Annotated in this window: 55 protein-coding genes, 1 tRNA gene and 1 other RNA gene; 43 read left to right on the top strand and 14 right to left on the bottom strand. The window is 57.1% G+C overall.

Annotation, left to right across the window (positions count from 1 at the left end; genetic code table 11):
* The first annotated feature begins 42 nt into the window (after nucleotides 1-42).
* Entirely contained in the window at nucleotides 43-963 is a 921-nt protein-coding gene (gene speB, locus IM313_RS17075; protein ID WP_017382921.1) for an agmatinase, read from the top strand.
* A 3-nt stretch (nucleotides 964-966) separates the two neighbouring features.
* Here speB and IM313_RS17070 read toward each other — a convergent pair whose 3' ends face one another.
* Nucleotides 967-2178 carry an MFS transporter gene (locus IM313_RS17070; RefSeq protein WP_192971638.1) on the bottom strand — a complete coding sequence of 404 codons (1212 nt, stop codon included), beginning with the start codon at nucleotides 2176-2178 and terminating at the stop codon, nucleotides 967-969.
* A gap of 414 nt (nucleotides 2179-2592) precedes the next feature.
* On the opposite strand from IM313_RS17070, the gene IM313_RS17065 reads away from it, so the two are divergent.
* From IM313_RS17065 to IM313_RS17000, 14 genes are all read left to right on the top strand, one after another.
* Nucleotides 2593-2916: a non-heme iron oxygenase ferredoxin subunit gene (locus IM313_RS17065; protein WP_003860044.1), complete on the top strand. Its 324-nt coding sequence runs from the start codon at nucleotides 2593-2595 to the stop codon at nucleotides 2914-2916.
* Nucleotides 2913-3221: a recombinase-like helix-turn-helix domain-containing protein gene (locus IM313_RS17060; protein WP_028014353.1), complete on the top strand. Its 309-nt coding sequence runs from the start codon at nucleotides 2913-2915 to the stop codon at nucleotides 3219-3221. Before IM313_RS17065 ends, IM313_RS17060 begins: the two co-directional genes overlap by 4 nt.
* Before the next feature lie 10 nt (nucleotides 3222-3231).
* Nucleotides 3232-4254, top strand: coding sequence for an aromatic ring-hydroxylating dioxygenase subunit alpha (locus IM313_RS17055; protein ID WP_049001456.1), 1023 nt, complete (start codon nucleotides 3232-3234; stop codon nucleotides 4252-4254).
* Complete coding sequence (locus tag IM313_RS17050; protein WP_192971639.1) at nucleotides 4254-5003, top strand: SDR family oxidoreductase; 750 nt, start codon at nucleotides 4254-4256, stop codon at nucleotides 5001-5003. The genes IM313_RS17055 and IM313_RS17050 overlap by 1 nt, the downstream gene beginning before the upstream one ends.
* A 12-nt stretch (nucleotides 5004-5015) precedes the next feature.
* A complete protein-coding gene (locus tag IM313_RS17045) occupies nucleotides 5016-5804 on the top strand; it encodes an IclR family transcriptional regulator (protein WP_192971640.1) in 789 nt (262 codons plus the stop codon).
* 78 nt (nucleotides 5805-5882) lie between these two features.
* The gene (locus IM313_RS17040) at nucleotides 5883-6809 is read left to right on the top strand and encodes a VOC family protein (RefSeq protein ID WP_049001452.1); all 927 of its coding nucleotides are present in this window, start codon (nucleotides 5883-5885) and stop codon (nucleotides 6807-6809) included.
* Nucleotides 6806-7993 carry an NAD(P)/FAD-dependent oxidoreductase gene (locus tag IM313_RS17035; protein ID WP_192971641.1) on the top strand — a complete coding sequence of 396 codons (1188 nt, stop codon included), beginning with the start codon at nucleotides 6806-6808 and terminating at the stop codon, nucleotides 7991-7993. Before IM313_RS17040 ends, IM313_RS17035 begins: the two co-directional genes overlap by 4 nt.
* 25 nt (nucleotides 7994-8018) lie before the next feature.
* Complete coding sequence (locus tag IM313_RS17030) at nucleotides 8019-9275, top strand: MFS transporter (RefSeq protein ID WP_028014347.1); 1257 nt, start codon at nucleotides 8019-8021, stop codon at nucleotides 9273-9275.
* Nucleotides 9276-9285: 10 nt separating this feature from the next.
* Nucleotides 9286-9816: a cupin domain-containing protein gene (locus IM313_RS17025; RefSeq protein ID WP_017382915.1), complete on the top strand. Its 531-nt coding sequence runs from the start codon at nucleotides 9286-9288 to the stop codon at nucleotides 9814-9816.
* A gap of 9 nt (nucleotides 9817-9825) precedes the next feature.
* Nucleotides 9826-10596: an alpha/beta fold hydrolase gene (locus tag IM313_RS17020; RefSeq protein WP_192971642.1), complete on the top strand. Its 771-nt coding sequence runs from the start codon at nucleotides 9826-9828 to the stop codon at nucleotides 10594-10596.
* Nucleotides 10580-11374 carry an SDR family oxidoreductase gene (locus IM313_RS17015; RefSeq protein ID WP_192971643.1) on the top strand — a complete coding sequence of 265 codons (795 nt, stop codon included), beginning with the start codon at nucleotides 10580-10582 and terminating at the stop codon, nucleotides 11372-11374. The genes IM313_RS17020 and IM313_RS17015 overlap by 17 nt, the downstream gene beginning before the upstream one ends.
* Before the next feature lie 9 nt (nucleotides 11375-11383).
* A complete protein-coding gene (locus IM313_RS17010) occupies nucleotides 11384-12154 on the top strand; it encodes an aspartate dehydrogenase (RefSeq protein WP_028014344.1) in 771 nt (256 codons plus the stop codon).
* A gap of 9 nt (nucleotides 12155-12163) precedes the next feature.
* Nucleotides 12164-13633 (top strand): aldehyde dehydrogenase, encoded by a 1470-nt coding sequence (locus tag IM313_RS17005; RefSeq protein WP_192971644.1) that lies wholly within the window; start codon nucleotides 12164-12166, stop codon nucleotides 13631-13633.
* A gap of 13 nt (nucleotides 13634-13646) precedes the next feature.
* Nucleotides 13647-15287 (top strand): thiamine pyrophosphate-binding protein, encoded by a 1641-nt coding sequence (locus IM313_RS17000; RefSeq protein ID WP_192971645.1) that lies wholly within the window; start codon nucleotides 13647-13649, stop codon nucleotides 15285-15287.
* 76 nt (nucleotides 15288-15363) lie between these two features.
* On the opposite strand, the gene IM313_RS16995 is transcribed toward IM313_RS17000, so the two are convergent.
* Nucleotides 15364-16632, bottom strand: coding sequence for an OprD family outer membrane porin (locus IM313_RS16995; RefSeq protein ID WP_192971646.1), 1269 nt, complete (start codon nucleotides 16630-16632; stop codon nucleotides 15364-15366).
* A gap of 210 nt (nucleotides 16633-16842) precedes the next feature.
* Nucleotides 16843-17601, bottom strand: a complete 759-nt coding sequence (locus IM313_RS16990; RefSeq protein WP_192971647.1) for a M48 family metallopeptidase — start codon at nucleotides 17599-17601, stop codon at nucleotides 16843-16845.
* Between the two features lie 271 nt (nucleotides 17602-17872).
* Between IM313_RS16990 and tkt the strand changes: the two genes are divergently transcribed.
* The 7 genes from tkt to IM313_RS16955 all read left to right on the top strand — a co-directional run bounded on the left by tkt (nucleotide 17873) and on the right by IM313_RS16955 (nucleotide 26240).
* The gene (gene tkt / locus IM313_RS16985; protein WP_041908344.1) at nucleotides 17873-19864 is read left to right on the top strand and encodes a transketolase; all 1992 of its coding nucleotides are present in this window, start codon (nucleotides 17873-17875) and stop codon (nucleotides 19862-19864) included.
* Nucleotides 19865-20189: 325 nt separating this feature from the next.
* A complete protein-coding gene (gene epd, locus IM313_RS16980; protein WP_192971648.1) occupies nucleotides 20190-21209 on the top strand; it encodes an erythrose-4-phosphate dehydrogenase in 1020 nt (339 codons plus the stop codon).
* Nucleotides 21210-21258: 49 nt separating this feature from the next.
* A complete protein-coding gene (gene pgk, locus IM313_RS16975; RefSeq protein WP_028014337.1) occupies nucleotides 21259-22422 on the top strand; it encodes a phosphoglycerate kinase in 1164 nt (387 codons plus the stop codon).
* Between the two features lie 92 nt (nucleotides 22423-22514).
* Nucleotides 22515-23594, top strand: coding sequence for a class II fructose-bisphosphate aldolase (fbaA, locus tag IM313_RS16970; protein ID WP_008499731.1), 1080 nt, complete (start codon nucleotides 22515-22517; stop codon nucleotides 23592-23594).
* Nucleotides 23595-23780: 186 nt separating this feature from the next.
* On the top strand, nucleotides 23781-24635 hold the full coding sequence (mscS, locus tag IM313_RS16965) for a small-conductance mechanosensitive channel MscS (protein ID WP_003860082.1): 855 nt from the start codon (nucleotides 23781-23783) through the stop codon (nucleotides 24633-24635).
* Nucleotides 24636-24780: 145 nt separating this feature from the next.
* Nucleotides 24781-25416, top strand: a complete 636-nt coding sequence (argO, locus tag IM313_RS16960; protein WP_047367435.1) for an arginine exporter ArgO — start codon at nucleotides 24781-24783, stop codon at nucleotides 25414-25416.
* A gap of 92 nt (nucleotides 25417-25508) precedes the next feature.
* Nucleotides 25509-26240, top strand: a complete 732-nt coding sequence (locus IM313_RS16955) for an oxidative stress defense protein (RefSeq protein WP_028014336.1) — start codon at nucleotides 25509-25511, stop codon at nucleotides 26238-26240.
* A gap of 43 nt (nucleotides 26241-26283) precedes the next feature.
* Here the strand turns inward: IM313_RS16955 and argP are convergent, their stop codons facing one another.
* Complete coding sequence (argP, locus tag IM313_RS16950; RefSeq protein WP_003860089.1) at nucleotides 26284-27177, bottom strand: DNA-binding transcriptional regulator ArgP; 894 nt, start codon at nucleotides 27175-27177, stop codon at nucleotides 26284-26286.
* 127 nt (nucleotides 27178-27304) lie between these two features.
* Here argP and rpiA point away from each other — a divergent pair, with 127 nt between their 5' ends.
* Both rpiA and serA read left to right on the top strand, forming a co-directional pair.
* Nucleotides 27305-27964, top strand: coding sequence for a ribose-5-phosphate isomerase RpiA (gene rpiA / locus IM313_RS16945; protein WP_003860091.1), 660 nt, complete (start codon nucleotides 27305-27307; stop codon nucleotides 27962-27964).
* Between the two features lie 266 nt (nucleotides 27965-28230).
* A complete protein-coding gene (gene serA / locus IM313_RS16940) occupies nucleotides 28231-29463 on the top strand; it encodes a phosphoglycerate dehydrogenase (RefSeq protein WP_041908347.1) in 1233 nt (410 codons plus the stop codon).
* Between the two features lie 96 nt (nucleotides 29464-29559).
* On the opposite strand, the gene IM313_RS16935 is transcribed toward serA, so the two are convergent.
* The 3 genes from IM313_RS16935 to zapA form a co-directional block, all read right to left on the bottom strand.
* Nucleotides 29560-30156 (bottom strand): 5-formyltetrahydrofolate cyclo-ligase, encoded by a 597-nt coding sequence (locus IM313_RS16935; protein WP_192971649.1) that lies wholly within the window; start codon nucleotides 30154-30156, stop codon nucleotides 29560-29562.
* A gap of 24 nt (nucleotides 30157-30180) precedes the next feature.
* Nucleotides 30181-30364: non-coding RNA, 6S RNA (gene ssrS / locus IM313_RS16930), on the bottom strand.
* A 41-nt stretch (nucleotides 30365-30405) separates the two neighbouring features.
* Complete coding sequence (gene zapA / locus IM313_RS16925; RefSeq protein ID WP_006811891.1) at nucleotides 30406-30735, bottom strand: cell division protein ZapA; 330 nt, start codon at nucleotides 30733-30735, stop codon at nucleotides 30406-30408.
* Nucleotides 30736-30902: 167 nt separating this feature from the next.
* On the opposite strand from zapA, the gene IM313_RS16920 reads away from it, so the two are divergent.
* The 8 genes from IM313_RS16920 to IM313_RS16885 all read left to right on the top strand — a co-directional run bounded on the left by IM313_RS16920 (nucleotide 30903) and on the right by IM313_RS16885 (nucleotide 40925).
* Entirely contained in the window at nucleotides 30903-31481 is a 579-nt protein-coding gene (locus IM313_RS16920) for a YecA family protein (RefSeq protein ID WP_028014333.1), read from the top strand.
* Nucleotides 31482-31512: 31 nt separating this feature from the next.
* On the top strand, nucleotides 31513-32826 hold the full coding sequence (gene pepP / locus IM313_RS16915; RefSeq protein ID WP_028014332.1) for a Xaa-Pro aminopeptidase: 1314 nt from the start codon (nucleotides 31513-31515) through the stop codon (nucleotides 32824-32826).
* A complete protein-coding gene (ubiH, locus tag IM313_RS16910) occupies nucleotides 32823-34001 on the top strand; it encodes a 2-octaprenyl-6-methoxyphenyl hydroxylase (protein WP_192971650.1) in 1179 nt (392 codons plus the stop codon). Before pepP ends, ubiH begins: the two co-directional genes overlap by 4 nt.
* A gap of 12 nt (nucleotides 34002-34013) precedes the next feature.
* Nucleotides 34014-35216 (top strand): FAD-dependent 2-octaprenylphenol hydroxylase, encoded by a 1203-nt coding sequence (ubiI, locus tag IM313_RS16905; RefSeq protein WP_045629982.1) that lies wholly within the window; start codon nucleotides 34014-34016, stop codon nucleotides 35214-35216.
* Nucleotides 35217-35613: 397 nt separating this feature from the next.
* Nucleotides 35614-36708, top strand: a complete 1095-nt coding sequence (gcvT, locus tag IM313_RS16900; protein WP_192971651.1) for a glycine cleavage system aminomethyltransferase GcvT — start codon at nucleotides 35614-35616, stop codon at nucleotides 36706-36708.
* A 23-nt stretch (nucleotides 36709-36731) separates the two neighbouring features.
* Nucleotides 36732-37121, top strand: a complete 390-nt coding sequence (gcvH, locus tag IM313_RS16895) for a glycine cleavage system protein GcvH (protein ID WP_008499718.1) — start codon at nucleotides 36732-36734, stop codon at nucleotides 37119-37121.
* Nucleotides 37122-37239: 118 nt separating this feature from the next.
* The gene (gene gcvP, locus IM313_RS16890; protein WP_192971652.1) at nucleotides 37240-40113 is read left to right on the top strand and encodes an aminomethyl-transferring glycine dehydrogenase; all 2874 of its coding nucleotides are present in this window, start codon (nucleotides 37240-37242) and stop codon (nucleotides 40111-40113) included.
* Between the two features lie 68 nt (nucleotides 40114-40181).
* A complete protein-coding gene (locus IM313_RS16885; RefSeq protein WP_192971653.1) occupies nucleotides 40182-40925 on the top strand; it encodes an SDR family oxidoreductase in 744 nt (247 codons plus the stop codon).
* 61 nt (nucleotides 40926-40986) lie between these two features.
* On the opposite strand, the gene bglA is transcribed toward IM313_RS16885, so the two are convergent.
* Together bglA and IM313_RS16875 are read right to left on the bottom strand one after the other, a co-directional pair.
* The gene (gene bglA / locus IM313_RS16880; protein WP_192971654.1) at nucleotides 40987-42420 is read right to left on the bottom strand and encodes a 6-phospho-beta-glucosidase BglA; all 1434 of its coding nucleotides are present in this window, start codon (nucleotides 42418-42420) and stop codon (nucleotides 40987-40989) included.
* A 116-nt stretch (nucleotides 42421-42536) separates the two neighbouring features.
* Nucleotides 42537-43268: a MurR/RpiR family transcriptional regulator gene (locus IM313_RS16875; protein WP_192971726.1), complete on the bottom strand. Its 732-nt coding sequence runs from the start codon at nucleotides 43266-43268 to the stop codon at nucleotides 42537-42539.
* A gap of 265 nt (nucleotides 43269-43533) precedes the next feature.
* Between IM313_RS16875 and IM313_RS16870 the strand changes: the two genes are divergently transcribed.
* A complete protein-coding gene (locus IM313_RS16870) occupies nucleotides 43534-44193 on the top strand; it encodes a hemolysin III family protein (protein ID WP_023331242.1) in 660 nt (219 codons plus the stop codon).
* Between the two features lie 87 nt (nucleotides 44194-44280).
* Here the strand turns inward: IM313_RS16870 and ygfZ are convergent, their stop codons facing one another.
* On the bottom strand, nucleotides 44281-45261 hold the full coding sequence (gene ygfZ / locus IM313_RS16865) for a tRNA-modifying protein YgfZ (RefSeq protein WP_028014323.1): 981 nt from the start codon (nucleotides 45259-45261) through the stop codon (nucleotides 44281-44283).
* A 294-nt stretch (nucleotides 45262-45555) separates the two neighbouring features.
* Here ygfZ and sdhE point away from each other — a divergent pair, with 294 nt between their 5' ends.
* Both sdhE and IM313_RS16855 read left to right on the top strand, forming a co-directional pair.
* Nucleotides 45556-45822, top strand: coding sequence for an FAD assembly factor SdhE (gene sdhE / locus IM313_RS16860; protein ID WP_010435322.1), 267 nt, complete (start codon nucleotides 45556-45558; stop codon nucleotides 45820-45822).
* A complete protein-coding gene (locus IM313_RS16855) occupies nucleotides 45803-46213 on the top strand; it encodes a protein YgfX (RefSeq protein WP_028014322.1) in 411 nt (136 codons plus the stop codon). Before sdhE ends, IM313_RS16855 begins: the two co-directional genes overlap by 20 nt.
* Nucleotides 46214-46219: 6 nt before the next feature.
* On the opposite strand, the gene fldB is transcribed toward IM313_RS16855, so the two are convergent.
* Nucleotides 46220-46741: a flavodoxin FldB gene (fldB, locus tag IM313_RS16850; protein ID WP_041908355.1), complete on the bottom strand. Its 522-nt coding sequence runs from the start codon at nucleotides 46739-46741 to the stop codon at nucleotides 46220-46222.
* Nucleotides 46742-46842: 101 nt separating this feature from the next.
* On the opposite strand from fldB, the gene xerD reads away from it, so the two are divergent.
* From xerD to lysS, 5 genes are all read left to right on the top strand, one after another.
* Nucleotides 46843-47739: a site-specific tyrosine recombinase XerD gene (xerD, locus tag IM313_RS16845; protein ID WP_193034371.1), complete on the top strand. Its 897-nt coding sequence runs from the start codon at nucleotides 46843-46845 to the stop codon at nucleotides 47737-47739.
* 28 nt (nucleotides 47740-47767) lie between these two features.
* The gene (gene dsbC / locus IM313_RS16840; RefSeq protein WP_028014319.1) at nucleotides 47768-48481 is read left to right on the top strand and encodes a bifunctional protein-disulfide isomerase/oxidoreductase DsbC; all 714 of its coding nucleotides are present in this window, start codon (nucleotides 47768-47770) and stop codon (nucleotides 48479-48481) included.
* A gap of 5 nt (nucleotides 48482-48486) precedes the next feature.
* Nucleotides 48487-50220: a single-stranded-DNA-specific exonuclease RecJ gene (gene recJ, locus IM313_RS16835; protein WP_192971656.1), complete on the top strand. Its 1734-nt coding sequence runs from the start codon at nucleotides 48487-48489 to the stop codon at nucleotides 50218-50220.
* 90 nt (nucleotides 50221-50310) lie between these two features.
* Nucleotides 50311-51409 (top strand): peptide chain release factor 2 gene (gene prfB / locus IM313_RS16830; RefSeq protein ID WP_100170824.1). Its coding sequence is split into 2 segments (ribosomal slippage): nucleotides 50311-50385 and nucleotides 50387-51409, totalling 1098 coding nucleotides; the frame shifts between segments, so codons are not numbered across the junction.
* Nucleotides 51410-51418: 9 nt separating this feature from the next.
* Nucleotides 51419-52936: a lysine--tRNA ligase gene (lysS, locus tag IM313_RS16825; protein ID WP_014885130.1), complete on the top strand. Its 1518-nt coding sequence runs from the start codon at nucleotides 51419-51421 to the stop codon at nucleotides 52934-52936.
* A 38-nt stretch (nucleotides 52937-52974) separates the two neighbouring features.
* Here the strand turns inward: lysS and idi are convergent, their stop codons facing one another.
* A complete protein-coding gene (gene idi, locus IM313_RS16820) occupies nucleotides 52975-53517 on the bottom strand; it encodes an isopentenyl-diphosphate Delta-isomerase (protein WP_028014315.1) in 543 nt (180 codons plus the stop codon).
* A gap of 163 nt (nucleotides 53518-53680) precedes the next feature.
* On the opposite strand from idi, the gene actS reads away from it, so the two are divergent.
* The 3 genes from actS to IM313_RS16805 all read left to right on the top strand — a co-directional run bounded on the left by actS (nucleotide 53681) and on the right by IM313_RS16805 (nucleotide 55280).
* Complete coding sequence (actS, locus tag IM313_RS16815; protein WP_192971657.1) at nucleotides 53681-54424, top strand: amidase activator ActS; 744 nt, start codon at nucleotides 53681-53683, stop codon at nucleotides 54422-54424.
* A gap of 80 nt (nucleotides 54425-54504) precedes the next feature.
* A tRNA-Gly gene (locus tag IM313_RS16810) sits at nucleotides 54505-54578 on the top strand.
* A 387-nt stretch (nucleotides 54579-54965) separates the two neighbouring features.
* The gene (locus IM313_RS16805; protein WP_020882780.1) at nucleotides 54966-55280 is read left to right on the top strand and encodes a hypothetical protein; all 315 of its coding nucleotides are present in this window, start codon (nucleotides 54966-54968) and stop codon (nucleotides 55278-55280) included.
* Here IM313_RS16805 and IM313_RS16800 read toward each other — a convergent pair.
* A complete protein-coding gene (locus tag IM313_RS16800) occupies nucleotides 55277-56086 on the bottom strand; it encodes a DUF4225 domain-containing protein (RefSeq protein ID WP_063943159.1) in 810 nt (269 codons plus the stop codon). The genes IM313_RS16805 and IM313_RS16800 overlap by 4 nt on opposite strands.
* Nucleotides 56087-56991: 905 nt before the next feature.
* Nucleotides 56992-57671, bottom strand: a 680-nt coding sequence (locus IM313_RS16795; RefSeq protein ID WP_193056102.1) for a hypothetical protein, incomplete at its 5' end; no start/stop codon positions are given.

Genomic DNA, 57671 nt, shown 5'->3' with positions numbered 1-57671 from the left:
TTCATCTGTTTTTAATGTATCGACGTTAAAAGAGGTCAGGACATGAGCACTTTAGGTCATCAGTACGATAACTCTCTGGTATCTAACGCGTTTGGTTTTTTACGCCTTCCAATGAACTTCCAGCCGTACGACAGCGACGCGGACTGGGTGATCACCGGCGTGCCGTTCGACATGGCAACCTCCGGTCGTGCGGGTGGGCGTCACGGCCCGGCGGCAATCCGTCAGGTTTCCACCAACCTGGCCTGGGAGCACAACCGCTTCCCGTGGAACTTCGACATGCGCGAGCGCCTGAATGTGGTGGACTGCGGTGACCTGGTGTACGCCTTCGGCGACGCGCGCGAAATGAGCGAAAAATTGCAGGCGCACGCAGAGAAGCTGCTGGCGGCCGGCAAACGCATGCTCTCCTTCGGCGGTGACCACTTTGTCACTCTGCCGCTGCTGCGCGCCCACGCGAAGCACTTCGGTAAAATGGCGCTGGTGCACTTCGATGCGCATACCGACACCTACGCGAACGGCTGCGAGTTCGACCACGGCACCATGTTCTACACCGCGCCGAAAGAAGGCCTGATCGATCCGAACCACTCCGTGCAGATCGGCATCCGTACCGAGTTCGACAAAGACAACGGTTTCACCGTGCTGGACGCTGGCCAGGTGAACGATCGCGGCGTGGACGATATTCTGGCTCAGGTTAAGCAGATCGTCGGCGATATGCCTGTATACCTGACCTTCGATATCGACTGCCTGGATCCGGCGTTTGCACCGGGTACCGGTACGCCGGTTATTGGCGGCCTGACGTCAGACCGCGCCATCAAGCTGGTGCGTGGCCTGAAGGATCTGAACATCGTTGGGATGGACGTGGTAGAAGTGGCGCCAGCCTATGACCAGTCCGAAATCACCGCGCTTGCCGCGGCGACCCTGGCGCTGGAAATGCTCTACATCCAGGCCGCGAAAAAAGGCGAATAAGCCTTACGCGCTGATTGCTGCTGCGCGACGCATGCGCAGCAGCAACATTCCCCCGGCAAGCAGGGTGATTACCTGCGAGACGACCAGCACCGAAAAGCCTGAGCTGACCGACCCTACCGACCTCATCACCATCCCCATCACCAGCGGAATAAACGCCGCGCAGATATTGCCGATCCCGTTGATAATGCCGTAAGCGCTGCCCACCGCTTCCCGCGCGGCGTGATGCTGGATCACCGCCGGAATAGCCGCCCCCTGTAGCCCCCAGAAGATATTCGCCGAGAGCATAAACAGCGCCAGCCAGGCAGGCTGATGGCTGAGCATCAGCGCGACCACGGACAGCGCCGTCAGCGCGCCGCCCACCACAAACAGCATTGGCGCCTGTTCCGGACGCATTTTGTCGAGCAGCACCCCGCCGAGGAACTTCGAGCCCAGACTCAGCAGGAAGGGAATGGCCGCAAGCATGCCCGTGGCGTGCAGCGAGAAATGATGCTCGTCGCGCAGCCACGCGGGCAGCCAGGCGCTGCTCCCCCAGAGATAGCTCAGGGTGGCAATCTCCACCAGCAGGATCCACCCGAGCAGCGGCGTTTGCCAGGCAAGCGAAAACGTCTCTGCGAAGCCCGGTTTTTTGATCTGCTCCGCACCCTGCGGCGCGGGCAGGAAGCGCCAGACAAGGCCGCCGCCCAGCACCTGGTTCAGTACCGCCAGGGCATAAAACGATCCGGTCCAGCCGAGATGCGCCATCAGCCACGTTACCAGCGGAAAGCCCACGGCCAGCCCGAGCGAGACCCCCAGCGCGGTCACGGCGTTGGGTTTGCCGATCTCCTGCGCGCTAAAGTGATCGCTGATGAAGCGCGTTTTCAGCGAAAAGAGCGGCCCCTCAGCGATCCCCAGGATCGTGCGCGCGACGAGCATGCCCATCAGCGATCCGAGCAGCGGGGAAATGGCGCATACCGCTGCCCAAATCGCTATGCTGCTCAATAATCCCTGTCGATAATGGAGTTTGCTTTCAATAACCGGAGTTAATAATAAAGCCGAAAATCCATAACCCAGCAGAAAACAGGTCATAAGCATTCCCTGTAACATTCTGTTTTCATTTAGCTGAAAATGCTGAGCAAATTCCGGGTTTAAAATCATTACAGAAATATTCACCCGGTCAACGTAGGAAATAATAATCAGTAATAACAGTGCCACTGTGCCTTGCCATCTTGCCGTCATAACGCCTGCCTTATGTTTTCGCTTATTTCTATTTTTATGCGCGTGATTGTCACGTGGGTAAAATGGTTCACCTGTGAAACTCATTGTTTATTAAGGTAAAAATAAAATTAAGTTTCACAGGTGAAACACCATGGTTTTCACTTATTTTATTTTTAAGGAACAAAAAGAAAAGAAGTCAATCACTGTTTATTAAAATTTAAGGCCATCGATAAATCGTATTCTTTCACACCGAAATAATGAAAATTTCATATCGCTGCATTTTTTCGTGATCCTTTGCACACTTAGTTAATTAATTGCTGTTTGATTAACAAATTCGTCACATTGCGGCTTGACGAAACATTCATCGCTTTTATATTGACCGTATTAAATAAGAAACATAGTTTCATATATGAAACAAAAGCCTGGAGGATCGTGATGAGCTGGATAGGCGTATGTGACGCAGAACAAGTACAGGAAGATTTCCCTTTTAGCGGCAACGTCGACGGTAAAGAGATCGGCGTGTATTTGATTGACGGTGAATATTACGCGCTGGAAGACGTATGCCCCCACGCCTATGCCCTGCTGAGCCAGGGCTTCGTGGAAGACGGCAAGGTGGAATGCCCGCTGCACGAGGCGGTATTCGACGTCAAAACCGGTCAGTGCCTGCACGGCCCCGGCGGGCGCAACCTCAACCGCTACCCGGTTCGGGTTTTTGAAAACCAGATTCAGATTACCTTCGTCGAGGAGACCGTGGCATGAGCGACACCCTGAACTACAACCCGGCGCTGCCGGAAAGCCGTCAGTTTGCCCCACCGGCCGAGGGCGGTAACGGTGCGATCCATAAGCCGGGTGATTATCAGAACCTGATCTGGCAGACCCGCAGCCGCGAGCCGGAAAGCTGGGAAGTGAACCTCATCGCCACGCTGGAAGATCTCTTCGAGCAGGGGGTTGAAACCTTACCGGAGCTGGTGAACGGGCTGAACGCGGTGCGCATGCACGATCAGCAGGGCGAGCCGTGGAGCGAGGCCAGCTTCCAGGCATTCTTACAGGTTAACGGCTACTGAGGGCAACGCGATGACGACTACCGTACAACACTATCTCGATAAAGGTCTGCGCGGCCTCTGGTATCCGGTGCTGGCGAGCTGGGAGGTGCAGTCTGCACCGGTGGGCATTACCCGCCTGGGCGAACAGATTGTGGTCTGGCGCAACAAAGACGGCCAGGTGCAGGCGCTGGAGGACCGCTGTCCGCACCGCGGCGCACGCCTGTCGATGGGCTGGAACCTGGGCGACCGCATTGCCTGCTGGTATCACGGCGTGGAGGTCGCGGGCAACGGCGAGGTGAAAGACGTGCCCGCCGTGGACAAATGTCCGCTGGTCGGCCAGCAGTGCGTGCGCAGCTACAACGTGCAGGAGGCGCACGGCGCAATCTTCCTGTGGTTTGGCGTCACCGCAGACCAGCAGCCGGACGAGCTGACCTTCCCGGACGAGCTCGCCGATACGGACAGCTTCAGCAACTTCCTCTGCACCGCCGCGTGGAAATGCAATTACCAGTACGCGCTGGAAAACGTGATGGATCCGATGCACGGCACCTATCTGCACTCCTCGTCGCACTCAATGGCGGAAGGGGATCGCAAGGCCGACATGGTGCTCCAGCCGACCAAAACCGGTTTTATTTTTGAGAAAAAAGGGCAGAGCGGCGTCAACTTTGACTGGGTGGAGCTGGGCAACAGCGGCACCTGCTGGATGCGCCTCTCCATTCCGTACAAGAAGCGCTTCGGGCCGGGCGGCCACTTCTTTATCGTCGGCATGGTGGTGCCGGAAGATGACGACAACTGCCGCGTCTTCTTCTGGCGCATTCGCCGGGTGCAGGGCTGGCAGCGCGACATGTGGCGCTTCATGTACCGCAACCGTCTGGAAAAACTGCACTGGGAAGTGCTGGAGCAGGACCGCGTGGTGCTGGAAAGCCTGGCGCCAAACGCCCGCGACCATGAATATCTGTATCAGCACGACGTCGGCCTCTCGCGCCTGCGCCGCATGATGCAAAAGGCCGCCAAAGAGCAACTGGCGATGCGCGAAGAACAGCAGGGAGCCGCCTGATGAACGGGCTGCTGAGCGGCAAGCGCATCGTCATAACCGGCGCCGCGCGCGGGCTGGGCTTTCACTTTGCCAAAGCCTGCGCGGAGCAGGGCGCGGCGGTGGTGATGTGCGACATCCTCAAGGGCGAGCTGGCCGAAAGCGCCCACGCCCTGAGCGAGCGGGGCTATGCGATCGAACCGCACGTTATCGATCTGGCCGATCCACAGTCCATTGAGCAGGTGTTCAGCGCGATTGGCGAGCAGGGTCAGATCGATGGCCTGGTGAACAACGCGGCGATGGCGACGGGCGTCGGCGGCAAAAATATGCTCCATTATGATCCGGATCTCTGGGATCGGGTGATGAGCGTCAACGTCAAAGGCACCTGGCTGGTGACGCGCGCTGCGGTGCCGCTGCTGCGCGAGGGCGCGGGTATCGTGAACGTTGCGTCCGACACCGCGCTGTGGGGCGCGCCGCGCCTGATGGCCTACGTCGCCAGCAAGGGCGCCGTGATCGCCATGACCCGCTCAATGGCGCGTGAACTGGGCGAAAAGCGTATACGCATTAATGCCATCGCGCCGGGGTTAACCCGCGTCGAGGCGACCGAATATGTTCCGGCCGAGCGCCATCAGCTCTACGAGAATGGCCGCGCGTTAACCGGCGCGCAGCAGCCGGAAGACGTCACCGGCAGCGTGGTCTGGCTGTTAAGCGATCTGTCGCGGTTTATCACCGGGCAGCTGATCCCGGTCAACGGCGGTTTTGTCTTTAACTAAGGTGTGGCGATTATGGCAAACGATCAGGAAGTGAAGTATCTGGTGCCGGGGCTGGAGCGCGGTTTACAGCTGCTGTTGGCCTTTGGCGAGCAGCATCGCGATCTGACCTTTGCCGAGCTGCACCGGCTGGTGGATATGCCGAAGGCGACCGCCTATCGCGTGGTGCAGACGCTGGAGTACATGGGCTTTCTGGAGCGCAACGCGCGTACCAATACCTTTTCGCTGGGCATGAACGTGCTGCGTCTCGGCTTTGAGTACATCGCCTCGCTGGACGTGGCGCAGGTCGGCCAGCCGGTGATTGAGCAGCTGCGCGACGTCAGCCAGTGCAGCAGCCATCTGGCGATCCGCGACGGGCGCGACATTATCTACATCGCCCGCGTCAGTGCCGCCGGGTCGCGCATCAATCAGGTCAGCATTGGCACCCGCCTGCCGGTGCACTGCACCTCGCTGGGCCGCATGCTGCTGACCGATATTACCCGCGCCGATTTCGAACAGTTGTTCCCGCACGAGCGCCTGCCGGGCAACGCGCCGGGGCAGCTTCACGACCGCGAAGCCCTGTGGCAGATGGTGCAGCAGGACAAAGCCCGCGGGTTTGTCATCGGCGAATCCTTCTTCCGCCACGGCATCTCCTCCATCGTCTACCCGGTGTATGACCGAAGCGGACGCGTGGCGGCGGTGGTCAGCATTCTGGTGCCGTCGGAGGAGATCCCGCAGACCGACCGTGAGCGGCTGCAAAACGAGGTTCGCCTCGCGGCGGATAAAATTTCTGGCTTCTTAGGCTATTTGTCACAGGCCAGCTAAATCAGTGAGTTAACGTCAGGCGCTTGACTGCGTCGGGCATGTTTTACGCCCAATTTGGGCCAGATGAGGCAACGAACGATGAGTGTAACCGGAATTGAAAAGCTGGAATTTGGCGTGGAAGACCTGACGCACTGCGCCAAATTTATGCGTGATTTTGGCCTGACGGGCGATGCCAGCGGCCAGCGTTTTACCACCCTGAGCGGCGCGCGCGTGGAGCTGAACCCCATCGACAGCCCCGACCTGCCGCCGGCGTTTGAAGCGGGCAACACCCTGCGCCGCATGACCTGGGCGGTGGCCGCACAGTCCGATCTCGACGCGCTGCGCCCGAAGCTGGCGAGACAGCCCGGCTTTCGCGAAGTGGGCGACGCGCTGGAATGCCTCGATCCGAACGGCATGACCCTGCGCGTGCAGGTCAGCCAGCAGACCGACGTGGAGCTGAACGTTGAGCCGATCAACCAGTGGGGCGATGCCCGCCGTATCGACACGCCCAGCCCGGTTTACGATCGTGCGCAGCCGATCAACGTCGGGCACGTGGTGTTCTTCGTGGAGGAGCTGGCGGCGGTGGAGAAATTCTACCGCGAGGTGCTCGGCTTCCAGGTTTCGGACCGCTACATCAACCGCGCCGTGTTCCTGCGCTGCGGGGCGCGCGGCGGACATCACAACCTGTTCCTGCTGCAACTGCCGAACCGCAAGCGCGGCCTCAACCACGTGGCCTTCACCGTGCGCGACATCCACGAGGTGATCGGCGGCGGTATCGCGATGAATAAAAATGAATGGAGCACCTTTATCGGGCCGGGCCGCCATCCGGTGTCGTCGGCCTATTTCTGGTACGTCAATAGCCCGACCGGCGGCGCGTTTGAGTATTACACCAACGACGACTATCTGACGGAAAACTGGCAGCCGCGCGAGCTGGAGCACTCCCTGGTCTCCTTTACCGAATGGGCGGTAGAAGGCGGGATTGACCACGACACCCGCCGCCAGCAGAAAAAGCCGGAGGCGGTATGACGTCGCGCATTGTCATTATCGGTGGCGGTCAGGCGGGCGGCTGGGCGGCGAAAACCCTGCGCGACGAGAGCTTCGACGGCGAGATCTGCGTGGTGGCGGAAGAGGAGTGGGATTTCTACGAACGTCCGCCGCTGTCGAAAGCGTCTCTGCTGGAGCCGGACGCGGCGCTCCCGCGGCTGTTTAGCGAAGAAGCACAGCAGGCGCTGAACCTGACCTGGTACCGCCCGCTGCGTGCTGAATCAGTCGATCGCGAAGCGAAAACTGTGCGTTTAAGCAACGGCGAACGTCTTAGTTACAACATGCTTTTAATGGCCACCGGCGGGCGGGCGCGCCTGCCTTCGCAGGCATGGGCGGCGCATCCGCAGGTCTACACTCTGCGCCACTGGCAGGATGCGCAGCGCCTGAAGGCGCGTCTGGCGGAAAGTAAAAAACTGGCGATCGTCGGCGGCGGCTGGATCGGCCTTGAGATTGCAGCTTCCGCGCGCAAAAGCGGCGTAGCGGTCACGCTGTTCGAGCAGCAGCCCGCGCTGTGCATGCGCTCGGTTAGCGGCGAGGTGTCGCAGCGCTTAGAGGCTATCCATCGCGAACAGGGGGTGGAGATCCGTACCGGCTGCGGCGCGCTGGAGCTGGAGGACGATAATGGCCTGCCGGTCATGCACTGCGACGGCCAGCGCGAAACCTTTGACGCGGTGGTGGTGGGGATCGGCGTCGATCTCAATCTGGAGCTGGCGCGCGATGCGGGACTTCGCACCGAGCGGGGGATCGTGGTGGACGCCCAGGGGCGCACGTCCGATCCGTTCATCTTTGCCGCCGGCGACGTGGCGCAGCACCATCACTACGGCCTGTGCATTCAGTCCTGGGCCTTCGCCCAGAATCAGGCGGTGGCGACGGCGAAAGCCATGCTTAACCCCGATGCGCCAGGCTACGACGACGCGCCGTGGCTGTGGTCGGATCAATATCAGCACAACATCCAGATCCTCGGCATTCCGCAGCCGGGCAGCCGAACGATAGTGCGTGAAGAGGCGCTGTACTTCTCGCTGGACGACAACGGTCGGCTAACGCAGCTGGTGGCGTTCAACGATGCGCGCACCGTCAAGCTGGCGAAGCGCTGGATGGCGGCGGGGCGGGACCTGTCGGACGTACCGCTCGCCGATTCGGCTTTTTCACTGATGTCACTGCGATAGCTAACCCGCACCCGTAGGGGGAGACATGACCACATTAGAGACCAACACCGCGCCCGTCGAGGCGAGCGGTGAGGGAACCCGCACGCCTGAAAAAGCGGTGCGCTGGGCCATTCCGCTGTCGCTGCTGGCCTGCGTGCTGCTGGCCTTTTTCGACAAAATCAGCATCGCGGCGCTCTTTTCCGACACCCATTTCCAGCAGGCCATGGGCATCGATTTTGACACCACGCGCCTCGGCATTCTGATGAGCGCCTTCCTGCTGAGCTATGGCTTTTCGTCGGTATTTTTGAGCGGTTTAGGCGACAAAATCGCGCCGCTGCGCCTGCTCACCGGGATGATGGTGGTGTGGTGCGCGCTGATGGTGGCGATGGGCTTTACCCATAACTACACGCTAATGATCGTCCTGCGCATCCTGCTGGGCGTGGCGGAAGGACCGCTGTTCCCGCTGGCTTTCGCCATCGTGCGCCACAACTTCCCGCAGCATTTACAGGCGCGCGCCACCATGCTCTGGCTGCTGGGCACGCCGGTCGGTGCGGCGATTGGCTTCCCGCTCTCCCTGTGGCTGCTGAACACCTTCGGCTGGCAGAGCACCTTCTTTGTCATGGCAATGCTGACCGTGCCGGTGCTTATCTTTGTGCGCGTTGGCCTGCGCGGGATCCGTCTGGAAGCAAAACCCGGTACCTCGCAGGCGTCTCAGGACGAGCGGCGCGCGGCGCGGCGCGAGCTGTTTGTCAGCCCGCACTTCTGGATCATCTGCATCTTTAACATCGCCTTTCTGACCTACCTGTGGGGCATCAACGGCTGGCTGCCGGGCTATCTCATCAAGGGCAAAGGCATTCACCTGGAGCACGCGGGCTGGCTGTCGTCGATGCCGTTCATCGCCATGCTGGCGGGAGAGGTGATTGGCGCGTGGCTCTCTGACCGGGTCGATAAGCGCGCGGCGGCCTGCTTTATCTCGATGGCGGGGGCGGCGGTAGGCCTGGCGGCGGTGATGCACCTCGACACCCCGCTTGCCATCATCGCGGCGATGAGCTTCAGCACCTTTATGTGGGGCACCGGCGCCCCCAACATTTTCGCCCTGCTGGCGAAAGCCACCCATCCCCGGGTGAGCGCCACGGCGGGCGGCATCTTCAACGGGCTGGGAAACTTTGCGGGCGCGCTGTCGCCGGCGGTGATGGGCGCGCTGATCGCCTTCACCCACAGCATGGATTCCGGGCTGATTTTTCTGGCGGTGATGGCGGCGGTGGGCTGCGTCCTGTTACTGCCGCTGCTGAGACGTTACTGAGGAGAGTGTCATGACTGATTCAACCGTAACCAACAAAACAGGCATCAAACCTGACCACCTGACGATGGAAGAGTGGGTCGAGTCGCGCATCGCGCGCTTCGAAGGCCGCAAGTACGACTGGAACGCGCTGAAGTTCCAGGCCGATTTTGACCCGAAATACCGCCGGGCGCAGATGCGCTACATCGGCACCGGCGCAACCGGCGTGGCGAACGACACCAACACCGTGCAGGCGGACCATTTCACCTTCTCTACCATGGTGCTGCCGTCGAAGTGCGAAGGGCCGCTGCACCTGCACGACGACGTGGAGGAGGTGTTCTTCATGCTCAAAGGGCAGATCACGCTGATGATCCAGGACGGCGACAACTACACCGAAACCGTGCTGCGCGAGCGTGACCTGATCTCCGTCCCGCCGGGCATCTATCGCGGCCTGTTTAACCACGGGGAAGAAGAGGCGCTGATGTGCGTCATGCTGGGAACCAACAAGCCGGAAATCCCGACCTATCCCTCCGATCATCCGCTCTCAAAAGTGAAGCGGAACTAAGGGGGCGACATGACGGCTTTTCGTGAACAGGGAAGCGGCATCCCGCTGATGCTGCTGCACGGGATCAGCTCTGGCGCTGCGTCCTGGCATAAGCAGATGGCGCTGAACGGTTTTCGCGTGCTGGCGTGGGACATGCCCGGTTACGGCGAAAGCCCGATGCTGGCGGTTGAGCGGGCAAACGCCGGAGATTACGCCGACGCGCTGGCGGCGATGCTCGACCGCGCAGGCGTCTGGCAGGCGGTACTGGTGGGCCATTCCCTGGGGGCGCTGGTGGCCAGCGCGTTTGCGGCGAAGTTCCCTGAACGCGTCATTCATCTGGTGCTGGCGGACGCCGCGCAGGGCTACGGTAATGCCGCGCCGGAGCAGCGAGAGCAGGTCTGGCGTAATCGCGAGCAGCAGATGGCGCTCGGTGGCGACATCCTCGCCCAGACCCGCGCCGCGAAGCTGCTGCGCCCCGGCGCGCGCCCGGACGATATCGCCACCGTCGCGGCGGGCATGCGCAGGCTGCGCCCCGAAGGCTACCTCGCTGCCGCGTGGATGCTGGCGCATGACGACATTCACGGCTGGCTTAAGCGTTACGCCGGTCAATTTGAAGTCTGGTGCGGCGAGCAGGACGCGATAACGCAGCCCGAGCTGGTACAGGGGCTGGCGCTGCGCTACGGCATGCCGTTTACCGCGATTCCGCAGGCCGGACACGCGAGCTATCTCGATAACGACGCGTTTTTTAAACAACAGCTTTTACGCATTAACGAAGAGGTGCGCGATGAATGCACACATTGACGGCCGCGTAGCGGTCGTTACCGGCGGTTCGTCCGGCATTGGCTTTGAAACGCTGCGCCTGCTGCTGGGCGAAGGGGCGAGAGTCGCCTTCTGTGGCCGCGACCCGGACCGGCTCGCCAGCGCCCATGCGACGCTGCAAAACGACTATCCCGACGGGGAAATTTTCTCATACCGCTGCGACGTGCTGAACGCCGACGAGGTGCAGGCCTTCGCGGATGCGGTGAAGGCGCGCTTTGGCGCGGCGGATATGCTGATCAACAACGCCGGTCAGGGCTACGTGGCGCACTTCAGCGACACGCCGCGCGAGGCGTGGCTGCACGAAGCCGAACTTAAACTGTTTGGCGTCATTAATCCGGTGCAGGCGTTTCAGCCGCTGCTGGAACGGTCCGATATCGCCTCCATCACCTGCGTGAACTCCCTGCTGGCGCTTCAGCCGGAAGAGCACATGATCGCCACGTCGGCAGCCCGCGCCGCGCTGTTGAACATGACGCTGACGCTCTCGAAAGAGCTGGTAGGCAAAGGGATTCGCGTCAATTCCATACTGCTCGGTATGGTCGAGTCCGGCCAGTGGCAGCGCCGCTTTGAAAGCCGGGCGGATAAAAGCCAGAGCTGGCCGGAGTGGACGGCGGAGATCGCGCGCAAACGCGGCATCCCGATGGCGCGCCTCGGCAAGCCGCAGGAGCCTGCGCAAGCGCTGCTGTTCCTCGCCTCGCCGCTGGCCTCGTTTACCACCGGCGCGGCGCTGGACGTTTCCGGCGGCTTTTGCCGCCATCTGTAAGGACACATCATGAAAAAGGTAATGTTAATCGGTTATGGCGCCATGGCGCAGGCGGTGATTGAGCGTCTGCCCGCCGGCGTGGCTATCGGCTGGATCGTGGCGCGCGCGTCTCACCATGCCGCCATTCGCGACCAGTTTGGCGATGCGGTCGAGGCGCTGACCTCGCCGATGGCGTGCGCACAAACGCCCGATCTGGTACTGGAGTGCGCCAGCCAGCAGGCGGTTGCGCAGTACGGCGAAGCGATTCTGCGCCGCGGCTGGCATCTGGCGGTCATTTCCACCGGCGCGCTGGCGGACAGCGCGCTGGAGCAGCGCCTGCTCGCGGCGGGCGGAAAGCTGACGCTGCTTTCCGGGGCGGTGGCCGGCATCGACGGGCTGGCGGCGGCGAAGGAGGGCGGGCTTGAGCGCGTCACCTATCAGTCGCGTAAAAGCCCGGCCAGCTGGCGCGGCAGCTACGCCGAGCAGCTTATCGACCTTAACGCAGTCAGAGAGGCGCAGGTCTTTTTTGAAGGGAGCGCCCGCGAGGCGGCGCGCCTGTTCCCGGCGAACGCCAACGTGGCGGCGACCGTGGCGCTCGGCGGCGTCGGGATGGATGAAACCCGCGTGCAGCTGATGGTTGACCCGGCAACGAAACGTAACACCCACACGCTGCACGTAGAAGGGCTGTTTGGCGAATTCCATCTGGAGCTGAGCGGGCTGCCGCTGGCGTCTAACCCTAAAACCTCCACCCTGGCGGCACTCAGCGCGGTGCGCGCCTGCCGCGAGCTGGCCCTGAGCTGAGGAGTGACGATGGACGATCTGAAGATTTTTATCGGCGGCCAGTGGCGATGCGGCGGTGGTAACCCGATGCAGAGCCACTTCCCGGCTGACGGGTCGCTCAATGCGACGCTGAACGCGGCAAACCTTGACGATCTGCACGACGCGATCGAGGCCGGCGAGCGCGCGTGGCGCGATCCCGCCTGGCGCAACAGCCTGCCGCACATGCGGGCGAAGATCCTGCACAAGGTGGCGGATCTGATTGAGTCCCGCGCTGACGAGCTGGCGCAGATGCAGAGCCGGGATAACGGCAAGCCGCTGGCGGAGGCGCGCGGGCTGGTGATGAGCGCGGCGGGAACGGCCCGCTACTTCGCCGCCGCCTGCGAGCTGCTGGAAGGGGAGTTGCCCACGCCGCGCCAGCCGGATCTGCTGACGCTAAGCCGCTATGAGCCGCTCGGCGTAGTGGCGGCCATCACGCCGTGGAACTCGCCCATTGCCAGCGAGATGCAGAAGGTCGCCCCGGCCATCGCCGCCGGGAACGCGGTGATCCTCAAGCCTGCCGAAGCCACGCCGCTGATGGCGCTGGAGCTGGCGCGCATTTTTGAACAGGCCGGGCTGCCCGCCGGGCTGCTGAGCGTGCTGCCGGGCAAAGGCTCGGTGATTGGCGACGCGCTGGCGCGCCATCCCCGCGTGCGAAAAATTTCCTTTACCGGCGGCACCGCCACGGGCCGCCATCTGGCGCACGTGGCCGCGGAAAAGCTGATCCCAGCGTCGCTGGAGCTGGGCGGTAAATCCCCGATCATCGTGCTGGAGGATGCCGACGTTGAGCAGGCCGCGCGCGGGATCTGCTACGGCATTTTCAGCTCAGCAGGGCAGGCGTGCATCGCCGGGTCCCGGCTGTTTATCCACGAAAGCCTGTACGCGCCACTGATGGCGCGGCTGCTGGAATTAACTCGCGGGCTGCGCGTAGGGCACCCCTTCACCGACGGCGTTCACGTTGGGCCGCTGATCAATGAGAAACATCGCCAGAGCGTGCAGGAATACGTCGAGCTGGCGAAGCGCGAGGGGGGCCGGGTGCTGTGCGGCGGGGAGATCCCGGCGGATCCTGACCTCGCAAACGGCAGCTTCTTCCAGCCGACCATTATCGAAGGGCTGACGAACGGCGCCCGCGCCTGCCAGGAGGAGATCTTCGGCCCGGTGCTGGTGGCGATGCCGTTTCGCGATGAAGCGGCGTTGATCCGCGAGGCGAACGACTCGGTTTACGGCCTGGCGGCAGGGATCTGGACCCGCGACACCGGGCGGGCGCTGCGCCTGAGCGAGCAGCTGGAGGCCGGTACGGTGTGGATCAACACCTACAAAGTTTTTGCGATTTCGACCCCGTTCGGGGGCTTTAAAGAGAGCGGTCTGGGCCGCGAAAAGGGCATTCAGGGGCTGAAAGCCTGGATGCAGCAAAAGAGCATTTATCTGGCGACGGGTAACAGCGTCAACCACTGGTGCGACTGAGAAAGGGTGAGCAATGAGCGAAATGATAACCGTCGGCGACGCCATCGCCAGAACGCTGGAGCAGTATCAGGTTGAGGCCATCTACGGCGTCATCTCCATTCACAACCTGCCGATCGCGGACGCGATAGGGCAGCGGGGCAAAATCCGCTTCGTGCCCGCGCGCGGCGAGGCGGGTTCCGTCACCATGGCCGACGCCCACGGGCGGTTTTCCGGCCTCGGCGTGGCGCTGACCAGCACCGGCGCGGGGGCGGGGAACGCGGTAGGCGCGCTGGTGGAGGCGATGAACGCCTGCACGCCGCTGCTGCATTTAACCGGACAGGTTGAAAAGGCCTGGCTGGATGCCGACACCGGTTTTATCCATGAAACTCGCGACCAACTGACCTTCCTGAAGGCCAGTTCAAAACGGGCGTACCGCATCAGCAATGCCAGCCAGGCGATAGCGATTCTGCATAAAGCGATTCAGGAGGCGCAGACGCCGCCGTGCGGGCCGGTCTCCGTGGAAATCCCGATTGATATTCAGGGAGCTAAAATTCCGCTGTCTCTGGTGACCGCACCGGTGAAACCAGCTTCGGTTGCAGCCGTGGATCCCGCGATCGTGGATGCTTTATGGGCGCAGCTCAGGCAGGCTAAACAGCCGCTGCTGTGGCTGGGCGGCGGGGCGCTGGGAAGCGCTGACGCGGTGAAAAAACTGGCGGATGCGGGCGTGACGGTGATCTCCAGCACCCACGCGCGCGGCGTGCTGCCGGACGACCATCGTGCCAGCCTGCGGGCGTTCCACAATTCGCCGTCGGTAGAGGCGCTGATTGCGCAGTGTGATTTTACGCTGGTCGCCGGTTCACGCCTGCGCAGCAACGAAACCCGCTCCTGGACGCTGGAGTTGCCGTCTCCACGCGTGCAGATAGATATCGACCCGGCGGCGGCTAGCCGTAACTATCTGATGGATAACACGCTGATAGCCGACTGTTCAGCGCTGCTTGGCGCGCTGGCTGAAAAAGCGCAGGGCCGCGAGTGGGGCAACGCCCAGTGGGACGCGCAGGTGCAGCTGGTGGTCTCGCAGGCTGAACAGGGCCTGCGCGAGCAGTGCGGCGCCTATGCGAAGCTCAACGACGCCATTGAAAAAGCCCTGCCGCAGGACGGCCTGCTGGTGCGCGATATCACCGTTTCCGGCAGCCTGTGGGGCAGCCGCCTGTTCAGGGCTAACGGCCCGCTGATGAACATTCACTCTCTGGCCGGGGCGATTGGCATGGGGCTGCCAATGGCGATTGGTACCGCGATTGCTAACCCACAGCGTAAGGTGGTGGGGCTGGTGGGCGACGGTGGCCTGAGCCTGAATTTAGGCGAGCTGGCGACGCTGGCGCAGGAGAAAGCCAACGTGACGCTGCTGATCATGAACGACGGGGGCTACGGCGTGATGCGCGGCATTCAGGATAAGTACTTCGGCGGGCGACAGTATTATAACGAACTGCATACGCCGGACTTTACCCTGCTGGCACAGGCAATTGGCCTGCAGGCGTGGAGCGTTGAGCGGGCAGAGGATTTTGAAGCCGTGATGACGGAGGCGCTGGCGATGCCGGGACCGTCGGTAGTGGAAGTGCGGATGGGTCAGATTGGCGCGCTGAAGTTTGCCGGGCCGCCGCAGAAAACGCTTTACTAGCTGTTTTCCCTCTCCCACGGGGAGAGGGAGAAAACAGTAGTCCGGGTAAGGCGAAGCCGCCACCCGGCTTGTTTTATCAGAACACGTTAAACGGGTATTCCACGTAAGCGCGGATCTCGTCCCCGCCCACGTTATAGTCGCTGGCGTTGCTGGAGACGCGCAGCACGGAGTAGCGCAGTTTCAGCTTCAGATCTTTCGCCGGGCCGTCCTGCACCTGGTACTGGATCTGGTTAAACCACTCGTGCTCTTTGCCGTTGCTGGTTTCAGACGTCTTAATGTTGTCGCCGCGCACGTAGGCGGTGGTCCAGCTCAGGCCCGGCAGGCCGAGTCCGCCGAAGTCCAGGCCGTAGGATGCCTGCCATGAGCGCTCGTCTTCACCGTTAAAGTCAGACCAGTAGGAGTTCGCCAGCCAGATGGTGTTGCCGCCGTCACCCACGCCGCCCTTGTCGCGATAGCCGCCGTAGTTATAGCCGGTGCTGCCGCTGCTCTGCTGGTACGCCACTTTGAACGTGTGAATATCCCAGATGTAGCTCGCCGCCAGGCTCCAGATGGTGTTGCTGCGGCCCGTGTCGAGGCTGTCAGCGTAGCCCTGATCCAGACGCGAGTTATAGCCGTTAAAGTCGAGCACCAGCTGCTGCCCGGTGCTGAACGGCTGTTTGTAATTCAGCCCCAGGTACTGTTTGTTCATCACCTCTTCGTTATGAGAGGCGTATAGCGCGCCGCTGAACTGGTCGTTGAACTGGTAGCTTGCGCCACCGAAAGTCAGGCTTTTCAGGCCGCTGTCGTGGCGGTCGTCGCTTTTACGCTGCTCGTCGGTGAAATAACCGGCGTTCACTTCCAGGCCGTCGAGCTCTTTCGAGGTCAGCATGGCACCGGTGTAGCTTTCAAACAGCAGGCGGGAGCTGTCGGCGTTAACGATAGGCAGTTCAGGACGCTGGTTACCGTAGCTCAGCACGGTATTCGAGATCCGCATTTTGGCGGTAGCGCCAAATTTCGCTAAATCGGATTTGGCCCGGCCATCGTCTTCCTGTTTAAAGAAGTCGATACCGCCCGCGCCGCTCTTGCCGCGACCGCCGTCCAGGCGCACGCCGTACTGCGCGATGCCGTCCACGCCAAAGCCCACCAGCCCTTCGGTATAGCCGGATTCAAAGGTGGCGATGATGCCCTGACCCCATTCGGCTTTATCCTGCTGGCCCTGATGGTAGTCACGGCTGATATACGCATTGCGTAAAAACAGGTCTAAATGACTGTCGTCGATAAAACCCTTGCTGTCAGATTGCTGGCTTGCAGCGGCGGGTAATGCGGCGAATAAACTTAAAGCAATTAACGATAATTCTTTTTTCACGGAGGGAACGTCTCTGTCTTAATATATTAAATTGAATTACTGCGCGTTTGATAATTACCGGAAAGATTAACGATTGCAATAAATATGTGACCAGACGTTTCAGCCGGAAAGGGTAGATTTGACGGGGCTTTCAGAGGTGTTACCGATACGTGCGATTTAGTTAGCAATTCATGCGAAATAAAAAGGAGGCAAAATTGCCTCCTTCCAAAATTATTTAATTCCGTCAGCGGCCATTCGGTCGCGAATATGCTGCGCGCGCGCTTCTGAGGCCGGGTGATCGTCAAACATGGAGCTCTGGCGACCCGCTTCCAGTTTTGCCAGCTTTTCGAAGCTGGTGGCTAAACCGGATGGATTAATACCGCGTTTGCGCAACAGATCGTAGGAGTAGTCGTCCGCTTCGGACTCCTGACGCTGCGAGAACTGGGAGTTAACCAGTTTTTCACCTACGTCACCAAGCTGCGACTGGGACAGGCTGCCAACGATGCCGCCCGCAGAGGCCGCCGCCGCGCGAATGGCGTTGGTGCCTAAGGCTACCTGCATCCCTTTCTTCACGTGGCCGAGCGCAACGTGACCCATTTCATGGCCGATAACCGCTTCCACTTCGTTGTCGGTCATCATATCCATCAGCCCGCTGTAGACGCGGATACAGCCGTTGGCCATCGCGAAGGCGTTGACGTCTTTCGCCATGTAAACCTTGTAGTTCACCGGCTGGCCGTTGATGTTATCGCCGAGCGCGGAAGCAATCTTATTCAGACGCTGTGTGTAGGTACTGTCAGCCGGCGCAAGCGTGGCTTTTCCGTCCATATCTTTACAGGCCTGATCGCTCAGCGCTTTAACCTGCGCGTCGCTCAGGGAGTAGGCCTGAAAGACTTCTGCACCTGAGGTCATCAGGCCGTTAGAGTCCATATTCTGACAGCCGCTCAGCACGAGCGTTGTACCCAGGGCCAGCACTATTGCATGCATTTTCATGAGGTTGCTTCCGTACTCGTTAAACTGAATAAAATCCGAAAAGTGCCCCCGCAACGAAGCCGGGGCGGGATAAGTATAAGGAATATCTACAGGCGCGGGCGAGCAGATTGCGCAACATGCGAGCATGATCCAGAGATTTCTTAAGCTGCAAAAGAATGGTCCATGTACATGCCCTGCGGCTTGGGTTACATTGTTGGCACTTTTTTCCGGCGTAGCCCAAAACGCGCTGTCGTCAAGGGCATGGCCTTTAACAGTCCGATCTGGAGTTAAAATGTCCTCACGTAAAGAGCTTGCTAATGCTATTCGTGCGCTGAGCATGGACGCAGTACAGAAAGCCAAATCCGGCCACCCGGGTGCCCCTATGGGTATGGCTGATATCGCCGAAGTCCTGTGGCGTGATTTCCTTAACCACAACCCGCAGAACCCGGCATGGGCTGACCGCGACCGTTTCGTGCTGTCTAACGGCCACGGCTCTATGCTGATCTACAGCCTGCTGCACCTCACCGGCTACGATCTGCCAATCGAAGAGCTGAAAAACTTCCGTCAGCTGCACTCCAAAACTCCAGGTCACCCGGAAGTGGGCTACACCGCTGGCGTAGAAACCACCACCGGCCCGCTGGGTCAGGGCATTGCTAACGCTGTGGGTATGGCGATTGCCGAGAAGACCCTGGCGGCGCAGTTCAACCGTCCTGGCCATGACATCGTTGACCACTTCACCTACGCTTTCCTGGGCGACGGCTGCATGATGGAAGGCATTTCTCACGAAGTGTGCTCCCTGGCTGGTACCTTGAAGCTGGGCAAACTGGTGGCGTTCTACGACGACAACGGTATCTCCATCGACGGTCACGTTGAAGGCTGGTTCACTGACGACACCGCCGCACGTTTCGAAGCCTACGGCTGGCACGTTGTGCGTGGTGTTGACGGCCACGATGCTGACTCGATTAAACGTGCAGTAGAAGAAGCTCGCGCAGTCACCGACAAACCGTCCCTGCTGATGTGCAAAACCATCATCGGCTTCGGTTCTCCGAACAAAGCGGGCACCCATGACTCCCACGGCGCACCGCTGGGCGACGCGGAAATCGCACTGACCCGTGAAGCACTGGGCTGGAAACACCCTGCCTTCGAAATCCCGTCTGAGATCTATGCTCAGTGGGATGCTAAAGAAGTGGGCCAGGCGAAAGAAGCGGCCTGGAACGAGAAATTCGCTGCCTATGCGAAGGCGTTCCCACAGGAAGCGGCTGAATTCACCCGTCGTATGAAAGGCGATATGCCGTCTGACTTCGACGCGAAAGCCAACGAATTCATCGCGAAGCTGCAGGCGAACCCGTCTAAAATCGCCAGCCGTAAAGCATCTCAGAATGCGATTGAAGCGTTCGGTCCGCTGCTTCCAGAATTCCTGGGCGGCTCCGCTGACCTGGCGCCTTCTAACCTGACCCTGTGGTCTGGTTCTAAGCCAATCAATGAAGACACTGCCGGTAACTACATCCATTACGGTGTACGTGAATTCGGTATGACCGCTATCGCGAACGGTATCGCTCTGCACGGTGGTTTCCTGCCATACACCTCTACCTTCCTGATGTTCGTGGAATATGCACGTAACGCCGTGCGTATGGCTGCGCTGATGAAACAGCGTCAGGTGATGGTCTACACCCATGACTCCATCGGTCTGGGCGAAGATGGTCCAACTCACCAGCCGGTAGAGCAGGTAGCTTCCCTGCGCGTAACCCCGAACATGAGCACATGGCGTCCATGTGACCAGGTTGAATCTGCGGTGGCGTGGAAATACGGCGTTGAGCGTCAGGACGGCCCGACCGCGCTGATCCTCTCCCGTCAGAACCTGGCGCAGCAGGAGCGTACCCCTGAGCAGCTGGCAAACATCGCCCGCGGTGGCTACGTGCTGAAAGATTGCGCGGGCCAGCCTGAGCTGATCTTCATCGCGACCGGTTCTGAAGTTGAACTGGCTGTAGCAGCATGGGAAAAACTGACTGCCGAAGGCGTGAAGGCGCGCGTGGTCTCCATGCCGTCTACCGATGCGTTCGACAAGCAGGATGCGGCTTACCGTGAATCTGTACTGCCTAAAGCGGTTTCCGCTCGCGTGGCGGTGGAAGCGGGTATTGCTGACTACTGGTTCAAATACGTGGGTCTGAACGGCGCTATCGTCGGTATGACCACCTTCGGTGAGTCTGCTCCGGCAGAACAGCTGTTCGAAGAGTTCGGCTTCACCGTTGAGAACGTGGTCGCTAAGGCGAAAGAACTGCTGTAATCGCCGTTTTGCCCGGTGGCGCTTACGCTGACCGGGCCTACAAATGGCTCAAAAGTAGGCCGGGTAAGCGCTAGCGCTTACCCGGCTTTTTTTGCGTCATTATTCCAACGAAAATGTGACGCAAGTCATATAGCTCGCTTATTCATCTGGACAGACATTCCTTTTATTCCCCGATTCGCTTATTCTTGCTGAAGCGTTTCAGTCGATTAAATGTTCGACAATTGACCAATCAATCGCAGTTTGTGATAGCAAAGATTCCCCTTCGGGCGTCGCTGGATTACTCTTTCAGCCACCTCAAACTCAGGGATTGCTTTGCAGGAGATCTATGACCGTACGCGTAGCGATTAATGGCTTCGGTCGCATCGGGCGTAATGTGGTTCGTGCTTTGTATGAATCCGGACGTCGGGCGGAAATCACCGTGGTGGCAATCAATGAACTGGCGGATGCTGCTGGCATGGCGCATTTATTGAAGTATGACACCAGCCACGGACGCTTCGCCTGGGATGTGCGCCAGGAAAGAGATCAGCTTTTTGTGGGTGATGACGCTATTCGTGTGCTGCATGAGAACATCATTTCCGGGCTACCCTGGCGTGAACTGGGTGTGGATGTCGTGCTTGACTGTACCGGTGTGTATGGCAACCGCGAACACGGCGAAGCGCATCTGAGAGCAGGCGCGAAGAAAGTCCTGTTTTCTCATCCCGGCAGTCACGACCTCGACGCGACCGTCGTGTTTGGCGTCAACCAGCATGAGCTGCAAGCCGAGCACCGCATTGTTTCCAACGCCTCCTGCACCACCAACTGCATTATTCCGGTCATCAAACTGTTAGACGATGCGTATGGCATTGAATCCGGCACCGTAACCACGATTCACTCCGCCATGCACGATCAGCAGGTTATCGACGCCTATCACCCGGATTTACGACGCACTCGCGCGGCGAGCCAGTCAATCATCCCGGTGGACACGAAACTGGCTGCAGGGATCACCCGAATTTTCCCGCAGTTTAATGACCGTTTCGAAGCGATTGCCGTGCGTGTTCCGACGATAAACGTCACCGCAATCGACCTCAGCGTGACGGTGAAAAAACCGGTAAAAGCCTGTGAAGTCAACCTGTTGCTGCAAAAAGCGGCACAGGGAGCATTTCATGGTATAGTTGACTATACGGAATTACCGTTGGTCTCAGTAGATTTTAACCACGACCCGCACAGCGCCATCGTGGATGGCACGCAGACGCGAGTCAGTGGTGCGCACCTTATCAAGACGCTGGTCTGGTGTGATAACGAATGGGGCTTTGCTAACCGAATGCTCGACACCACGTTAGCCATGGCCGCAAAAGGTTTCAGGTAGAGCGCACCTTGCGCTTGCAAAACTTTAAGAATCAACGAGAGGATTCACCATGTCTGTAATTAAGATGACCGATCTGGATCTGGCAGGTAAACGCGTTTTCATCCGTGCCGATCTGAACGTACCGGTTAAAGATGGCAAAGTGACCAGCGACGCGCGTATCCGTGCATCTCTGCCAACCATTGAACTGGCTCTGAAGCAGGGCGCTAAAGTGATGGTCACCTCCCACCTGGGCCGTCCAACTGAAGGCGAGTACAACGAAGAGTTCTCTCTGCTGCCGGTTGTTAATTACCTGAAAGACAAACTGTCCAACCCGGTTCGCCTGGTGAAAGATTACCTGGACGGCGTAGACGTTGCCGAAGGTGAGCTGGTTGTTCTGGAAAACGTTCGCTTCAACAAAGGCGAAAAGAAAGACGACGAAACCCTGTCCAAAAAATACGCTGCACTGTGCGACGTATTCGTGATGGATGCATTCGGTACTGCGCACCGTGCGCAGGCATCTACCCACGGTATCGGTAAATTCGCAGACGTCGCGTGTGCGGGTCCTCTGCTGGCTGACGAACTGGAAGCACTGGGTAAAGCACTGAAAGAACCTGCTCGCCCAATGGTCGCTATCGTTGGTGGTTCTAAAGTGTCTACCAAACTGACCGTTCTGGATTCCCTGTCTAAAATCGCTGACCAGCTGATCGTGGGCGGTGGTATCGCGAACACCTTCGTTGCCGCTCAGGGCCACAACGTGGGTAAATCCCTGTACGAAGCAGACCTGGTTGACGAAGCCAAACGCCTGCTGGGTACCTGTGATATCCCGGTTCCAACTGACGTTCGCGTGGCGACCGAGTTCTCCGAAACCGCAACCGCGACCCTGAAATCTGTAAACGACATCAAAGACGAAGAGCAGATTCTGGACCTGGGCGACGTTTCTGCACAGAAACTGGCTGAAATCCTGAAAAACGCAAAAACTATCCTGTGGAACGGTCCTGTTGGCGTGTTCGAATTCCCGAACTTCCGCAAAGGGACTGAAATCGTGGCTAACGCAATCGCAGACAGCGAAGCGTTCTCTATCGCAGGCGGTGGTGACACCCTGGCAGCAATCGACCTGTTCGGTATCGCTGACAAGATCTCCTACATCTCCACTGGTGGCGGCGCATTCCTCGAATTCGTGGAAGGCAAAGTACTGCCAGCAGTAGCAATGCTCGAAGAGCGCGCTAAGAAGTAAGCCATTCAAGGGCAGGGAAACCTGCCCAATTTTCAGCGCGCTTTTAAGAGCTCGCACCTTTTCTAACGGCCGAAGATACAGGACTAAGCAACATGTCTAAAATTTTTGATTTCGTAAAACCTGGCGTTATCACTGGTGATGACGTACAGAAAGTGTTCCAGGTAGCTAAAGAAAACAACTTCGCTCTGCCAGCAGTTAACTGCGTAGGTACCGACTCCATCAACGCCGTACTGGAAACCGCTGCAAAAGTTAAAGCACCGGTTATCGTTCAGTTCTCTAACGGCGGCGCTGCGTTCATCGCAGGTAAAGGCGTGAAAACTGACATTCCTCAGGGTGCTGCTATCCTGGGTGCTATCTCTGGTGCGCACCACGTTCACCAGATGGCTGAACACTACGGTGTTCCAGTTATCCTGCACACTGACCACTGCGCGAAGAAACTGCTGCCGTGGATCGACGGTCTGCTGGACGCGGGTGAAAAACACTTCGCGGCAACCGGTAAGCCACTGTTCTCTTCTCACATGATCGACCTGTCTGAAGAGTCACTGCACGAAAACATCGAGATCTGCTCTAAGTACCTGGCGCGCATGGCCAAAATGGACATGACCCTGGAAATCGAACTGGGTTGCACCGGGGGTGAAGAAGACGGCGTGGACAACAGCCACATGGACGCTTCTGCCCTGTACACCCAGCCAGAAGACGTTGATTACGCTTACACCGAGCTGAGCAAAATCAGCCCACGCTTCACCATTGCAGCGTCCTTCGGTAACGTGCACGGCGTTTATAAGCCAGGTAACGTGGTTCTGACCCCGACCATCCTGCGCGATTCTCAGGAATACGTTTCCAAGAAACACAACCTGCCGCACAACAGCCTGAACTTCGTCTTCCACGGCGGTTCCGGTTCTTCTGCTCAGGAAATCAAAGACTCCGTAAGCTACGGCGTAGTGAAAATGAACATCGATACCGACACCCAGTGGGCAACCTGGGACGGTATTCTGCAGTACTACAAAGCGAACGAAGCTTACCTGCAGGGCCAGCTGGGCAACCCGAAAGGCGAAGACCAGCCGAACAAGAAATACTACGATCCACGCGTATGGCTGCGCGCTGCTCAGACGTCCATGGTGACCCGTCTGGAGCAGGCTTTCAAAGAACTGAACGCGATCGACGTTCTGTAATTTGAGCTGCTAACAGCATCAGAAGGCCCGCAAATGCGGGCCTTTTTTTATGCTTTTTCAATATCCTGCAATACCTGTTTTTGTGATCTGTTTGGCAAAGCCGGTGCTTTTTGTTTACCCTTTACTGACCTGCCTGTCTCCATGGGGGATGGATTTTGTGTTTTGGTTTAACAAAAGGAAGAATAAATGGAACAACTCGATGTTGTAGACAGCATCAATAACGCCGGCAACTGGCTGGTGCGCAACCAGGCCCTGCTGCTGAGCTATGCCGTGAACATTGTCGCGGCGATTGCCATCATCATCGTCGGGATGATCGTGGCGCGTATCGTGTCGAACGCCGTCAACCGTGTGATGGTCGCGCGACACATTGACGCCACGGTGGCTGACTTCCTCTCCGCACTGGTGCGCTACGGCATTATCGCCTTCACGCTGATTGCCGCGCTGGGCCGTGTTGGGGTGCAAACCGCCTCCGTGATTGCCGTTCTTGGTGCCGCCGGTCTGGCCATTGGTCTGGCACTGCAGGGCTCGCTTTCAAACCTGGCGGCGGGCGTACTGCTGGTGACTTTCCGTCCGTTCCGCTCCGGTGAATATGTTGACCTTGGCGGCATCGCCGGTACCGTGTTGCAGGTACAGATTTTCTCTACCACCCTGCGTACCGTCGATGGTCGTATTGTGGTGGTACCGAACGGGAAAATCATTGCGGGCAATATCATTAACTTCTCCCGCGAGCCGGTGCGTCGTAACGAGCTCATCATCAGCGTGGCGTATGATTCCGATATCGATCAGGTGAAGTCGCTGATCGCAAATATCATCGCCTCTGACGACCGCATTCTGAAGGACCGCGAGCAGACGGTTCGCCTGAACGAACTGGGTGCTTCCTCTATTAACTTCGTGGTACGTATCTGGAGCAAAAGCAGCGATCTGCAAAACGTTTACTGGGATGTGCTGGAGCGCATCAAGCGCGATTTCGACGCCAACGGCATCAGCTTCCCTTACCCGCAGATGGACGTAAACGTCAAAAAAGTCAAAGAAGCAGAATAACGTCACCCGTAGGCCCGGTAAGCGCTCGCGCCACCGGGCTTTACTTTCATAAGCTCCGCTAATACCCAATTAATATTATCCATTTCCTCTAATGTGATTCGCGCAGTATAGTCAGCCTCCAGAACAACACTGCGAGAAAATCGTCATGCTATCTTATTATTTTCAAGGGCTTGCCTTAGGTGCGGCCATGATCCTTCCGCTCGGCCCGCAAAACGCCTTCGTGATGAATCAGGGCATTCGCCGCCAGTATCATCTGATGATTGCCCTGCTGTGCGCGGTGAGCGATCTGCTGCTGATTTGCGCCGGCATTTTTGGCGGCAGCGCGCTGCTGATGCAGTCCCCCTGGCTGCTGGCGCTGGTGACCTGGGGCGGCGTGGCGTTTCTGCTGTGGTACGGATTCGGTGCCCTGAAAACGGCGATGAGCAGCAACATTGAGCTGGCAAGTGCCGAAGTGATGAAGCAGGGCCGCTGGAAGATTATCGTCACCATGCTGGCGGTCACCTGGCTAAATCCGCACGTCTACCTCGACACCTTCGTAGTGCTGGGCAGCCTGGGCGGACAGCTGGACGTTGAGCCGAAACGCTGGTTTGCGCTCGGCACGGTCAGCGCCTCTTTCCTCTGGTTCTTCGGTCTCGCCATTCTGGCGGCATGGCTGGCGCCTCGTCTGCGGACTGCCAAAGCCCAGCGCATTATTAATACCCTGGTGGGGCTGGTGATGTGGTTTATTGCTTTTCAGCTGGCAAAAGAGGGCATTCACCACGTCCAGGAATTGTTCAACTAATCCTTGTCTTATGGACAACTGAGCAAGACCCGCTAAGCTTGCTGGCATGAGCCCTGTTGTTAGGGCACTCTTCGCAACATGGAGGAATGACAGTGAAGTTTAAAGTGATGGCCCTCGCGGCATTAGTAAGTTTCGGTGCGGTGTCGGCGCAGGCAAGTGAACTGCCGGATGGCCCGCACATCGTCACGTCAGGCACCGCAAGCGTGGACGCGGTACCGGATGTTGCAACCCTCGCAATTGAAGTGAATGTGGCGGCGAAAGATGCCGCTTCCGCCAAAAAACAGGCAGACGATCGTGTTGCGCAATATCTCTCTTTCCTGGAACAGAACGGTGTTGCTAAAAAAGACATCAGCTCTGCGAACCTGCGTACCCAGCCCGATTACGACTACCAGAACGGCAAAAGTATCCTGAAAGGCTATCGCGCCGTGCGCACTGTGGAAGTGACCGTGCGTCAGCTGGACAAGCTGAACTCTCTGCTGGACGGCGCGCTGAAGGCCGGCCTGAACGAAATCCGTTCCGTGTCGCTGGGCGTTGCGCAACCGGAGAAATACAAAGACGAAGCGCGTAAAGCGGCGATTGATGATGCCATTCATCAGGCGGAACAGCTGGCGTCTGGCTTCAAGAGCAAGCTTGGCCCGGTATACAGCGTGCGTTACCACGTCTCTAACTACCAGCCAAGCCCGATGGTTCGGATGATGAAGGCGGACGCCGCGCCGGTTTCTGCTCAGGAAACCTACGAGCAGCCAACGATTCAGTTCGACGATCAGGTTGATGTGGTGTTCCAGCTGGAACCCGTTGCAGCACAGCCGAAACCTGCACAATAATCAATAAGCCGGGTAAGGCGTAGCCGCCACCCGGCTTTTCATTTTAATCCTGTCTCAACACCTTATGTCCAAATGCCAGCAGCGCATCAGTCACGTTGCGCATCATGCGGCTTTCCGGCGCAAAACGGTGCCAGTAGAGCATCCGGCGCTGATACAGCCCCGGCGTCAGGTCAATCAGCTCACCGCTTTTCAACTCTTTCTCAATCTGTAAATGCGGGATCATGCAACAGGTGGTGCCCTGACGCGCCAGCTGCACAAAGGCTTCGGACGAGTTAACGATATGACACGGCACGCTGCCCGGCGGCAGATCGAAGTTTTGCTGCAAAAACGCCTGGTGCATATCGTCCAGATGGTCGAACGCCACGGCAGGGGCTTTCAGCAGCGCGGCGCGGGTGACGCCATTCGGGAAGTAGCGCTCCGCAAAGGCTTTTGAACCGACAAACAGGTAGTCGAGCGCGCCCAGCTGATCGACAAGACAGCTTGGCAGGGCCTGAGGCTGGATACTGACCGCCCCAACCACTTCGCCGCGACGCAGGCGCTCCTGGGTGCGGGTTTCATCTTCGACCTGAAGATTCAGGCGGATAGGGGAGTCGGCCAGCACCGGCGCAAGAGCCGGCAGCAGCCAGGTCGCCAGACTGTCGGCGTTCACCGCCAGCGAGAGCAGCAGCGGCGTGGAACCCGTTTGTTCGTCACCCAGCCACTCGTCTTCCAGCAGTTCAACCTGACGCAGCAGGGCGAGAAGCTTTTGACCTTGCTCCGTTGGGCGCGGCGGTACGGTACGCACCAGCAGCGGCTGCCCGAACATGTTTTCAAGCTGTTTGATACGTTGTGATACGGCGGACTGGGTGATGCACAGCTTTTGCGCTGCGCGCTCAAAGCCGCGTTCACGAATAACTGCATCAAGTGCCTGTAGTGTTCTGTAGTCCGGACGTTTCATTGCTCTGGCTGGCTCCTAAATTTTGCTTAATCTGCACTATGACACAATTTTCCCTTCCTGACAGACGAAATCCATTCGACGTGTTCTATAATGCGCCCTGAGTTTTCACACCACAGGCAAAACGATCATGACGCAGGATGAACTGAAAAAAGCAGTAGGATGGGCCGCTCTCCAGTACGTACAGCCAGGGACCATTGTCGGTGTTGGTACGGGGTCAACGGCGGCGCACTTTATCGATGCACTGGGCACGATGAAGGGGCAGATCGAGGGCGCGGTTTCCAGCTCCGATGCGTCCACGGAAAAGCTGAAAAGCCTCGGCATTACCGTTTTCGATCTCAACGAAGTGGATCGTCTGGGCATTTACGTTGATGGCGCGGATGAAATCAACGGCCATATGCAGATGATCAAAGGCGGCGGCGCGGCGCTGACCCGTGAAAAGATCATCGCCTCCGTGGCGGACAAGTTCATCTGCATCGCGGATGCCTCCAAGCAGGTCGACATTCTGGGTAATTTCCCGCTGCCGGTTGAAGTGATCCCGATGGCGCGCAGTGCGGTTGCCCGTCAGCTGGTGAAGCTGGGCGGCCGTCCGGAATACCGTCAGGGCGTGGTCACCGACAACGGTAACGTCATCCTCGATGTTCACGGTCTGGAGATTCTCGACGCGATTGCGCTGGAAAACGCCATCAACGGCATTCCAGGCGTCGTCACCGTAGGGTTATTTGCCAACCGCGGCGCGGATGTGGCGCTGATCGGTACGGCTGACGGTGTGAAAACCATCGTAAAATGATCTGATGGGGGGAGTGCTCCCCCCGCTAAAAAATTTTTGAAAAGCTAAATTTGGTGACTTGTGTCACGCTTTTCCGCCTCTTTTGCCGATCCTGCCACGTTTGTAAATTTCCTCAGCATTTTACTCTGTCATTTTGCCCTGTATGACTTTTCTTCAGAGTGCCGACGCAAACGTTCATATTGCTGCAATAGTTTTTTTTGATATGTTGGCTACAGCGGATTTCAATCCAGCACAACATCAGTTCAGATAAAAACAGGGTCGGGGAAATGGCAAAGGTATCACTGGAGAAAGACAAGATTAAATTCCTGCTGGTCGAGGGCGTGCATCAGAAAGCGCTTGATAGCCTTCGTGCGGCGGGTTACACCAACATCGAATTTCACAAAGGCGCGCTGGACACGGAAGAGCTGAAAGCCGCCATCCGTGATGCCCACTTCATTGGCCTGCGATCCCGTACCCACCTGACTGAAGACGTGATTGCCGCGGCAGAAAAGCTGGTTGCTATTGGCTGTTTCTGCATCGGCACCAACCAGGTCGACCTGAACGCTGCCGCAAAACGCGGTATCCCGGTCTTTAACGCCCCGTTCTCTAACACCCGTTCCGTGGCGGAGCTGGTAATTGGCGAGCTGCTGCTGCTGCTGCGCGGTATCCCGGAAGCTAACGCCAAAGCGCACCGCGGCGTGTGGAACAAACTGGCCGCGGGCTCATACGAAGCCCGTGGTAAAAAGCTGGGTATCATCGGCTACGGCCACATCGGTACCCAACTGGGGATCCTGGCGGAATCGCTGGGGATGCACGTCTACTTCTACGATATCGAAAGCAAGCTGCCGCTGGGTAACGCGACGCAGGTACAGCATCTGTCTGACCTGCTGAACATGAGCGACGTGGTCAGCCTGCACGTGCCGGAAAACGCCTCCACCAAAAACATGATGGGCGCGGAAGAGCTAGCGCTGATGAAACCGGGATCTCTGCTGATCAACGCCGCGCGTGGTACGGTGGTCGATATCCCTGCGTTGTGCGATGCGCTGAAGCGTAAGCATCTGGCGGGGGCGGCCATCGACGTGTTCCCGACGGAACCGGCCACCAACAGCGATCCGTTTAACTCTCCGCTGTGCGAATTCGACAACGTGATCCTGACGCCGCACATCGGCGGTTCTACTCAGGAAGCGCAGGAGAATATTGGTCTGGAAGTGGCGGGTAAGCTGAGCAAATACTCCGACAACGGTTCTACGCTCTCTGCTGTGAACTTCCCGGAAGTGTCTCTGCCGCTGCACGGCGGTCGTCGTCTGCTGCACATCCACGAAAACCGTCCTGGCGTGCTGACCGCAATTAACCAGATTTTTGCCGAGCAGAGCGTCAACATTGCCGCCCAGTATCTGCAGACCAACTCGCAGATGGGCTATGTGGTCATTGATATCGAAGCGGATGAAGACGTGGCTGAAAAAGCGTTGCAGAGCATGAAGGCCATTCCGGGAACGATTCGCGCGCGTCTGTTGTACTGATGGTGCGATCTGTGGTGTCGGGTGGCTGCTACGCCTTACCCGACCTACGTTGAGTTTTTGTTGGCCGGGTAAGCGTAAGCGCCACCCGGCTTTATTCTACCAGACCCAGATTTTGCTGGGCGTCACCACCGCCGGCAGCGGCACATCCCATTTCTCCACCGGCAAGGCTTCTACAGCCTGGCAATCATGCGCATACCCTACCGGCTGCAACCCATACTGCTGCCAGTTTTGCAGCGTTCTGTCATAGAACCCCCCGCCCATGCCTAATCGCTGGCCCTGTTCATCAAACGCCACCAGCGGCGTAATCAGCACGTCCAGCTGTGACAGCGGTAATACGTCGCGCACGTCGAGTTTCGGCTCGGTAATTTTCAGACGATTCACCACCAGCTCGCTGTGCGGATGGTAGTGCAGAAACAGCAGATTGCCCCGGCTGAACGGATGCAGTACCGGCAGGTAAACTTTTTTCCCGGCGCGCCAGAGCTGGTCGATAAGCGGCTGTGTGTCCAGTTCGCCGTCAAACGAGAGAAAGAGCGCGACGGTGTTTGCCATCACCACGGGCGGATAGGCCATCATGCGGGCAGCGGCTTGCTGCGCAAAGTGTGCTTGTTGTTCAGGCGTCAGGGCGCGACGACGCTGGCGAATGAGCTGACGGATATCCTGGCGTGAAGCAGAAACTTCAGGGAATTGAGTCATGGTAGTCGGTAGAAGAAGAGAGAGGGAATCTCCGAGATGCCGCCGCAGGCTGTAACCCTTGAACCCTTGGTTCAAGGTGAATGTGTCGTCATAGTTTTAAGGCTTCTCGGACGAACCGAGCATGCTCACCAACCATGGAGCGCCACATTCTTGTGGTATGAAATATCGGCTCAGGGGACTGGCCCGCTTGCAAACATCTCAGAGAAATTTTGTCTTCACAGTTACTCTACCATAGTCAACTGCGAAGTGTTATTCAAACTTTGGTCCCGGTCTTTCGGGATTGCGACCTTGATCAAGCAACGCCTGTTCAATGGTCTGCTGGAGCATTTTAATGCGCTGCTCCATGCTAGCCGCGTAATCGCGGGTCTTCGCTTTTTCCTGAGTCAGTTCATAGCTGATGTTCAACGCGGCGATGAAAACCAGCTGCTCAGTATTTGTGACTCTAGTGCGTTCTTTTAGATCTTGCAACCGCTGATTCAAATCGTCCGCAGCCTGATTCAAAGCATCCCTTTGTTCAGGCGGACAATTCACTCGCAGTGAACGGCCAAAAATCTGGAGATCGACGGGTTGTGCAGACATGCCACCTTCCTGCTGATTGACTGCGCTGCCTTCGCTTACTGCCCCGGGGGCTGCGAAGGGGCGACACTATAGCTACCCTGATGTGAAGATACAAGCCCTTTTCTGGTATCACCAGGGTCCAAAGTGGTAGCATATCATGAATATCCTCCCTTTGATGACGAATGCGTATGTCTATACAGAACGAAATGCCTGGTTACAAGGATTTAAACCAGTTACTGAACCAGCAGGGAGTCGGTCTTACCCCTGCCGAAATGCACGGTCTGATCAGCGGCATACTGTGCGGCGGAAACAGCGACAGCTCATGGCAGCCGCTGATCCACGACCTCACCAACGAAGGGCTGGCGTTTGGCCACGAACTGGCGGAAGCGCTGCGAAAAATGCACGCGGCAACCAGCGATTCGCTGGAAGACGATGGCTTCCTTTTTCAGCTTTATCTGCCTGAAGGCGACGATGTCAGCGTCTTCGATCGCGCCGATGCGCTCGCGGGGTGGGTAAACCACTATCTGCTTGGCCTGGGCGTCACCCAGCCTAAGCTTGATAAAGTCACCGGCGAAGCGGGTGAAGCGATTGACGATCTGCGCAACATCGCCCAGCTTGGCTACGATGAAGAGGAAGATCAGGAAGAGCTGGAAATGTCTCTCGAAGAGATCATCGAGTACGTGCGCGTGGCGGCGCTGCTGTGCCACGACAACTTTACGCGCTCGCAGCCGACCGCGCCGGAAGTTCGCAAGCCAACCTTACATTAAGAAAAATAACGCACAGGAGGGTGTCATGGTTATCTCGCAACAAGAGTATTTGCGCCGTCGTCAGGCGCTGCTGGCAAACATGCAGCCGGGAAGCGCGGCGCTGATTTTTGCCGCGCCGGAAGTGACGCGCAGCGCCGACAGCGAATACCCCTATCGCCAGAGCAGCGATTTCTGGTACTTCACCGGCTTCAACGAGCCGGAAGCGGTGCTGGTGCTGATTAAGAGCAATGACACCCACAACCACAGCGTGATTTTCAACCGCGTACGAGACTTAACCGCTGAGATCTGGTTTGGCCGCCGCTTAGGGCAAGAGGCCGCCCCGGAAAAGCTGGGCGTTGACCGCGCGCTGGCGTTTAGCGAAATCAACCAGCAGCTCTATCAGCTGCTTAATGGCCTCGACGTGCTCTATCACGCGCAGGGCGAATACGCCTACGCCGATGAGATTGTTTTCAACGCGCTGGAAAAACTGCGTAAAGGCTCGCGGCAGAACCTGTCCGCGCCCGCCACCCTCACGGACTGGCGTCCGGTGGTGCACGAGATGCGTCTGTTCAAATCTGAAGAAGAGCTGAACGTGCTGCGCCGTGCGGGCGAAATCAGCGCCCTGGCGCACACCCGCGCGATGGAAAAATGTCGTCCCGGAATGTTTGAATACCAGCTGGAAGGCGAAATTCACCACGAATTTAACCGCCACGGCGCGCGTTATCCCTCCTACAACACCATCGTTGGCGGCGGGGAAAACGGCTGCATTCTGCACTACACAGAAAACGAAAGCGCGCTGCGCGACGGCGATCTGGTGCTGATTGACGCCGGTTGCGAATATCAGGGCTACGCCGGCGACATCACGCGTACCTTCCCGGTGAACGGCAAGTTTTCGCCAGCGCAGCGGGCGATTTATGACATCGTTCTCGAATCTCTCGAGACGGCGCTGACGCTGTATCGCCCGGGCACCTCCATTCAGGAGGTGACCGGTGAGGTGGTGCGCATCATGATTACCGGGCTGGTTAAGCTTGGGATCCTCAAAGGGGATGTCGATACCCTGATTACCGAGAATGCTCACCGCCCGTACTTTATGCACGGCCTGAGCCACTGGCTGGGGCTGGACGTGCACGACGTGGGCGCGTACGGCCCTGAACGTTCGCGCGTGCTTGAACCGGGCATGGTGCTGACCGTCGAGCCGGGCCTGTACATCGCGCCGGATGCCGACGTGCCAGAGGAATACCGCGGAATTGGCATTCGTATTGAAGACGACATCGTCATCACCGAAACCGGCAACGAAAACCTGACCGCGAGCGTGGTGAAAAAAGCGGACGATATCGAGGCGCTGATGGCAGCGGCGCGCGTATGAGCGTGATTATCGTTGGTGGCGGCATGACCGGCGCCACGCTGGCGTTAGCCATCTCGCATTTGACGAAGGGGCAGCTTCCGGTGCATCTGGTTGAAGCCGTCGCGCCGCAGGCGAAGAATCACCCTGGGTTTGATTCCCGCGCCATTGCCCTGGCGCAGGGCACCTGCCAGCAGCTATCCCGCATTGGCATCTGGCAGGCCATCGCCGATTGCGCTACCGCCATTAATACCGTGCACGTGAGCGATCGCGGTCATGCCGGGTTTGTGACGCTGGATGCCCATGATTACCGTATTGACGCGCTGGGTCAGGTCGTTGAACTGCACGATATTGGCCTGCGCCTGTTCCGCCTGTTGCAGGACGCGCCGGGCGTCACGCTGCACTGCCCGGCACGCGTTGCCAGCTTCACCCGCAGTGAAGACGAGGTCAGCGTAACGCTGGAGAATGGCACCGTGCTTGAAGGACAGCTTTTGGTGGCGGCTGACGGGTCGCGCTCGGCGCTCGGCACCCAGTGCGGCGTAGAGTGGCGGCAGCAGCCTTACGGGCAGGTCGCGGTCATCGCGAACGTCTCGACCGCAGCAGAACACAACGGCCGGGCGTTTGAGCGCTTCATCCAGCACGGCCCGCTGGCGATGCTGCCGATGACGGGCGGGCGCTGCTCGCTGGTCTGGTGCCACCCGCAGGAAAAGGCCGAAGAGGTTAAATCCTGGTCCGACGAACGTTTTTGTACCGAGCTGCAGAAAGCCTTTGGCTGGCGGCTGGGGCGTATTACCCATGCCGGGAAACGTGCGGTCTATCCACTGTCGTTAACCACGGCATCACAGTCTGTTTCTCACCGCGTGGCGCTGGTCGGCAACGCGGCGCAAACCCTCCACCCCATCGCCGGTCAGGGCTTTAACCTTGGCCTACGGGATGTGATGAGCCTGGCCGAAACGCTTTCGCAGGCGTGGAGCGAACAAAAAGACTGTGGCGCTTACCCGGTGCTAAGCCATTACCAGACGCGACGTCAGGCCGATAAAGAGGCGACAATTGGCGTCACTGATGGTTTAGTCCATCTCTTTGCCAATCGCTGGGCGCCGCTGGTTGTTGGTCGCAACCTCGGGCTGATGGCGATGGAACTGTTCATTCCGGCACGTGACGTGCTGGCGCAGCGGACCCTGGGTTGGGTCGCGCGTTAAGGAGTTATCACTGTGCAAAATGTTGATGTTGCCATCGTTGGCGGCGGAATGGTTGGACTGGCGCTGGCCTGTGGATTACAGGGCAGCGGCCTGCGCGTGGCCGTGCTGGAGCAAAAGCAGCCCCAGCCTGTCGCATCAGATGCCCCGCCGGAACTCCGCGTGTCGGCGATTAACGCGGCCAGCGAAAAGCTTTTGACGCGTCTCGGCGTCTGGTCAGATATCGTCGCCCAGCGCGCCAGCTGCTATCACGGCATGGAAGTGTGGGACAAAGACAGCTTTGGCCATATTGCCTTTGATGATGAAAGCATGGGCTATAGCCATCTGGGGCATATCATAGAGAATGCGGTGATCCACCACGCGCTGTGGCAGAAAGCAGAGCAGTGCAGCGACGTGACGCTAATTGCGCCTGCGCAGATCCAGCAGGTGGCATGGGGCGAAAACGAGGCGTTTATCACCCTGCAAAGCGGCGACATGCTGACCGCGCGTCTGGTGGTCGGTGCCGACGGCGCTAACTCCTGGCTGCGCAACAAGGCTGATATCCCGCTAACGTACTGGGATTACCGCCATCATGCGATGGTGGCAACGATCCGTACTGAAGAGCCGCACGGCGGCGTTGCGCGGCAGATTTTCCACAACGACGGCATACTGGCGTTCCTGCCGCTTGCCGATCCGCACCTGTGCTCGATAGTCTGGTCCTTGGTGCCGGAGAAAGCGCAGCAGATGCAGGATGCGACGCCGGAGGCCTTTAACCAGGCGCTGTGCGTGGCGTTTGATAATCGCCTTGGCCTGTGCACGCTTGAAAGCGAGCGGCTGGTTTTCCCGTTAACCGGCCGCTACGCGCGTCAGTTTGCCGCGCACCGTCTGGCGCTGGTGGGGGATGCTGCCCATACCATTCATCCGCTGGCCGGGCAGGGCGTTAACCTCGGCTTTATGGACGCGGCGGAACTGGTGGAAGAACTGCGTCGCCTGCACCGTGAGGGTAAAGATATCGGCCAGCATCTGTATCTGCGTCGCTACGAGCGCAGCCGCAAGCACAGTGCGGCGATGATGCTGGCAGGAATGCAGGGCTTCCGCGAGCTGTTTGCCGGGGCAAATCCGGCGAAAAAACTGCTGCGCGATATCGGCCTCAAGCTGGCCGACACCCTTCCCGGCGTCAAACCTCAACTTCTTCGTCAGGCAATGGGTCTTAACGATCTTCCCGACTGGTTACGCTAACCTCGATCCCCGTCACACTTTATTTTCCCGGCCTCTGCGTCGGGGAAATCCCCTCGTTTGAAATATTCTAATTCCACGCCATTTTTCGCATTAGTTATTCTCATGTCGTGATTTTTACGTGACGGAAATTCGGCCCGTTTTTCCGCACGAAATATCACCATGTGCTAAATCCTGTTAGATCATTGTTAATTTTGTGCGGGGTTAATCGCATTTTTCCAGTGAATAACTCTGTAGGCTTTTCAGCGTTTTTTGGTCATAAGCTAATGTGATGACCCGTTTTACCTTATGGTTAACCGCCGGTTTCGGTGGTAAGTTCAGGTAAAAGAGAACGTTTGCGTCGGCATTCGGGAACGAGGCCGATACCGGGTTTCACGGTGAATTTTTCAACGAGGACAAGATGGCTCAACAGACTCCTTTGTACGAACAACACGTGTTATGCGGCGCCCGCATGGTGGACTTCCATGGCTGGATGATGCCGCTGCACTACGGCTCGCAGATTGATGAGCACCACGCGGTGCGCACCGATGCCGGTATGTTCGACGTGTCCCACATGACGATTGTCGATCTGCGCGGTAGCCGCACCCGGGAGTTTTTGCGTTATCTGCTGGCAAACGACGTCGCCAAACTGAAGACGCCGGGTAAAGCGCTCTATACCGGCATGCTGAATGCCTCGGGCGGCGTGATTGACGACCTTATCGTCTACTACTTCACTGAAGATTTCTTCCGCCTCGTTGTAAACTCCGCCACCCGCGAAAAAGACCTCTCCTGGATCACCCAACACGCCGAACCTTATGCCGTCGACATCACCGTCCGTGACGATCTGTCGCTGATCGCCGTGCAGGGGCCGAACGCGCAGGCAAAAGCCGCGTCTCTGTTCAGCGACGAGCAGCGCACCGCCACCGAAGGCATGAAGCCGTTCTTCGGCGTGCAGGCAGGGGATCTGTTTATCGCCACCACCGGCTATACCGGTGAAGCGGGTTACGAAATTGCGATGCCGAACGAGAAAGCTGCCGATTTCTGGCGTGCGCTGGTTGAAGCGGGCGTGAAGCCTGCGGGTCTGGGCGCGCGCGATACGCTGCGTCTGGAAGCGGGCATGAACCTCTACGGTCAGGAAATGGATGAAGGCGTCTCTCCGCTGGCGGCTAACATGGGCTGGACCATCGCGTGGGAACCGGCTGACCGTGATTTTATTGGCCGTGAAGCGCTGGAGATGCAGCGCGAGAAGGGCACCGAACAGCTGGTGGGACTGGTGATGAAGGAAAAAGGCGTGCTGCGCGGCGAGCTGCCGGTGCGCTTTACCGATGCTGACGGCAATCATCGCGAAGGCGTGATCACCAGCGGAACCTTCTCCCCGACGCTGGGCTACAGTATTGCACTGGCACGCGTGCCGGCAGGCATTGGCGAAACGGCGGTGGTGCAGATCCGCAACCGCGAAATGCCGGTCAACGTGACCAAACCGATTTTTGTTCGCGCCGGTAAGCCGGTCGCCTAACTATTTTTATCAGGAGAACTTCAATGAGCAATGTGCCAGCAGAACTGAAATACAGCAAAGAACACGAGTGGCTGCGCAAAGAGGCGGACGGCACTTACACCGTAGGGATCACCGAGCACGCGCAGGAGCTGCTGGGCGACATGGTGTTTGTTGACCTGCCTGACGTGGGCACGACCGTTAGCGCGGGCGACGACTGCGCCGTGGCGGAGTCCGTAAAAGCGGCGTCTGACATCTACGCACCGGTAAGCGGTGAGATTGTTGCGGTCAACGACGCGCTGAGCGATTCGCCAGAGCTGGTCAACAGCGAGCCGTATGAAGGCGGCTGGATCTTCAAGATCAAAGCCAGCGACGAATCGCAAGTTGCCGCGCTGCTGGATGCAACCGCGTACGAAGCACTACTGGAAGACGAATAACGTTGTGCCGGATGGCGCTGCGCTTATCCGGCTTACAGGGCCCGGTAAGCGGTAGCGCCACCGGGCAACAGCGTTACAGATAACTACGATTCACTGCACGTATCAGGAACCATCGCTCATGACACAGACTTTAAGCCAGCTTGAAAACCGTGGCGCCTTCATTGAACGTCACATTGGGCCGGATGCTCAGCAACAGCAGGAGATGCTGAAGACGGTTGGCGCGGATTCATTAGACGCACTGATCGGCCAGATTGTGCCAAAAGACATCCAGCTTGCCACGCCGCCTCAGGTAGGGGAAGCCACCACGGAGTTCGCCGCGCTGGCGGAGCTGAAGGCTATTGCAGGCCTCAACAAGCGCTATAAGTCTTACATTGGCATGGGCTACACCAACGTGCAGTTACCGCCGGTTATCCTGCGCAACATGCTGGAAAACCCGGGCTGGTACACCGCTTACACCCCTTATCAGCCAGAAGTCTCCCAGGGGCGTCTGGAAGCGCTGCTGAACTTCCAGCAGGTGACGCTGGATCTGACCGGTATGGATATCGCTTCCGCCTCTCTGCTGGATGAAGCGACCGCCGCTGCCGAAGCGATGGCGATGGCAAAGCGCGTAAGCAAGCTGAAAAATGCTAACCGCTTCTTCGTGGCGGCGGACGTGCATCCCCAGACGCTGGACGTGGTGCGCACCCGTGCAGAAACCTTCGGCTTTGAGGTGATCGTCGACGACGCCGACAAAGTGCTGGATCACCAGGACGTCTTCGGCGTGCTGCTGCAGCAGGTGGGCACCACCGGCGAAGTTCACGACTACGGCGCGCTGATTGCCGAGCTGAAATCCCGCAAAGTGGTTGTCAGCGTTGCCGCCGATTTTATGGCGCTGGTGCTGCTGACGGCGCCGGGCAAACAGGGCGCGGATATTGTATTCGGCTCTGCGCAGCGCTTCGGCGTGCCGATGGGCTACGGCGGCCCGCACGCGGCGTTCTTCGGCGCGAAAGATGAATTCAAACGCTCCATGCCAGGCCGTATCATTGGCGTGTCAAAAGATGCTGCCGGTAATACCGCGTTGCGCATGGCGATGCAGACCCGCGAGCAGCATATCCGCCGCGAGAAAGCGAACTCCAACATCTGTACTTCCCAGGTACTGCTGGCAAACATCGCCAGCCTGTATGCGGTATTCCACGGTCCGGCTGGCCTGAAACGCATTGCCAGTCGCATTCACCGCCTGGCCGATATTCTGGCCTGCGGCCTGCAGCAGAAGGGCCTCAAGCTGCGCCACGCGCACTACTTCGACACCCTGTGCGTGGAAGTGGCAGACAAAGCCGCCGTGCTGGCGCGCGCGAATGCAGCAGAAATCAACCTGCGCAGCGACATCCACAACGCGGTCGGCATTACGCTGGATGAAAGCACCACTCGCGACGATATCCTGAACCTGTTCAGCGTGTTGCTGGGCGACGCTCACGGTCTGGACGTTGATACGCTCGACAAAGAGGTCGCGCTCGACAGCCGCTCCATTCAGGAAAGCATGCTGCGCAATGACGCGATCCTGACTCACCCGGTGTTCAATCGCTATCACAGCGAAACCGAGATGATGCGCTATATGCACTCTCTGGAGCGCAAGGATTTGGCGCTTAACCAGGCGATGATCCCGCTGGGCTCCTGCACCATGAAGCTGAACGCCGCGGCAGAGATGATCCCGATTACCTGGCCTGAATTCTCCGAACTGCACCCGTTCTGCCCGCCAGAACAGGCGGAAGGCTATCACATGATGATCAACCAGCTTTCAGACTGGCTGGTGAAGCTGACCGGTTACGACGCGCTCTGCATGCAGCCGAACTCCGGCGCGCAGGGTGAATACGCGGGCCTGCTGGCGATCCGTCACTATCACGAAAGCCGTAACGAAGGTCACCGCGATATCTGCCTGATCCCAAGCTCCGCCCACGGCACCAACCCGGCCTCAGCCCAGATGGCGGGCATGGAAGTGGTGGTGGTCGCGTGCGATAAGAACGGCAACATCGATTTGGCCGACCTGCGTGCGAAAGCCCAGCAGGCGGGCGACAAGCTCTCCTGCATCATGGTGACCTACCCGTCCACCCACGGCGTGTACGAAGAGACCATCCGTGAAGTGTGCGAAGTGGTGCACCAGTTTGGCGGTCAGGTATACCTCGACGGCGCGAACATGAACGCTCAGGTGGGCATTACCTCTCCGGGCTTTATCGGCGCGGACGTGTCGCACCTGAACCTGCATAAAACCTTCTGCATTCCGCACGGCGGTGGCGGCCCGGGCATGGGACCAATCGGCGTGAAAGCGCACCTGGCGCCGTTTGTGCCGGGGCACAGCGTGGTGCAGATTGAAGGCATGCTGACCCGTCAGGGCGCGGTCTCTGCGGCCCCGTTCGGTAGCGCATCAATCCTGCCAATCAGCTGGATGTACATCCGCATGATGGGCGCGGAAGGGCTGAAGCAGGCGAGCCAGGTGGCTATTCTGAACGCCAACTACATTGCGACTCGCCTGAAGTCCGCCTTCCCGGTGCTCTATACCGGCCGCGACGGTCGCGTGGCGCACGAGTGCATTCTGGATATTCGTCCGCTGAAAGAGCAGACCGGCATCAGCGAGCTGGATATCGCCAAGCGTCTGATCGACTACGGCTTCCACGCGCCAACCATGTCGTTCCCGGTTGCGGGGACGCTGATGGTGGAGCCGACCGAGTCTGAAAGCAAAGCCGAGCTGGACCGCTTTATCGACGCGATGCTGGCCATCCGCATGGAGATCGACCGCGTGCAGGACGGCGAATGGACGCTGGAAGATAACCCGCTGGTCAACGCCCCGCATACCCAGCACGAGATGGTGGCAGAGTGGAACCACGGTTACTCCCGCGAGCTGGCCGTCTTCCCGGCAGGCGTGGCAAACAAATACTGGCCGACCGTGAAGCGTCTTGATGACGTTTACGGCGACCGTAATCTGTTCTGCTCCTGCGTGCCGATGAGCGAATACCAGTAAGTATTTGCCATACTGTAGGCCGGGTAAGCGTAAGCGCCACCCGGCTTTTTTTTATCTGGAGGTTGTGAATGGCAATTGCACTGGTCACCGGCGCGAGCCGGGGCATTGGGAAAGCCACCGCGCTGCAGCTGGCACGTGAAGGCTACACCGTGGCGGTGAACTATCACCACAACATTAAAGCCGCGACGGACGTTATCAATCAGATCGTTGAGGACGGCGGTAAAGCGTTTGCCGTGCGTGCGGACATCAGCGATGAAGCTCAGGTGCTGGCGATGTTTGACAGCATCGATCGTGAAGGTGAGCCGCTTCGCGCGCTGGTCAATAATGCAGGCATTCTGTTTGAGCAATCCACCATCGAGAATCTGTCCGCAGAGCGCATTAACCGCGTGCTGGCGACCAACGTCACGGGCTACTTTCTCTGCTGTCGTGAAGCGGTGAAACGCATGTCCATCAAGCATGGCGGCAAGGGCGGGGCGATTGTGAATGTCTCTTCCGCCGCGTCTCGTCTGGGCGCGCCGGGTGAATATGTCGATTACGCTGCTTCTAAAGGCGCGGTAGATTCGCTGACAACCGGGCTATCGCTGGAGGTGGCGGCGCAGGGTATTCGCGTGAACTGCGTGCGGCCTGGGCTGATTTATACCGATATCCATGCTTCCGGCGGAGAGCCGGGGCGAGTGGATCGCGTAAAATCGTTACTGCCGATGCAGCGCGGCGGCCAGCCGGAAGAGGTGGCGCAGGCGATTGTCTGGCTGCTGAGCGAGAAGGCGTCTTACGTGACGGGCAGTTTTATCGAGCTGGCTGGTGGGAAGTAAACCCCTCATCCTAACCCTCTCCCCAAAGGGGAGAGGGGATCAAGCGTAACGGCGCCCGGCGTTAAAGTTTCTCGCCGTTGCTCGCAATCACGCCTTTATACCACTCGAAGCTCTTCTTACGGGAGCGCGACATGTCGCCCGTGCCGTCGTCGTGCTTGTTGACGTAGATAAAGCCGTAGCGCTTGCTGTACTGACCGGTGGTGAACGACACGCAGTCGATGCAGCCCCACGGCGTATAGCCCATCAGATCCACGCCATCGTGGGTGACGGCTTTGATCATCTCTTCAACGTGGGCACGCAGATAGTCGATGCGATAGTCATCGTTGATGCTGCCGTCTTCTTCCACCTTGTCGTAGGCGCCGAAGCCGTTTTCAACGATAAACAGCGGCTTCTGGTAACGCTCGTAAAGTTCGCACAGGGAATAACGCAGGCCCACCGGGTCAATCTGCCAGCCCCAGTCGGACGCCTTCACGTGCGGGTTCGGCACGCTGCCTTCAAAGCCGGAAATGGCGTCACCTGTGCCGCCTTCCGCCTTCACCGCGTTGGTCATGTAGTAGCTGAAGCCTAAGTAGTCGCAGGTACCTTCACGCAGGATCTGCTCGTCGCCCGCCTCCATTTTGATGGAAAAGCCGCGGCGCTCCCACTCGTTCAGCACGTAGGACGGGTAGTAACCACGCAGCTGGACGTCGGTAAAGACATAGCGCTCGCGCATGGATTCCAGGGCGAACATCACGTCTTCAGGCTTGCAGGAGAACGGATAGAGCGCCACCATCGCCAGCATGCAGCCGACTTTCATCTCCGGGTTGATGCGGCGCGCGGCTTTCACCGCCAGGGCGCTGGCCACAAACTGGTGGTGCAGCACCTGGTACATGGTCTCTTCCGGGTTGTCATGTTCGGTGTAGACCACGCCCGAGCAGCAGTAGCCGAACAGCGGGGCGCGCCAGTTGCGCTGGTTGTTGATTTCGTTGAAGGTCATCCAGTATTTGACCTTGTGCTTGTAGCGCTCAAACACCACTTCCGCGAAGCGCACGAAGAAATCGACCACTTTGCGGTTGGTCCAGCTACCATACTCCTGCACCAGGTGCAGCGGCATTTCGAAGTGGGAGAGAGTGATCACCGGTTCGATGTTGTACTTCAGCAGCTCATCGAACATGTCGTCGTAAAACTTCAGCCCTTCTTCGTTTGGCTGCGTTTCGTCACCTTTCGGGAAGATGCGCGTCCAGGCGATAGAGGTACGGAAACACTTGAAGCCCATCTCGGCAAATAGCTTGATGTCTTCTTTATAGTGGCCGTGGAAGTCGATGGCTTCGTGGTTTGGGTAGTATTTACCCGGCACCACCTCCTGCGTGATTTCGCGCGGCACGCCGTGTGCGCCGCCGGTCAGCACGTCGCAAATGCTTGGCCCTTTGCCGCCTTTGTTCCAGCCGCCTTCAACCTGATGAGCGGCAACCGCGCCGCCCCATAAAAAATCTTTCGGTAAGGTTATTTTTTTCATCGCTGCTATTCTCAATAAATGGCTTATTGGCATTGAGTCTAGCAAAGCGAAATTGAATGTCACGATATAACAATTTGCGAAAATTGTGATTTGTCACATCGAAAAAACAGGATGTTTTATTCCGTCAGTTTTTTCGCCAGCTTGCGTCCGAGAGATTCCAGAATATAAATGACGGGAATTTGCGTGGTGATATCGTAGACGCCGCCAATTCGCGTCTGGGGAACATGCCAGGAGAGATTAAAGTCCGCCAGTTTTGCCAGGCGCGAGTGCTCGTGGCTGGTGATAGAGAGCACCTTGCAGTGATGCAGGCTGAACTGGCTGGCGAAGCGCAGGATCTCCTCGGTTTCGCCCGAGACGGAGAGCACAATCGCCAGCGCATTTTTCGCCATATCATTGGTGACCGGGAAATAAGGGTCATCAATATGATTACTGAATTTACCAATATTTGAAAAGAAGCGTGCGCCATATTTGGCCAAAGAGCCTGACGTGCCCGCCCCGACAAATATAATTCGCTCGGAAGACAAAATGATATTTACCGCGTCATTTAATAGCGCGTCGAACTCTTCATTATTCACGCTTTTAAAGAAACTGATAATTTCGCTGGCGCCGAAATTCGCCTGCTGGGGCTCGTTCTGCTCAAGATAGAGCTTAAAGCGCACGCGAAATTCAGAATACCCTTCGCAGTTGAGCTTGCGGCAAAAGCGCAGGATAGTGGTGGTTGAGACGTCGGCCGCATCCGCCAGCTCGCGGATGGTCATGTACATCACTTTGTCCCGGTTTTTGATGACATAGTTGTAGACCATCATTTCCAAGTTATTGAGACTGGCAATGGCGGAGTGGGTGAACATACTCACAGTGGCAAAACTCTCATTCAGACCTCATTTATCCATCATATCATGCAGCCAGACGGCAGGAGCCAATTTTATGCCATTGATTAGTAACGCTTAAATTTTTATGTGAACAAATGTCAGGTGAATTTTCCGTTTATGTTTTTGATTTTTATTATAAAAATTTACTTTAAAATTATTTTAGCTAACAGGTGTTCACTGGAATCATTCTCAGTTAGCATAGTCATGCGATGAATAATCATCTTTAGTTTTCCCGGAGTTTAGTATGGCGAGCAGACCATTAATCGCACAGGGATATTCGCTGGCTGAGGAAGTAGCCAACAGCATCAGCCACGGCATTGGCCTGGTGTTTGGGATTGTCGGTTTAGTGTTATTGCTGGTACAGGCGGTGGATACCAATGCCAGCGCGATGGCCATTACCAGCTATAGCCTGTATGGCGGAAGTATGATCCTGCTGTTCCTGGCCTCGACGCTCTATCACGCGATTCCGCATCAGCGGGCCAAAATATGGCTTAAGAAATTTGACCACTGCGCTATCTATCTGCTGATTGCGGGTACCTATACGCCTTTCCTGCTGGTGGGGCTAAACTCACCGCTGTCGCGCGGCCTGATGATTGTTATCTGGAGCCTGGCGCTGCTGGGGATCCTGTTTAAGCTGACCATTGCGCACCGGTTTAAAGTGTTGTCGCTGGTCACCTATCTGACGATGGGCTGGCTGTCGCTGATTGTGGTGTATCAGCTGGCGATTAAGCTGGCGGTCGGCGGGGTCACGCTGCTGGCGGTGGGCGGTGTGGTCTACTCGCTGGGCGTTATTTTCTACGTCTGCAAGCGCATCCCATATAACCATGCCATCTGGCACGGCTTTGTGCTGGGCGGCAGCGTGTGCCACTTTTTGGCGATTTATTTGTACGTGGGGCAGGTTTAGTTTGTTGTCGGGTGGCGGCTTCGCCTTACCCGACCTGGATTTGCACCCGTAGGCCCGGTAAGCGCAGCGCCACCGGGCGATAGAGCATCACTCTTCCAGTGAATACGGTAGCGGCTCAATACTCAACGTATTCGCGTCGTCGCGCACGCGGAACACGCTGTCCGCTTCCATGTCGTTGTTCATTACAGCCTGTACCAAAAGACGGCCATCGTCCAGCTGGACTGCGGCTAACACGGTACCGGTGCGGCGCCAGTTGTCGCCCATCTTCAGTTCTAAGTCTTCACCTGCTTCCGGTACGCGGCTGGCATGACCTGCCAGTGTCCACAACGCGCGTTTGTTTGCCCCACGGAATTTTGCACGCGCGACCATTTCCTGACCGGTGTAGCAGCCTTTTTTAAAGCTGATTCCCCCCAGCGCCTGCAGGTTAGTTGCCTGAGGAATAAACTGCGCGCTGTTGGCTGCGTCAATTACCGGCAGACCCGCTTCGATGTTCAGCGCCAGCCACTGCTGGCTGTTGTTGAGCTGCGCTTCGCCGCGCAGCGCCTCGGTCACACGTTCGGCTGTTGCGGCATCCGTGACTAACAGGAAGCGCTCTGCCGGGTGTTCAAACCACAGGATGGAAGTTGCGCCCTCGCTGACCACCTGTTTTTCTGCATCCGGCAGTTCAGCAAACAGATTTTTCAGCGCCGCACGCGCCTGGAAGCCCGCCACGCCCAGCAGAACATGTTCATCGTCCGGGGCGATGGTGACTTTGGAAAAGACCGCGTATTTTTTCAGTTCTTTGAGCTGCGCATCGCGCAGGCTGCGGCGCTCAATAAAGGCAAAACCGTCCTGACGGCGGAAGAGACGCAGGTTGCTCCACATTTTGCCCTTAGGATCGCAGTGCGCGGCCAGCAGATGCTGGTGTTCAGTCAACTGCGCAACATCCGCAGTCACCTGACCCTGCAAGTATTTTTCGGCGTCGGCGCCGGAGAGGGTTGCCAGCGCCCAGTCATCAAGAGAAATAAGCGTCAGCGGCAGACGCGCAGAGGCGGCGGGCTGGCGAGGAGAAAATGGTGTAAAGGCCATAACGGTATCCTGAATTGCTTAACGCTTTGATAATGCCTAATGGTAAAAGAGCCTGCAGGCATTGCAAGCGCTTTCAGCAGACCATTTGTGCCATAAACGGGTTATGCGTAGCGCTACGCAAAATAGTGTAATCCGCTGTCTATGTAGGGATTATTCTGGAAGCCAGCTCGTCAAACGCAATATTCCAGTAATGAAACGGTCAAAAACACGTTACACTAGCTGGTGTCCCCGTAGAGAAATTAAGAACAGAAAACGGGGTACCGACTGTGCCAAACGTAATGCAGGAAACTGAACATGGATATTAACAACAAGGCCCGTATTCACTGGGCATGCCGACGCGGAATGCGTGAACTTGATATTTCCATCATGCCTTTCTTCGAATATGAGTACGACAGCTTAAGCGATGATGATAAGCGTCTGTTTGTTCGCCTGCTTGAGTCTGACGATCCGGATTTATTCAACTGGCTGATGAACCACGGCAAACCCGCCGACACCGAGTTGCAACGGATGGTGCAATTAATTCAAACACGGAATCGGGAACGTGGTCCTGTGGCAATCTGATCTTCGCGTCTCGTGGCGCTCGCAGTGGATGTCTTTATTGCTCCACGGGCTGGTTGCGGCCATCGTTTTACTCATGCCGTGGCCGCTCAGCTATACGCCGCTGTGGCTGCTATTACTTTCGTTTGTTGTTTTTGACAGCGTACGCAGCCAGCGTCGCATTAACGCGCGTCAGGGCGAGATCAAGCTGCTGATGGATTCCCGCCTGCGCTGGCAGGGAAAAGAGTGGGATATTCTCGGTGTGCCCTGGATGCTTAACGCCGGGATGATGTTACGGTTACGCAAAGTGGGGGGCGGACGTTGCCAGCACCTGTGGCTGGCGGCGGACAGTATGGACGCATCAGAATGGCGGGATCTGCGCCGGATGTTGCTGCAACAGCCGACGCAGGAGTAACGCGCGTTAGCTGAATTTTTCTGCCATTTCGCCGAGGATCTGCTCGCACCAGGCCTGCAGGCGCTCGTCGCTGAGATCGTACTGATTGGTTTCATCCAGCGCGAGCCCGACAAACAGCTCGCCGTCGGCAATAATCGGCTTTTTACTGGTGAATTCATACCCTTCGGTTGGCCAGTAGCCGATAAATGCCGCCCCTTTTGGTGCCAGCTTATCGTGCAGCATGCCGAGTGCGTCCAGGAACCATTCGCCGTAGCCTAACTGGTCACCCATGCCGTACATCGCAATAATTTTACCGTCGAAATTGACTGAATCGAGCTGATCCCAGATGGCTTCCCAGTCTTCCTGTATCTCACCAAAATCCCAGGTTGGGATGCCCAGAATCAGCACATCATACTGCTCCATCAAGGCGACCGAGTCATCTTTCAGGTTATGCAACGTCACCAGTTCCGGGCCAATGATGTCGCGAATTTTCTCCGCCGCCATTTCGGTGTAGCAGGTGCTGGAACCATAGAACAGACCAATATTCATCGCGTAACTATCTCAATTCTTGCTATGACTTTGCGCGTAGTGTACCAGAAACCGGTCGCAATCAGGCATAATGGCCTGACTGCAAAATCAAAGGGGCTGATGTGGAAAAGGATCTCGCACTCGTTGAACAGTTTCTCGACGCGCTGTGGCTGGAGAAAAATCTGGCCGAGAATACCCTCAGTGCCTACCGGCGCGATCTCTCCATGCTGGTGGAGTGGCTGGCGCGTCGGGAGCTATCGCTTGCGAGCGCGCAAAGCGACGACCTGCAGGCGCTGCTCGCTGAACGCGTAGAAGGAGGGTACAAAGCCACCAGCTCTGCACGCTTGCTCAGCGCAATGCGTCGGCTTTTCCAGCATCTTTATCGGGAGAAGATTCGCGAAGACGATCCCAGCGCGCTGCTGGCGTCCCCGAAACTCCCGCAACGGCTGCCGAAAGATCTCAGCGAAGCACAAGTTGAGAGATTATTACAGTCACCGGCTGTTGACCTGCCGCTGGAGTTACGCGATAAAGCCATGCTTGAGCTATTGTATGCTACCGGCTTGCGCGTTTCGGAACTGGTTGGCCTGACGATGAGCGACATCAGCCTGCGTCAGGGCGTGGTGCGCGTCATCGGTAAAGGAAACAAGGAAAGGCTGGTTCCGCTGGGAGAAGAGGCGGTTTACTGGCTGGAGACGTATCTTGAGCATGGCCGCCCCTGGCTGCTCAATGGCGCGTCTATCGACGTCCTGTTTCCGAGCCAGCGCGTGCAGCAGATGACGCGACAAACGTTCTGGCATCGCATCAAGCATTACGCCACACTGGCGGGTATCGACAGTGAAAAGCTTTCGCCGCACGTATTGCGTCACGCCTTCGCGACGCATCTGTTAAACCACGGCGCAGATTTACGCGTGGTGCAGATGCTGCTGGGACACAGCGATCTTTCAACGACGCAAATTTACACCCATGTCGCGACGGAACGCCTGCGGCAGCTACACCAACAGCACCACCCTCGTGCGTGAGTGCCGACAAATTGTAACAGGATCAATTATGAAAAAGTCTTTCGTGCTGTTCACCCTGCTGGCAGCCTCATTTACCGGCTTCGCCCATGCGGATGACGCCGCCATCAAACAGTCTCTGGCTAAGCTTGGCGTCACCAGCAGCGACATCCAGCCTGCGCCGGTTGCCGGTATGAAAACCGTACTGACCAACAGCGGCGTGCTGTACGTCACCGAAGACGGCAAACACTTTATTCAGGGACCGCTGTACGACGTGAGCGGCGCGCAGCCGGTGAACGTCACCAACCAGCTGCTGATGAAAAACCTGAACGCGCTCGAAAAAGAGATGATCGTCTATAAAGCGGCGCAGGAAAAACATGTGATTACCGTCTTCACCGACATCACCTGTGGCTACTGCCACAAGCTGCATGAACAGATGAAAGACTATAACGCGCTGGGCATTACCGTGCGTTACCTGGCCTTCCCGCGCGCAGGCGTACAGAGCAAGCCAGAGCAGGACATGAAAGCGATCTGGTGTGCCAAAGACCGCAACAAAGCGTTTGATGACGCGATGAACGGTAAAGACGTTAAGCCTGCTTCCTGCGACATCGACATTGCTAACCACTACGCGCTGGGCGTGCAGTTTGGCGTGAGCGGTACGCCAGCGATTGTCCTGAGTAACGGGTATGTCGTTCCGGGTTATCAGGGACCAAAAGAGATGAAAGAGTTCCTCGACGCGCACCAGAAACAGTTTGGTGGTAAATAATTCGCGTGAAAGCCCCCATCAAATTGCGCCGCCGCGAGGCGGTTGAACACGTTGATTTACCGGACGATCTCCCGCCGCTGCTAAGGCGCCTCTACGCCAGCCGCGGCGTGCGTCGCGCAGAGGATCTTGAGCGCAGCGTGAAAGGGATGCTGCCCTGGCAGCAGCTGAACGGTATCGAAAAAGCCACTGAAATGCTCTACAACGCGCTTCGTGAGGGAACGCGCATTGTGGTGGTAGGGGATTTCGACGCCGACGGCGCAACCAGCACCGCCCTGAGCGTACTCAGCCTGCGCGCGCTGGGCTGCGATAATGTCACCTATCTGGTGCCGAACCGCTTTGAAGACGGCTATGGCCTCAGCCCGGAGGTGGTCGATCAGGCCCATGCCCGCGGTGCGCAGATGATCATGACCGTCGACAACGGGATCTCCTCCCATGCGGGCGTCGATCATGCTCACGCTTTGGGGATCCCGGTGCTGGTCACCGATCATCACCTGCCCGGCGATACGCTCCCCGCAGCAGAAGCGATTATTAACCCCAACCTGCGCGACTGCGATTTCCCGTCGAAATCCCTCGCCGGCGTGGGCGTGGCGTTTTATCTGATGCTGGCGTTGCGTACTCTCTTACGCGATAAGGGCTGGTTCGAATCCCGCGGCATTGCCGTTCCAAACCTGGCCGAATACCTCGACCTGGTGGCGCTGGGCACCGTGGCGGACGTGGTACCTCTTGATGCCAATAACCGCATTTTGACCTGGCAGGGCTTAAGCCGTATTCGCGCGGGCAAGTGCCGTCCCGGAATTAAGGCGCTGCTGGAGATTGCCAACCGCGATCCGCTTAAGCTGGCGGCAAGCGACCTGGGCTTTGCCCTCGGGCCGCGTCTAAACGCTGCCGGAAGGCTGGACGATATGTCCGTCGGCGTGGCGCTGCTGCTGTGCGACAACATCGGCGAAGCGCGCGTGCTGGCCAACGAGCTGGACGCCCTGAACCAGACCCGTAAAGAGATTGAGCAGGGGATGCAGGCCGAAGCGCTGACCCTGTGCGAAAAACTTGAGCGCAGTGGCGATACGCTGCCGGGCGGGCTGGCAATGTACCACCCCGAGTGGCATCAGGGCGTGGTCGGCATTCTGGCGTCGCGCATTAAAGAGCGCTTCCACCGCCCGGTGATCGCGTTTGCGCCTGCGGGTGACGGCACGCTGAAAGGCTCTGGCCGTTCGATTCAGGGGCTGCACATGCGCGATGCGCTGGAGCGTCTGGATACGCTTTATCCCGGTCTGATGATCAAGTTCGGCGGCCACGCGATGGCGGCAGGCTTGTCGCTGGAAGAGGCAAAGTTCGACGAGTTCCAGCGCCTGTTTGGCGAGCTGGTCACCGAGTGGATTGACCCGGCGCTGCTGCAGGGCGAAGTGGTCTCTGACGGTGAGCTGTCCGTCTCCGAAATGACGATGGAGGTCGCGCAGATGCTGCGCGATGCCGGTCCATGGGGGCAGATGTTCCCGGAACCGCTGTTCGACGGGCGATTCCGTCTGCTGCAGCAGCGTATCGTCGGCGAACGTCACCTGAAAGTGATGGTTGAGCCGGTGGGCGGCGGACCGCTGCTGGACGGCATCGCCTTCAACGTTGACACCTCCATCTGGCCGGACAACGGCGTGCGCGAGGTCGAGCTGGCGTACAAACTGGATATCAACGAGTTTCGCGGTAACCGCACCCTTCAGATCATCATCGACAATATCTGGCCAATTTAGCGGCAGTAATCTCTATAAAAAAGGGCGTGGATTCGGTACAATCCCGCTCTTATCACCGCATTTTGACAAGTCCATAAAAGAAAACAGACCATGTTTGAAATTAATCCGGTAAAAAACCGTATTCAGGACCTCACGGAGCGCTCTGACGTTCTTAGGGGGTATCTTTGACTACGATGCCAAGAAAGAGCGTCTTGAAGAAGTAAACGCCGAGCTGGAACAGCCGGACGTCTGGAACGAACCTGAACGCGCACAAGCGCTGGGTAAAGAGCGTTCCTCTCTCGAAGCTATCGTAGATACGTTGGATCAAATGGCCCAGGGGCTGGAAGATGTTTCCGGTTTGCTGGAGCTGGCCGTCGAAGCCGACGACGAAGAAACCTTTAACGAAGCCGTGGCAGAACTCGACGGGCTGGAAGAGAAGCTGGCACAGCTGGAATTCCGTCGCATGTTCTCCGGCGAATACGACAGCGCTGACTGCTATCTCGATATTCAGGCAGGTTCTGGCGGTACCGAAGCGCAGGACTGGGCCAGCATGCTGACGCGTATGTATCTGCGTTGGGCGGAAGCGCGCGGCTTCAAAACCGAAATTATCGAAGAGTCTGAAGGTGAAGTGGCCGGTATTAAATCCGTCACTATCAAGATCATTGGCGACTACGCCTACGGCTGGCTGCGTACCGAAACCGGCGTTCACCGCCTGGTGCGTAAGAGCCCGTTTGACTCCGGTGGTCGTCGTCATACCTCCTTCAGCTCCGCGTTTGTTTACCCGGAAGTTGACGAAGATATCGATATCGAAATTAACCCGGCGGACCTGCGTATTGACGTTTACCGCGCGTCCGGCGCGGGTGGTCAGCACGTTAACCGTACAGAATCTGCGGTGCGTATTACCCACATTCCAACCGGGCTGGTAACACAGTGCCAGAACGACCGTTCCCAGCATAAGAACAAAGACCAGGCCATGAAGCAGATGAAAGCGAAGCTTTATGAGCTGGAGATGCAGAAGAAAAATGCTGAGAAACAGGCGATGGAAGACAACAAGTCCGACATCGGTTGGGGCAGCCAGATCCGTTCTTACGTCCTTGATGACTCCCGCATCAAAGACCTGCGTACCGGGGTTGAAACCCGCAACACGCAGGCGGTGCTGGACGGCAGCCTGGACCAATTTATCGAAGCAAGTTTGAAAGCAGGGTTATGAGGAACCAACATGTCTGAACAACAAGCACAGGGCGCTGACGCGGTAGTCGATCTTAACAACGAACTGAAAACCCGCCGCGAGAAGCTGGCAGCGCTGCGCGAGCAGGGCGTGCCGTTCCCGAACGATTTTCGTCGTGACCACACCTCAGACCAACTGCACGCTGACTTCGACGGTAAAGAGAACGAAGAGCTGGAAGCGCTGAACATCGAAGTGGCCGTTGCAGGCCGTATGATGACCCGCCGTATCATGGGTAAAGCCTCCTTCGTGACCTTGCAGGACGTGGGCGGCCGTATTCAGCTGTACGTTTCCCGTGACGACCTGCCGGAAGGCATCTACAACGAGCAGTTCAAAAAGTGGGACCTGGGCGATATCCTGGGCGCGAAAGGTAAACTGTTTAAAACCAAAACCGGTGAACTGTCTATCCACTGCACCGAGCTGCGCCTGCTGACCAAAGCCCTGCGCCCGCTGCCGGACAAGTTCCACGGCCTGCAGGATCAGGAAGCGCGCTACCGTCAGCGTTACCTGGATCTCATCTCTAACGATGAATCCCGCAAGACCTTCAAAATTCGCTCCCAGATCATGGCCGGTATTCGCCAGTTCATGGTCAACCGCGACTTTATGGAAGTGGAAACCCCGATGATGCAGGTGATCCCTGGCGGCGCGTCTGCGCGTCCGTTCATCACCCATCACAACGCCCTGGACCTGGACATGTACCTGCGTATCGCGCCGGAACTGTACCTGAAGCGTCTGGTGGTCGGTGGTTTCGACCGCGTGTTTGAAATCAACCGTAACTTCCGTAACGAAGGTATCTCCGTTCGCCATAACCCAGAGTTCACCATGATGGAACTCTATATGGCGTACGCGGACTACAAAGATCTGATCGAGCTGACCGAATCCCTGTTCCGTACCCTGGCGCAGGATATTCTGGGCACCACGCAGGTTCCTTACGGTGAAGAAGTCTTCGACTTCGGCAAGCCGTTCGAAAAACTGACCATGCGCGAAGCGATCAAGAAATACCGTCCGGAAACCAACATGGCGGATCTGGATAACTTCGACTCTGCGAAGGCCATCGCTGAAAGCATCGGCATCAAGGTTGAGAAGAGCTGGGGTCTGGGCCGTATCGTGACCGAGATCTTCGAAGAAGTGGCCGAAGCGCACCTGATTCAGCCGACCTTCATTACCGAATACCCGGCGGAAGTCTCTCCGCTGGCGCGTCGTAATGACGAGAACCCGGAAATCACCGACCGTTTCGAATTCTTCATCGGCGGCCGTGAAATCGGTAACGGCTTTAGCGAGCTGAACGATGCGGAAGACCAGGCGCAGCGTTTCCAGGATCAGGTTGACGCGAAAGCAGCAGGCGACGACGAAGCGATGTTCTTCGATGAAGACTATGTGACCGCGCTGGAGCACGGCCTGCCGCCAACTGCAGGTCTGGGTATTGGTATCGACCGTATGGTGATGCTGTTCACCAACAGCCACACCATTCGTGACGTGATCCTGTTCCCGGCAATGCGCCCGGTGAAATAAGGCGTTACGTTGCTAAAAAAGCCCCGAAAGGGGCTTTTTTATTGCGCCGCGAACGCTCTCAATGCGTCTCGCGCGACCGTTGCTTCCTGCACCATCCACGGGCTAAAGCTCCATGGGGCGGCGTCCAGCGCGCGGAATAACGACTCCAGCGTCACCCATTCAAATGCCATCACTTCATCATGGTTAATTCGCAGTTCGCTGGTGACGCGGGCAGCGAAGACCGGGCAAATCTCGTTTTCAACGATCCCGGAAGGATCCGTTTCGCGGTAGCGGAATTCTGAGGCGACAGGCGTAATCGCGGTAATTTCTGCGCCAATCTCATCGCGGCAGCGACGGATAATTGCCTCTTCCGTCCGTTCACCCGATTGAGGGTGACCGCAGACAGAATTCGTCCAGACGCCCGGCCAGGCTTTTTTACTTAGTGCGCGTCGGGTTACCAGACACTCGCCTTCGGCGTTAAACAGCCAGGATGAGAACGCCAGATGCAGCGGGGTTTGGGTGGTGTGCGCGGCGTATTTTTCCTGAGTGCCAATCACCATTCCCTGGTCGTTTACCAAAATAACGTGTTCTTGAATACTCATTGATGCTCCAGTGCCAAAATGCCGAGTGGTTCAGCACCATCAGCCGAAGCATTATACTGCATTCTTATACGAACGGTTTGGCTCGTAGAGCGGAAAAGGGCATGACCCCTGTTCGTTTTGGCTGTTATCATAGTGCGCCATTCACGCTGACCGAGGATCTGTTTTGTTTGCAGGAAGCCTGACGAGAAAACCTCTTACCGCTATTTTTTGCCTGACGCTGACGCTATTCCTGGCGGGCTGTTCAGGGAGCAAATCTTCGGATACGGGAAGCTATTCCGGTTCGGTCTACACCGTCAAACGCGGGGATACGCTGTACCGGATTTCGCGCGCAACGGGGACCAGCGTGAAGGATCTGGCGCGCCTGAATAACATCTCTCCGCCGTACACCATCGAAGTGGGACAAAAGCTCAAGGTGAACGGCAGTTCGTCCTCGGGCAAAAAATCCTCATCGAAAGGCAAAACCGCCAAAGTGACGCCGTCCTATCAGGTACCGCAATCGTCATGGCCGCCGGTTGGACAGCGCTGCTGGATTTGGCCTGCCAGGGGTAAAGTGGTCGCCCCTTACTCACTCTCTGAAGGTGGCAACAAGGGTATTGATATCGCCGCTGCGCGCGGTACGCCGGTTTATGCCTCCGGGGCAGGGAAGGTGGTTTATGTGGGTAACCAGCTTCGCGGCTACGGTAACCTCATCATGATTAAGCATGGCGAAGATTACATCACCGCCTACGCGCATAACGACACGATGCTGGTCAACAACGGGCAGAACGTGAAGGCGGGGCAGAAGATAGCCACTATGGGCAGTACCGGTACCGATTCGGTGAAGCTGCACTTCCAGATCCGCTATAAGGCGACGGCCATCGATCCGCAGCGCTATCTTCCTGCGCCCGGCAGCAAACCTAAGTGCTAAGTGATTATTTAATCGCCGGTTAGTTGTGAAGAGGCTTGTATGAAGGTGCGTAAGGTCTATAATGCCTTACGCACCTCAAAGCGGGCGTAGTTCAATGGTAGAACGAGAGCTTCCCAAGCTCTATACGAGGGTTCGATTCCCTTCGCCCGCTCCAGATCTCCTGATAAAGCAATAAGTTATAACTTATCAGTTAGTTACGTAGCCCTGCTTTAGCAGGTACAACTTAAACTACCCATTGTTCTACGCCCGTACCTGTCGCATGATTGGTCTGTGGTACAAGGGAGCATATCTTCACGCTGGCGGTGGTTCCTGGTTCTTACCGCGACAGTACAACAACGAACAAAAAGCCGCATACCTGGCATAACTCCCGAACAGACTGATCACACGCATTTAAGCCCGATGTGAGGCCTTATGGCTGCTATTGTCTGAAATCTGATACATTGCACAAACATCATGTGGATTGCTGTAAAGTTCATCAGTATGATTGCTAGCACAATCAGCGATTGGGAAAGCACTTCTGGAAGATAAGGGACGAGACGATATGAAAGTGACTGATGAAGCTTTGTTACGTTCAGGGTTTACGCAGCCCGAATTGCAGAAGATAAAAAGCAATATTGAAAAATATGGAGGAACGCTTGGAGAGGCCATAAATGACCTTGCCAGGCGATTTGTTACCTTGGCGGGAGTGGTGGCTGTGTGTGCCTTAATCCTACTGCTACTTATCGTCTTCAGCTCACCTGATAGAGCATTTGCATGGGGGCTGGCGATGATCTTTGGGGTTGCCATTATGTCCTTCGCACAGCCGCCGGTAATTTCCTATAAATCCTGGCGTTACCGTAAAACTATCAAGGATTAACTGGTTCCATTTTCTGTTGTTAGTAGATCGAAAATCACTTTTGCTTTAACACCATAACCGACAATCTTCATTGTTAGTTTAGGAGTGCTCATTGTGCTGACTTTGCGATAGTAATCGTGTGGAAGCCAGCGGAATAATCTCCAGGCTCCAGTTTTTCGAGCGAATCCCACAATGCTGTACACACTGGCACCAAGAGTAACACCATTATAGAGAGCCAGGCCCGTGTTAGGATTAAATCCCATAAACTGGGCCGTATGCATCGCGGAGTCAGCAATGATACCTTGTGAGGGTTTATGTCCTGCTGGCTGATTAAAGTTGAGCACTTCTTTGGTTAATCCGTTCATTCCATCGGCAATCAGGACTGCCCCAGCCAGCATACCAATCGGCCCCATAGTGGATAACATCATAAAGCCACCAAAGAGAACCACGCCTGATAGCACCACATTTACAGCGGATATAACATAACCGACGATTTTATTATTTTCCTTAACAAATTCGACTTTCGCGTAAAGCTGTGCGGCTCTGGTTCTTAACAGGTGTTCTTGTTCTTGTAGATTATCTGTTTCGGCACGTAGATTTTTGATGCATGCAATGCATTCTTCATCGGTTTTAGCTCGTCGTGCTGTTTCAAATTCTTTATCTACAACCTGTTTTATCTCTTCGACAAACTTGATGCGTGTAAGACCATCTTGCAAATAGAATGCTGACAGGCGGTTTGCTGTATCGACGAGTTTCCGGGCTTCAAGATTCACCATGGTATCTGACCATGTTCTGTTCCAGCCCCTGTTGAGCAGCGCAATATCCATTAAAGACTCCTTCCCAAAATGTGTCTGGTCATTTTACGTGCAATAAGGTCGAAGACAACAGATAATATTTTCACAACCCGCCCCCGTGGGGGGCCCGTTGCTTTATCCTTCCAGTTTACATTCTCCTGTTCAAAATATCCCCAGCTCTGTTGGTGATCTGCTAGACCGTCAGCCCAGGCCCTCGGTGAAAAGCGCTTTTCTTCGCCAAATATCGCTACTTGATGCCTTCAGCGACACGCCTCACTGCAACAAGCAGTGCAGTTACACAATGCTGCTTTGGGCTGACGCAAGGGAGATAACTTGATGTTTTGAAGTGCATCTATTCACTAATTGTACAGCTATTTAACATATTCTTTGTTATGCGCATTGGTGATGTAGTAGCTAAATTGATATGTCCGTCTCTGACAAAATGCCATGACCGCGCTACAGTCTCGCCACAGTGATCGCTGCTTTCAAAGGATGCAAGTTACGGCCATGACCTGTACCCGCGAAGCGCCTGTTCTGGAGAGCTGATGCCAGCAAGCATCACTGGTTCGAGGATCGTGGCCCGGCCTGCACATTGCTCGATTACGATGAGAATGTGACGAGCCGGCAAATGCAACTTATGGTTGTCAGTTATGAGTCCACTCAACTATTTTGACGTACTCGCGGTTATCAGGAACGTTACGGTAAGCCTCTGGTATTCTACAGCGACAAGGCCAGCTTCTTCAGAATCAACACCAAGCTGGCCACCGGTAGTGATGACCAGACTCTATTTGGCAGTGCCTGGCACGAATCTGTGCAAATACAAGTTCAGCCAAGAGCTGTGTCGAACGGGCTCACCTCACGTTACAGGACCGCCTAGTCAAGGTCTTGCGGCTCCGTGGTAACAAGTTAACTATGTCAAGAATCTGTTTGAGGAGATCTTACAAATATTTATCCTTTAAATATAAAGTTACTTCAGTAGCAAAAATATGATATATATTATCAATTGCTACCCTACGAGTTTCAACTATTTCGTCTTTAGTCATATCATTAATTGAAAGACTTAGAGTAGGAACTTCATTCTCAATTATTTTTACAACTTTATCATTTTCATTTGCAACGCTAGTAAAGAAATTCTTGCTCCCTAAGAAATTACTCAGATTAGAACGGAAAATAGTTTGGGGTGGGAAAATGGAATATTCCCCAAGATCCACACTAAGCTTGTTCTTTTGTAAAATTGAACCGATATGATTATTTAATATAATAGCTATTGTTTTCCCGGAAGCAGAGCCTGCAGAATATTTTATAGGCAAGTCTGGCGGCGAAGAATTCTTTATCGCCTTGAGAAGAAATGCATTATTATTTAAACTTTTTGGAAGCATGCCTTCTTTGAAGAGAACAATAATTTCTTCTATTTTCGATGGACTGGCTCTTCCTAGCTCGTAAATGGAAATGAAAAATAGCCAGTTAGATAATAATTCTTCTGATTTCTTACCTTGGTAGGAATAAAAGTAATGGAATGCCATAAATAAAAGATTGGTATAGGGGAGTAAAGAAAATTTATTGATTAACATTTTCTTAACAAAGAATGCCAGTGTCTTATCTAATGCATCTAGAATAC

The organism is Enterobacter cloacae complex sp. P2B, assembly GCF_014895985.1.
Classification (GTDB): domain Bacteria; phylum Pseudomonadota; class Gammaproteobacteria; order Enterobacterales; family Enterobacteriaceae; genus Enterobacter; species Enterobacter bugandensis.
Note: the sequence above shows the minus strand (reverse complement) of the source record. Positions and strands in the feature narration are given on the sequence as shown.

Coding starts and splice junctions, on each gene's coding strand:
- speB (WP_017382921.1), top strand. CDS start 43: ATGAGCACTTTAGGTCATCAGTACGATAACTCTCTGGTATCTAACGCG.
- IM313_RS17070 (WP_192971638.1), bottom strand. CDS start 2,178: ATGACGGCAAGATGGCAAGGCACAGTGGCACTGTTATTACTGATTATT.
- IM313_RS17065 (WP_003860044.1), top strand. CDS start 2,593: ATGAGCTGGATAGGCGTATGTGACGCAGAACAAGTACAGGAAGATTTC.
- IM313_RS17060 (WP_028014353.1), top strand. CDS start 2,913: ATGAGCGACACCCTGAACTACAACCCGGCGCTGCCGGAAAGCCGTCAG.
- IM313_RS17055 (WP_049001456.1), top strand. CDS start 3,232: ATGACGACTACCGTACAACACTATCTCGATAAAGGTCTGCGCGGCCTC.
- IM313_RS17050 (WP_192971639.1), top strand. CDS start 4,254: ATGAACGGGCTGCTGAGCGGCAAGCGCATCGTCATAACCGGCGCCGCG.
- IM313_RS17045 (WP_192971640.1), top strand. CDS start 5,016: ATGGCAAACGATCAGGAAGTGAAGTATCTGGTGCCGGGGCTGGAGCGC.
- IM313_RS17040 (WP_049001452.1), top strand. CDS start 5,883: ATGAGTGTAACCGGAATTGAAAAGCTGGAATTTGGCGTGGAAGACCTG.
- IM313_RS17035 (WP_192971641.1), top strand. CDS start 6,806: ATGACGTCGCGCATTGTCATTATCGGTGGCGGTCAGGCGGGCGGCTGG.
- IM313_RS17030 (WP_028014347.1), top strand. CDS start 8,019: ATGACCACATTAGAGACCAACACCGCGCCCGTCGAGGCGAGCGGTGAG.
- IM313_RS17025 (WP_017382915.1), top strand. CDS start 9,286: ATGACTGATTCAACCGTAACCAACAAAACAGGCATCAAACCTGACCAC.
- IM313_RS17020 (WP_192971642.1), top strand. CDS start 9,826: ATGACGGCTTTTCGTGAACAGGGAAGCGGCATCCCGCTGATGCTGCTG.
- IM313_RS17015 (WP_192971643.1), top strand. CDS start 10,580: ATGAATGCACACATTGACGGCCGCGTAGCGGTCGTTACCGGCGGTTCG.
- IM313_RS17010 (WP_028014344.1), top strand. CDS start 11,384: ATGAAAAAGGTAATGTTAATCGGTTATGGCGCCATGGCGCAGGCGGTG.
- IM313_RS17005 (WP_192971644.1), top strand. CDS start 12,164: ATGGACGATCTGAAGATTTTTATCGGCGGCCAGTGGCGATGCGGCGGT.
- IM313_RS17000 (WP_192971645.1), top strand. CDS start 13,647: ATGAGCGAAATGATAACCGTCGGCGACGCCATCGCCAGAACGCTGGAG.
- IM313_RS16990 (WP_192971647.1), bottom strand. CDS start 17,601: ATGAAAATGCATGCAATAGTGCTGGCCCTGGGTACAACGCTCGTGCTG.
- tkt (WP_041908344.1), top strand. CDS start 17,873: ATGTCCTCACGTAAAGAGCTTGCTAATGCTATTCGTGCGCTGAGCATG.
- epd (WP_192971648.1), top strand. CDS start 20,190: ATGACCGTACGCGTAGCGATTAATGGCTTCGGTCGCATCGGGCGTAAT.
- pgk (WP_028014337.1), top strand. CDS start 21,259: ATGTCTGTAATTAAGATGACCGATCTGGATCTGGCAGGTAAACGCGTT.
- fbaA (WP_008499731.1), top strand. CDS start 22,515: ATGTCTAAAATTTTTGATTTCGTAAAACCTGGCGTTATCACTGGTGAT.
- mscS (WP_003860082.1), top strand. CDS start 23,781: ATGGAACAACTCGATGTTGTAGACAGCATCAATAACGCCGGCAACTGG.
- argO (WP_047367435.1), top strand. CDS start 24,781: ATGCTATCTTATTATTTTCAAGGGCTTGCCTTAGGTGCGGCCATGATC.
- argP (WP_003860089.1), bottom strand. CDS start 27,177: ATGAAACGTCCGGACTACAGAACACTACAGGCACTTGATGCAGTTATT.
- rpiA (WP_003860091.1), top strand. CDS start 27,305: ATGACGCAGGATGAACTGAAAAAAGCAGTAGGATGGGCCGCTCTCCAG.
- serA (WP_041908347.1), top strand. CDS start 28,231: ATGGCAAAGGTATCACTGGAGAAAGACAAGATTAAATTCCTGCTGGTC.
- IM313_RS16935 (WP_192971649.1), bottom strand. CDS start 30,156: ATGACTCAATTCCCTGAAGTTTCTGCTTCACGCCAGGATATCCGTCAG.
- zapA (WP_006811891.1), bottom strand. CDS start 30,735: ATGTCTGCACAACCCGTCGATCTCCAGATTTTTGGCCGTTCACTGCGA.
- IM313_RS16920 (WP_028014333.1), top strand. CDS start 30,903: ATGTCTATACAGAACGAAATGCCTGGTTACAAGGATTTAAACCAGTTA.
- ubiH (WP_192971650.1), top strand. CDS start 32,823: ATGAGCGTGATTATCGTTGGTGGCGGCATGACCGGCGCCACGCTGGCG.
- gcvT (WP_192971651.1), top strand. CDS start 35,614: ATGGCTCAACAGACTCCTTTGTACGAACAACACGTGTTATGCGGCGCC.
- gcvH (WP_008499718.1), top strand. CDS start 36,732: ATGAGCAATGTGCCAGCAGAACTGAAATACAGCAAAGAACACGAGTGG.
- gcvP (WP_192971652.1), top strand. CDS start 37,240: ATGACACAGACTTTAAGCCAGCTTGAAAACCGTGGCGCCTTCATTGAA.
- IM313_RS16885 (WP_192971653.1), top strand. CDS start 40,182: ATGGCAATTGCACTGGTCACCGGCGCGAGCCGGGGCATTGGGAAAGCC.
- bglA (WP_192971654.1), bottom strand. CDS start 42,420: ATGAAAAAAATAACCTTACCGAAAGATTTTTTATGGGGCGGCGCGGTT.
- IM313_RS16875 (WP_192971726.1), bottom strand. CDS start 43,268: ATGTTCACCCACTCCGCCATTGCCAGTCTCAATAACTTGGAAATGATG.
- IM313_RS16870 (WP_023331242.1), top strand. CDS start 43,534: ATGGCGAGCAGACCATTAATCGCACAGGGATATTCGCTGGCTGAGGAA.
- ygfZ (WP_028014323.1), bottom strand. CDS start 45,261: ATGGCCTTTACACCATTTTCTCCTCGCCAGCCCGCCGCCTCTGCGCGT.
- sdhE (WP_010435322.1), top strand. CDS start 45,556: ATGGATATTAACAACAAGGCCCGTATTCACTGGGCATGCCGACGCGGA.
- fldB (WP_041908355.1), bottom strand. CDS start 46,741: ATGAATATTGGTCTGTTCTATGGTTCCAGCACCTGCTACACCGAAATG.
- dsbC (WP_028014319.1), top strand. CDS start 47,768: ATGAAAAAGTCTTTCGTGCTGTTCACCCTGCTGGCAGCCTCATTTACC.
- lysS (WP_014885130.1), top strand. CDS start 51,419: ATGTCTGAACAACAAGCACAGGGCGCTGACGCGGTAGTCGATCTTAAC.
- idi (WP_028014315.1), bottom strand. CDS start 53,517: ATGAGTATTCAAGAACACGTTATTTTGGTAAACGACCAGGGAATGGTG.
- IM313_RS16805 (WP_020882780.1), top strand. CDS start 54,966: ATGAAAGTGACTGATGAAGCTTTGTTACGTTCAGGGTTTACGCAGCCC.
- IM313_RS16800 (WP_063943159.1), bottom strand. CDS start 56,086: ATGGATATTGCGCTGCTCAACAGGGGCTGGAACAGAACATGGTCAGAT.